The sequence below is a fragment of the Paenibacillus sp. UMB4589-SE434 genome (genome assembly GCF_030226685.1).
Taxonomy (GTDB): domain Bacteria; phylum Bacillota; class Bacilli; order Paenibacillales; family Paenibacillaceae; genus Paenibacillus_B.
In genome coordinates, this window is the sequence record NZ_JASOYK010000001.1 from 807,398 (window position 1) to 865,068 (window position 57,671).

Sequence of the window (57,671 nt, forward strand, 5' to 3'; positions counted from 1 at the left end):
CGTAAACGAGCCTGCTACCCCAATCGCTGCACTTGGCATGTTAACCGATGAAGAACAAGCACAGATCCGCTTTGTTTTTAACGATGAGTCACCAGAGATACCCCAAGGAAAAGTGGTACATCAACTATTCGAAGAGCAGGCGGCACGTACACCAGATCATATCGCTGTAGTACACGAAGATGGACAACTTACGTATCGTGAGCTTAACGAACGTGCGAACCGATTGGCTAGGACGCTGCGCGGGAATGGTGTAGAGCCTGAACAATTGGTAGGTATTCTGGCAGATCGCTCATTGGAAATGATCGTGGGTATTATCGCGATCTTGAAATCAGGCGGAGCTTATGTGCCGATTGACCCGAAATATCCAGAAGATCGTATCCGCTATATGTTGGAAGATTCCAATGCGCGTGTACTTATTACGCAGCGACATCTCCAGGAGCGTATCACGTTTGACGGAGTATTGGTGATATTGGACGACGATGCATTTTATGATCAAGACGCTTCTAATTTGGAATCCCATAATACGCCTGAGCACCTAGCCTACATTATCTATACATCAGGAACGACTGGCAAGCCCAAAGGCGTCATGATTGAGCATAAACAATTAACGGTGTTAGCGCGTGCGTGGGAACGTGAATATCATTTGCGTGATGAAAATATTCGTTGGATGCAGTGGGCCAGCTTCTCCTTTGACGTGTTCTCGGGCGACCTCATTCGTGCACTTTTGCATGGTGGGGAACTGATTCTTTGCCCAGAGCAGGCTCGTGCAAATCCAGCAGAAATTTATCATTTAATCCATAAACATGGCATTCATATGTTCGATTCAACACCATCTCTTGTCATTCCTTTGATGGAATATGTGTACGAAAATAAGTTGGATATTAGCAGTCTGAAGCTTGTTGCTGTTGGTTCAGATTACTGCCCAACAGAAGAGTTCCAGAAGCTGATTGATCGATTTGGTTCACAAATGAGAATTATCAACAGCTATGGAATAACAGAAACATGCATAGATGCTTCCTACTATGAGCCTAAGACTCAGGAAATACCACGGACACTGCCTATTGGTAAACCATTGCCAGGGGTGACGATGTATATCTTGAACGACCATCATTCGCTTCAGCCGCTCGGCATTATTGGTGAATTATATATTGGAGGTCCTTGTGTAGGACGTGGATATTGGAACCAACCTCAACTGACAGCTGAGAAATTTGTTGTGAGTCCTTTCCATGATGGAGAGCGACTCTATAAGACTGGTGATCTCGCAAGATGGATGCCGGATGGGAATGTGGAATACTTAGGACGCATCGACCATCAAGTTAAAATCCGGGGGTACCGGATCGAAATCGGCGAAGTGGAATCTAAGCTGCTCAAGCTAGACATCGTGCGAGAAGCCGTAGTTGTAGCACGTGAAGATAGAAATGGTCAAAAAGCATTGTGCGCATATTTTGTGGCTGACAAAGAATTAACGGTCAGCGAGCTCCGAAATGCCTTGGCAGAAGAGCTGCCAACTTATATGATTCCGTCCTATTTTGTGCAGCTAGAGCGTTTACCGCTTACGCCAAATGGAAAGATTGACCGCAAGTCTTTGCCTGCTCCAGAAGGCAACGCACATACAGGTACGGAATATGTTGCTCCTCGTACAGACGTGGAAGCGGCGCTCGCAATCGTATGGCAAACTGTATTAGGTACAGATCGTATCGGGGTGCTGGATCATTTCTTCGAATTGGGTGGAGACTCCATCAAGTCGATTCAAGTGTCATCCCGTCTGCATCAGGTCGGTTATAAGCTAGAAATACGGGATTTATTTAAATACCCGACAATTACGCAGCTAGCTCCTCATATTCAAGCAGTCGGTAAGGTTGCAGATCAGGGAGAGGTGTCTGGTGAGGTTCCATTAACGCCTATTCTCGGCTGGTTCTTTGAACAGCAAATGGAAGACCCGCACCACTACAATCAATCGATCATGCTGCATCGCAGGGAGGGGTTCAACGAAGCGGCACTCCGCAGCACATTACAAGCGATCGTTACGCATCACGATGCATTGCGGATCGTGTTCCATCACTCTGATCAAGGCGAGCACACCGCCTGGAATCGGAAAGTAGGCGACGGCGAACTTTATAGACTGGATGTTCGTGATTTCACAGGCGATCCGTCCTGCAATCAAGCAATCGAAGCATTAGCAAATGAAATTCAAAGCGGCATCGATTTGTATGCTGGTCCATTGGTAAGGGCCGGGTTAATGCATGCTGACGACGGAGATCATTTGTTAATCGTGATGCATCATGGCGTCGTTGACGGTGTCTCCTGGCGCATTTTGCTGGAGGATATTGCATCAGGCTATGAGCAAGCGTTAAAAGGTGAAGTACTTCGTTTTCCTTCTAAGACCGACAGCTATCGTGTGTGGGCTGAACAGCTTGCCGCACATGCAATCAGTCCAGCAATGGAACGGGAATACACATACTGGGAGCAAGTAGAGCAGTCGAAGTCTGCCTCGCTTCCTAAAGATTATGATGCCGAACTATCCTATCAACAGGACAGTGCATCAGTAATCGTAGAATGGAACGAAGAGGATACCGAGCAGTTATTAAAGCATGTCCATCGTGCTTATAACACGGACATGAATGACATTTTACTGACGGCGCTTGGTATTGCAATGCAGAAATGGTGCCTCAATAGTCAGGTGCTTGTTACATTGGAAGGCCATGGGCGGGAGTCGATATTACAAGACGTTGATATTTCCCGTACAGTTGGCTGGTTTACAAGTGAATATCCCGTGCTGATTGAAGCGGAGCCAGATAAGGGTTTGTCCTACCAGATCAAAAAGACAAAGGAGAATTTGCGAAGCATTCCTAACAAAGGCATCGGTTATGGAATTTATCGATACTTGTCAGGCAAGCGTTCGGTTGTCAATACTTCTGTGGCCAAGCCGGAAATCAGCTTTAACTATCTCGGACAGTTTGATCAAGACTTGGCAAACAATGATATGGAAGTATCTCCTCATTCAAATGGTTCGGAAATGAGTATCCGTCAAGTTCGCGGTTACACATTGGATATTAATGGTATGATTTCTGGCGGTGTACTAATGCTGGATCTTAGCTACAGCAGCAAACAATATCGCCATGACACGATCGAACAGTTGGCGAGTCTGCTGCGTCAGACCTTACGGGATATCATCACTCACTGTACAACAAAGGACCGAGTAGAATTGACACCAAGCGACGTGTTGTTGGACGGTCTCAGCGTTGAGGATTTGGATCAGATTGTAGGTCAGACGAGCTCTATTGGAGAAGTTGAGGACATCTACATGTTAACGCCGATGCAAAAAGGCATGTGGTTCCATACGGCTATGGATCGACAGGCAGGCGCTTATTTTGAGCAAACTCGGTTTAACATCCAAGGTGAGCTTGACGTGCAGTTGTTTGCTAACAGTCTTGATTCGCTGGCGAAGCAGCATGCGGTGCTGCGCACTAATTTTTATAGTGGCTGGAACGGAGAACTATTACAGATTGTTTATCGAGACAAGCATCTTGGGTTTATTCATGAAGACCTGAGCGATATGCCGGAGCAAGAACGGCAGGTGCATGTTGAGACTTTGGCACAAGCAGATAAAGAACGCGGTTTCGATCTGGAACGGGATGCGCTCATGCGTGTGCTGGTTATCCGCACAAGCGACAACAGCAGCCATGTGATCTGGAGCTCGCATCATATTCTTATGGATGGCTGGTGCTTGCCGCAGTTGACGCAAGAGTGGCTGGAAACATATGCTGCTGCCGTACAGCAGCGCGAGCTCAAGCGAACTACGGTGCCGTCATACAGTCAATATATTGAGTGGCTAGGCCGTCAAGACAATGTAGCAGCTTCCCAATACTGGTCCGAGTATTTATCGGGGTATGACCAGCAAACGATACTGCCGCAAGGAAAATCACAAGTTCGCAGCGACGGATACACCACCGAGCATATTGTGTTTGAACTGGGCAAATCATTAAGCTCAAATATGAGTCGTGTAGCGAAAAAACACCAGGTAACGTTAAATACACTGCTGCAAGCCGCTTGGGGTATCATTTTACAAAAATATAATGGTACTGATGATGTGGTCTTCGGAGGTGTCGTATCGGGTAGACCGGCTGAAGTTGCTGGTATCGAATCGATGATTGGATTGTTTATTAATACAATACCGGTCCGTGTTTCCTGTGAAGCGGAAACGGACTTCGCCGGGTTAATGGAGCGGATTCAGGAGCAGGCGTTAGAGTCAGGTCGTTACGATTATTACCCATTATATGAAATTCAAGGAAGAAGTACGCAAAAACAAGATCTGATTAATCATATTCTCGTATTTGAAAATTACCCTATGGAAGAACAAATGGAGCAGGCAGGCGACGAGCGAGGCCAACTGATGATTACAGATGTACAAGTCGCTGAACAGACCAACTATGATTTTAATCTGGTTGCGATGCCTGGTGATGATATTATGTTCCGAATCGAATTTAATGCGAATGTGTATGACCGGGACAGCATGGAAAGGCTGCGAGGCCACCTCGTACATGTGCTTGAGCAAGTGACGGCTAATCCGCGTATTGCCGTAGGCGAACTAGAGTTGGCGACCGCTGATGAGAAGGCGGAGCTGATGAAGTCGTTTAACGATACGGCGGCCGATTATCCGCAAGATCAGACGATTCACCGGATGTTCGAAGAGCAAACAGCTCTGACTCCGGATGCGATCGCGGTTATGTTCGGGGAAGAGGAACTAACCTATCGAGAGTTGAACGAGCAAGCTAATCGCCTGGCACGAACGCTGCGTAACATCGGCGTGGTGCCAGACCAGATCGTTGGGGTGATGGCTGATCGTTCCCTGGAAATGATGGTGGGCATAATGGCCGTGCTGAAAGCAGGCGGCGCCTACGTGCCAATCGCACCGGATTATCCAGAAGAACGCATTCGTTATATGCTGGAAGATTCAAAAGCACAGGTGCTGCTCATTCAGGGCAGCTCGGGAGAAGGCCTTGACTTTGCCGGACGTGTCGTGCAATTGGATGACATTCACATGTACGATGCAGACGGCACGAACCTTGAATTGATCAATCAACCGCAGGATGCGGCATACGTGATCTACACATCAGGTACGACAGGTCGTCCGAAAGGCGTTATGGTGGAGCATACTTCCGTCCTCAATCGCCTGCTCTGGATGCAGAAGCGTTATGAGATCGGTGCGGAAGACACGATTATGCAAAAGACGGCGATTACGTTTGACGTCTCCGTCTGGGAGTTGTTCTGGTGGGCCTTTGTGGGCTCCAAAGTGTGCCTGCTGCCGGTAGGCGGCGAGAAAAATCCGGCGGTCATTCTGGAGACGATTGAACGTGAACGCATAACGACGATGCACTTCGTGCCATCTATGCTGCATGCCTTCCTTGAGCATGTGGAACAGCTGTCGCAGGCCGAGCGTGAGCGCAGCTTGCAGCCGCTGCGGCAAGTGTTTACGAGCGGCGAAGCGCTGCTCGCATCACAAGTCGAGCGCTTCCAGCGCTTCATTGCACCCGTGAATGGGGCAAGGCTGATCAACCTGTACGGACCGACGGAAGCCACCGTCGACGTCACGTACTTTGATTGCGAAGCTGGCCAGCCATATGTGAGCGTGCCGATCGGCAAGCCGATCGACAATACACGGATCTATATTGTAAGCGAACAAAATCAGCTGCAGCCTATTGGTGTGGCGGGTGAGCTGTGCATCGCGGGCGTGGGACTGGCGCGCGGCTACTGGATGCGGCCGGAGTTGACGGCTGACAAATTTGTGACGCTGCCGTCTATGCCAGGTGAGCGCATGTATCGCACAGGCGACCTTGCACGATGGCTGCCTGACGGCAACATTGAATACTTGGGTCGCATTGACCACCAAGTGAAAATACGCGGATACCGCATCGAGTTGGGCGAGATCGAGACACAGCTGCTGCAAGTCGAGGCGGTACGCGAGACGGTAGTCGTTGCTCGGGAGGACGAGAGCGGACAGAAGTCGCTCTGTGCTTATTACGTCGCAGAGGGTGAGCTGACGGTAGGCGAGTTAAGAGCGGCGCTGGCAGAGGAATTGCCAAGTTATATGATTCCGTCGTACTTTGTACAGCTGGAACAGATGCCGCTTGCACCTAATGGCAAGCTGGATCGCAAATTGCTGCCTGCTCCTGAAGGAAGCTTGCATACAGGCGCGGAGTATGTTGCGCCGCGAGTTGATATGGAGAAGACGCTTGCGACTGTATGGCAAGCTGTATTGGGCATCGAGCGAGTTGGTGTGTTGGATCATTTCTTTGAACTAGGTGGCGACTCCATCAAGTCCATTCAAGTGGCATCTCGACTGCAGCAAGCGGGCTATAAGCTGGAAATTCGGGACTTGTTCAAATACCCGACAATTGCGCAGCTGCAAGCACATTTGCAGCCAATCAGCAGATTGGCAGATCAAGGCGAAGTAACAGGTTTAGTTCCATTAACCCCAATTCAACATTGGTTTTTTGAGCAAAATTTTGCTGAATCACATCATTTCAACCAGTCAATCATGTTGTTCCGCAAAGAAGGTTTTAATGTTACAGCGCTTCGTGCAGCACTGAATAAGCTGGTGGAGCATCATGACGCTTTGAGAATCGTCATACGAAAGACAGCTCAAGATGGATATGCATCTTGGAACCGTGCAATTGCAGACGGCAACCTGTTCGGTCTGGAAGAGGCTGACGTTACACAGCTGGCCGATCCTGGTGCAGCCATTGAAGCAAAGGCTAATGAGATTCAAAGCGGAATGAATCTGGAAGCTGGTCCGCTTGTGAAAGCAGGTTTGTTCCACGGTACGGATGGAGATCATTTATTGCTAGTCGTCCACCATATGGTCATAGACGGCGTGTCGTGGCGGATCTTGTTGGAGGATATCGCATCTGGTTATGAACAAGCTCAAAAGGGTGAAAGCATACGTTTTCCAGTAAAAACAGATAGCTTCCAGATCTGGGCGGAGCAGCTCGCTGCATATGCGAATAGCCCATCCTCAGAAAAAGAACGCGCATACTGGGAGAGTATCGTAAAAACAGAAGTATCTTCGTTATCTAAAGACTTCGAGGTCGAACGGACATTCCAAAGGGACACCGAATCCGTTGTTGTGGAATGGAACAAAGAAGATACAGAGCAATTACTGAAGCAGGTACATCGTGCTTATAACACGGACATGAACGATATTCTGCTGACAGCACTTGGGATGGCCGTTCAGCAATGGCGTGGACTTGAGCGTGTGCTTGTAGCTCTTGAAGGTCATGGTCGTGAGTCCATTCTGGAAGATGTGGATATTACACGTACGGTAGGTTGGTTTACTAGCGAGTATCCGCTCCTTTTAGAGACTGAACCGGGGAAAATGCTGGCCTATCAGCTAAAAAAGGTAAAAGAGGATTTGCGCCGGATTCCAAACAAAGGAATTGGGTACGGCATTTGCCGTTACTTATCTGCCGGTGATGAACAACTATGGGCGGCAGCTCAGACGCCTGACATTCGATTTAACTACCTTGGACAATTCGATCAGGATCTGCAGAGCAACGAGTTGATTGTATCGCCGTATTCCAGCGGTTCGGATATTAGCGATGAACAAGCACGTAAGTATGCATTGGACATTAACGGCATCATTACAAACGGCGTCTTATCGCTTGATCTCAGCTACAGCGGCAAAGAATTCCGCAAGGACACGATGATTGAGCTGGCAGCTTGCTTAAAATCATGCTTGCAGGACATTATTAACCATTGCACAGCGCAAGCACGTCCAGAATTAACACCAAGCGATGTGCTCCTGCAAGGGCTGAGCGTTGATGCTTTAGAGCAGCTGACGGAGCGTATGCAGCATACTGGTCATATTGAAAATATATATACACTGACTCCAATGCAGAAGGGCATGTGGTTCCACAGTGCCATGAACAGTCAAACAGGAGCGTATCATGAACAGACTCGGTTCACGCTCGAAGGTGAGCTGGATGTAGATTTGTTCGCCAGAAGCTTGCAAACATTGGCGCAAAGTCATGCTGTGCTGCGTACGAATTTTACTAGTGGACCGCTTGGTGAACCTGTACAAATCGTGTTTAAGGAAAAAACGCTTGGCTTCACTTTTGAAGACATACAAGACCTTGGTGAAGAAGAACAAAAGGCATACATCCAAGCGATGGCAGACCAAGATCAGGCGCGAGGATTTGATCTGGAGCGTGATGCACTATTACGTGTATCCGTTATACAAATGAATGAAGTAAGTTATCAAGTGCTATGGAGCTCACACCACATATTGATGGATGGTTGGTGCTTGCCGCAGCTTACACAAGAGCTGTTTGACACGTATGCCGCATTCGTGCAGCAGCAACAGCCAGCTCAGTCAACAGTTCCTGCGTACAGTCACTATATCGAATGGCTGGAAAGGCAGGACAAAGAAGCGGCTTCTGCGTATTGGTCCACCTATCTGGGAGATTACGATCAGCAGACAGCCCTTCCGCAAGAAACTACATCGATTAGAAGCGAGGCCTACGTCGCAGAACAACTGAGCCGTGAATTGGACGCATCACTTAGCAAAGCGATCAGTCGGGCAGCCAAGCAGCATCAGGTGACGCTGAACACCTTGCTGCAAGCCGCATGGGGTGTCATTTTACAAAAATACAATGGCACTAACGATGTGGTCTTCGGCAGTGTCGTATCCGGTAGACCTGCGGAAATAACAGGTATCGAGTCGATGATCGGATTGTTTATCAATACGATACCAGTTCGTGTGAGATCCAATGCAGACGACAGTTTTGCCGAACTAATGGGACAATTGCAGGAACAAGCTCTCGAATCCGGTAAATTTGATTATTATCCATTGTATGAGATTCAAGCACGTACGGTACAAAAGCAAGATCTAGTTAGACAAATTATGGTGTTCGAAAATTATCCGATGGATGAGCAATTGGAGCAGGCAGGCGGCGACGAGCGTGGCGTGCTGGCCATTACAAACGTTGAGGTGGAAGAGCAGACCAATTATGACTTCAACGTGATCGTCATTCCAGGCGAGGAGCTTTCTTTCCGGTTTGATTACAATGCCAATGTGTTCAGACATGCGGACATGGAACGGCTGATGGGTCACTTGCTGCACATTCTGGAGCAGATTGCGGCTAATCCACACATTTTAATTAGTGATCTGGAATTAACGACCGCACCAGAAAAGGTAGAGATTATTGACACCTTTAACGCTACAGTAACAAATTATCCACGTCATACTGCGCTGCATCGATTGTTCGAGGAACAAGTTCAACGAGTACCAAATGCGATTGCTGTTTCGTTTGATAACCGTGTTTGGACTTATCATGAATTAAACGAACGGGCCAATCGCCTTGCGCGGACGCTGAAGTCGCAAGGGGTAACAACCGACCATTTGGTAGGCCTAATGGCAGAGCGTTCCCTTAATATGATTGTCGGTATATTGGCTATCTTAAAGGCCGGCGGTGCTTACGTGCCTATCGACCCAGAATATCCGGAGGAACGCATTCGCTATATGATCGAAGACTCCGGTGCTCAGCTTATGCTGACGCAGCAGCATCTTGTAGATAGAGTCCCTGGCATAAGCAGGATCATTGTGCTTGATGACGAACTAGCGTATGACGCTAATGGAACGAATCTGGAAGGAAGCAGTGATGCGACAGATCTGGCATACGTCATCTACACGTCAGGCACGACGGGCAAGCCTAAAGGAAATTTAACGACTCACCGCAACATCGTACGGGTAGTAAAAGGTGCAGCATATATGAGCATTTCTGAGCAAGATCATGTCTTGCAGTTATCCAGCTATGCTTTTGACGGTTCAACGTTTGACATATTTGGTGCGCTGCTGAACGGAGCGAAGCTCGTTTTGATCCCGCAAGAGATACTGCTGGAAGTTCGAATGCTGGCCGATTTGATAGAGCGTGAACGGATCTCGGTTATGTTTATCACAACTGCGTTCTTTAACGTATTGGTTGATGTCAATACTGCGTGCTTGCACCACCTGCGTGCTATTTTGTTCGGTGGGGAGCGTGTATCTGTTAGTCACGTTCGCAAAGCGCTCCGTCATCTTGGACCGGGAACGATTAAGCACGTGTATGGCCCAACGGAGAGTACGGTCTTTGCGACCTGTTATGACGTCTATGAAATGGAAGATCAAGCGGTTACGGTTCCGATTGGAGGCCCTATCAGCAATACCGCCATTTACATCGTAGATAGCAAGAACAAGCTGCTGCCAGTCGGAGTAGCTGGGGAATTGTGTGTGGCGGGCGATGGCTTGGCCCGTGGGTATTTGAACCGAGCTGATTTGACGGCAGAGAAGTTCGTCGAGAATCCGTTTGCAGCGGGTGAAAGAATGTATCGAACAGGGGACCTGGCGAAATGGCTTCCAGACGGTTCAATCGAATACGTAGGACGTATCGATCAACAAGTGAAAATCCGCGGTTATCGGATTGAATTGGGTGAGATAGAAGCCCAATTGCTTGATGTGCCGGCTGTACATGAAGGAATTGTTGTCGCAAGAGAGACCGACACTGGTGAAAAGCAGCTTTGTGCTTATTTCGTGGCAGAGCAGCCAATTTCTGCAAGTGAACTGAAGGCTATTCTTGGACAAGAACTGCCTGCCTATATGCTGCCATCACATTTCATCCAATTGGATCGCCTACCGCTGACACCTAACGGCAAGGTAGATCGCAAATCGCTGCCAGCACCGGAAGAGCATATGCACGCTGGGACAGAACATGTTGAACCGCGTACGCCGCAAGAGGCACAGCTTGCTCGTATCTGGAAAGAGGTGCTCGGGTTAACGACCGTTAGTATGACAGACCATTTCTTTGAGCTTGGCGGACACTCTTTACGCGCAACTATTTTAGTCAACAGGCTGCATCAAGAGCTTCAGCTTGAGATGCCACTACGCGAAGTGTTCCAGTACCCAACGCTCGAAGCGATGGCTGAGCGTTTGACTATAGCAGGACAGCACACATATGTGAGCATACCGGTTGCACAGACCAGTGCATACTATCCTGTTTCATCCGCACAGAAACGGCTCTATATTTTACATCAGTTGGACGGAGCTGAACTGAGCTATAACATGCCTAACATTATGCTGCTAGAGGGAGCACTGGATCGTAGCCGCTTTGAAGCTGCTTTCCATGGACTAATCTTACGGCACGAAACGCTGCGGACTGGCTTTGAATTGGTAAATGGCGAGCCAGTACAGCGAATAGCTGAAGAAGTGGAATTCGCAGTCGAGTATATGGAGGCTAGCGAAGAGGAAGCCGCTGAGCTTACACGCTCATTTATAAGCTCGTTTCAGCTGGAGCAACCACCGCTGCTGCGGATCGGACTCATTAAGTTGTCAGAGCATCGTTATCTGTTGATGTTTGACATGCACCATATTATATCCGATGGAACTTCGATGGGAATTCTAGTGAATGAATTTGTTCGCTTGTATGGCGATGAGGATCTGCCGTCACTGCAAATCCAATATAAAGATTACGCTGTGTGGCAGCAATCGACCGTGCAGCAAGCGCAAATGAAACAGCAGGAAGCTTACTGGCTGCATACACTTGCAGGGGAAATTCCAGTACTCGAACTGCCAACCGATCACATTCGTCCAGCGACACAAAGCTTCCGCGGAGATCTGCAGCAGTTCGTACTTTCCCCAGAGAAGAGCGAAGGCTTGCGGCAGTTGGCCACGAACTGTGGGGCGACCATGTATATGGTATTGTTGGCGGCATATACCGCTTTGCTGCATAAATACTCAGCACAAGAGGATATCATCGTCGGCACACCGATTGCAGGGCGAAATCATGCAGATCTTCAGCCGCTGATGGGTATGTTTGTGAATACACTAGCCATTCGCAGTTACCCAGCCGGCCATAAATCATTTATATCCTATTTGGATGAAGTGAAAGAATCGACATTAGGCGCCTTTGAAAACCAGAACTATCCCTTCGAGGAACTGGTAGATAAAGTCCAGGTTGTACGAGACATGAGTCGTAATCCTGTGTTCGACACGATGTTTATTTTGCAAAACGCAGAGCTAGGCGATATGAACATCCATGGACTGAAGCTGCAGGCGGTTCAAAATGAACATACGATCTCGAAATTTGACCTAACATTCCAGGCTGAAGAAGCAGATGCGGAAATCATATGCAGCATTGAGTATTCAACGGAACTATTTGAGCGTGAGACGATTGAACGGATGATAGGGCACTTTAAGACCTTCATTGACGCTGTGCTGGATAACCCGCAAGCACACATCTCGTCGCTGGCGATAGTAACCGATGCAGAGAAGCAGCAATTGCAAGCAGCATTTAATAACACCGCAATGGCGTATCCGCGCGACAAGACGGTGCACGAGTTGTTCGCAGGACAAGTGGAGCGCACACCTGACGCGCCGGCCGTTGCTTTTGGCAGCGAGCAGTTAACTTATCAGCAGCTGGAGCGGAAGGCGAACCAGCTTGCGCAAACGCTGCAAAAGCGTGGAGTAGCGGCCGAGCAGCCCGTTGGCATTATGGTGGAACGTTCGCTGGAGATGGTGGTTGCCGTATTGGCAGTGCTAAAAGCAGGAGGTACCTTCGTCCCGATTGATCCAGAGTATCCAGAAACGCGTATCCGCTACATGCTGGCAGACAGTGGGGCGAAGCTGGTGCTGACGCAAGCGTCACTGTTCGAACTCGTTCCAGATGAAGTCGATAAGCTGGATGTACACGCTGCGGGGAGCTACACGGGAACAGGTGCAGCAGTGCGTAATGTCAACGAAGCTGCTCATTTGCTCTATATTATTTACACATCAGGAACGACCGGCAACCCAAAAGGGGTTATGCTGGAGCATCGCAATATGGTCAATCTGCTCTACTATCAGCAGCACGGAACGACCATTCCAATGCCTTCCCGCATTTTGCAATATGCTTCTAACAGCTTTGACGTGAGCTACCAAGAAATATTCTCTGCCCTACTGTTCGGCGGCTGCCTGTACATGGTAGATAACGAAGTACGCAAAGAGCCGCTGCGGTTGTTCCGAGAAATCGAGCAGAACCACATCAACGTGCTGTATCTGCCGGTGGCGTTCTTGAAGTTTATTTTTGCAGAAGCAGAATGGGCAGAGGCTTTCCCTGACTGCGTCGAGCACATCATTACTGCCGGTGAACAATTAGTCGTCACGCCGCAGGTACAAGCGTGCTTGCAGAAGCAGGGCATCAGCCTGCACAACCATTATGGCCCGTCGGAGACACACGTCGTGACCACCCATACAATGCAGCCTGAAGACATCGCGGTGGGTCTGCCGCCAATAGGCAAACCTGTGGCGAACACACATATTTACATCGTAAATGACAGCTTCGAGCAGCAGCCAATCGGGGTCGCAGGAGAGCTGTATGTATCAGGTGATTGCGTAGGTCGCGGCTATTGGGGACGCCCAGATTTGACGGACGAGAAGTTCCTTGCTAATCCGTTTGCGCCAAGCGAACGGCTGTACAAAACGGGGGATGTGGCCCGCTGGCTGGCTGACGGCAGCATTGAATATATCGGCCGCAGCGACCATCAGGTGAAGATTCGCGGCTTCCGTATCGAGCTTGGCGAAGTGGAATCCCAGCTGTTAAGCGTGGCGTCGGTGCAAGAGGCAACAGTCCTTGCACTGGAAGACGAAGCGGGACAGAAGCAGCTATGCGCGTATTTCACGGCTGAGGGTACGTTAACGGCAGGAGAGCTGCGGGCAGCGCTGTCGCAGGAACTGCCAGGATATATGATCCCGTCGTATTTTGTACAGTTGGATCGACTGCCTTTGACACCTAACGGTAAGATTGATCGCCGTGCACTGCCAGCACCGGAAGGCGGCGTGCAGACCGGAGCGGAATTCGTGGCGCCGCGTACAACGACGGAGTTACAGCTTGCACGCATTTGGCAGGATGTGTTGGGCTTGAACCGCGTAGGTGTGAAAGACAACTTCTTTGAGCTAGGCGGTCATTCACTGCGAGCGACCACTTTGGTGAGCCGACTCTACAAAGAGATGAACGTTAACTTCCCACTGCGCGGGGTGTTCCAGCATCCGACAATTGAGGAGATGGCACAAGCTATAACAGGCATGGAGCAGCAGCAATATGCGGCTATTCCGTTGGCGCAAGAGCAAGCCTATTATCCGTTATCGTCAGCACAGAAACGATTGTATATTTTGAGCCAGCTCGAAGGAGCGGAGTTAAGCTACAACATGCCAGGCGTGCTGCTGCTTGAAGGTCCGCTGAACCGCGATCGCTTCCAAACAGCATTCCTGAAATTAATTGCGCGGCATGAGACGCTTCGGACGGGCTTCGAAATGGTCAACGGTGAGCCCATGCAGCGAGTACATCGAAATACGGAGTTTGCAATTGAGTACAAGCAGGCTGCAGAACAAAACGCTACCGAGACAGTACTTGGCTTCATTCGGGAATTTGAGCTGAATAAGCCTCCACTTTTACGTGTTGGCTTGATCGAGCTGACAACGGAACGCCATATTCTCATGTTTGACATGCACCATATTATTTCCGATGGGGCATCCATGAGTAACTTGGTGGATGAGTTTACGGGCTTGTATGCGAATGAAGAACGGACGCCGCTGCGTGTGCAGTACAAAGATTATGCTGTTTGGCAGCAGTCAGACATGCATCGCAATGAACAACAGCAGCAGGAAAGCTACTGGCTGCAAATGTTAGAAGGCGACTTGCCAGTTGTAGAGCTCCCAACGGATTATGACAGACCTTCGGCCCGCAGCTTCGAGGGTGATCAAGTCGAGTTCGAGATTGATCCGGTTATCACACAGCGGTTGAATCAACTGGCAGCTAATCATGGAAGCACATTGTACATGGTGTTGTTGTCTGCTTACTCGATCTTGCTGTCCAAATACAGCGGCCATGAAGATATTATTGTGGGTACACCGGTTGCTGGTCGTAACCATGCTGATTTGGAGCCTTTAATCGGGATGTTTATCAACACACTTGCCATTCGTAATTATCCAAACCGGGACAAAACATTCCAAACTTTCCTCGCGGAAGTCAAGGAAACGACATTGGGCGCGTTTGAGCACCAAGACTACCCGTTCGAAGAGCTTGTTGAACGACTGAACTTGCAGTGGGAGCCTAATCGCAATCCGATTTTCGATACTATGTTTGTCTTACAGAATACCGAGGAGCGCGGGGGTTACATTGATCAATTAACGATTTCACCATATCCGATTGATAATGGAGTAGAGGCGAAATTTGATTTGACGTTGTCCGTGTCCGAAGAAAATGATGTCATCAAAGGCAGCTTCTTGTATGCGAGCAAGTTATTTAAAGCGGCTGGCATTCACCGCATGATGCGTGATTATGTTGCTGTACTGAGCCAAATATGCGAAAATCCACAAGTTCAGATCAAAGATTTGAACTGTGGAGAGCAGAGTGCAGGCAAAACAAGCTCGGTTGAAACGATACAATTTGCGTTTTAACCTGCCTTAGATTTATTGAACTACTCATTTAACGGGGGTGTCTGTTCTCACCAGAGGCACACACTCCCGCTTTATTCCATACATCAGATAGGATAGGAGAGGTTCATAAATGAAGTCGGTGTTCGATAAGGAAGAAGCTTATTGGAAAGAGAAGTTTAATTCAGAGGACAGCATGAGCATTCTACCGTATAGCAGCACAACAAGCCAACCGGCAAACGCAGAACAGAAACCAGACTTGTCTGTCATTACTCATGCGCTTCCGTCCGAGCTGTCGGATCGAATCTTTTCACTTGCCAATGGTTCCGATATGGCTGTATACATGATCCTGCTTGCGGGCGTAACCTGTATTTTTCATAAATATACCAGTCGCGATCACGTTCTTCTTGGAATGCCTGTTGTAGGGTCATCCCTTGATGAGAAATCAACTCCCGACGATATTCTTATTATTAAGACGCATATCAGCAGCGACAGTAATTTTCGCTCCTTATTAGGACAAATCAAAAACGCGATCGGGGAAGCGCTGGAACATCAACATATACCATTTCGTAAAATGGTTCAGCATCTGAGCATGCAGTATGACACCAGAGGCTTGCCACTCATAAATACAGTAGTATCATATTCTGATGTACATACCGATTCAGTTGAACAAAGTGCAGCTGTACAAGTACTATTCCGCTTCCATCGTGATCACAACCGTCTCCATCTGAACATCAGCTATGACAACTCCCATTATGATGCCGACTATTTAAATACATTAACCGATCATTTATGCCGCCTCCTCAGCACTGTACTCTTCCAAACCGAACTTGAAATTGGCAAAGTTGAACTTCTATCCGAGTCAGAGCAGCATCAGCTTCTTCATCTATTTAATGATGTCTGGACAGATTATCCGCGTCAAGCCACTCTGCATGGTTTGTTCGAAGAGCATGCGGAACAGCAGCCAGACGCAATTGCGGTCTCCTTCGAGAAGGAAAGATTGACCTACCGAGAGCTGAATGAACGTTCCAATCAACTGGCCAGAACGCTGCGTGCTAATGGAGTGCGGTCAGACAAGCTGGTTGGTTTGATAGCCGAGCGTTCCCTTGATATGATCGTGGGCATGTTGGCCGTTCTCAAAGCTGGAGGGGCTTATGTCGCCATTGACCCGGAGTATCCAGAAGAGCGGATTCGACACATGCTCGAAGATTCAGGCTCACATGTAAAGCTGGTACAGCGTCATTTGCAAAATCGCGTACCGGATATGACGTCCAAAGGTTGCCTTCTTCTGCTGGATGATGAGCAATCGTATAATGCCGACGGCTCAAATCTAGAATCACTCAACGAAGCTGAAAGCTTGGCTTGCGTCATTTACACGTCGGGTACGACAGGGAAGCCCAAAGGGAATCTTACGTCTCATCGTAACCTCGTACGGATCGTACGAAATACGAACTATATTGAAATTACGGGACAGGATAAGGTGCTTCAATTGTCCAGCTACTCGTTTGATGGGTCGGCTTTTGACATATTTGGCGCTTTGACGAATGGTGCTCATTTGGTGCTGGTACCGCAGGAGACACTGCTTGACGCAACAAAGCTAGCAGCGCTCATTGCTGGCGAACGTATCTCAGTTATGCTTATAACAACGGCATATTTTAACGTGCTTGTGGACGTTAATACGGCTTGTTTGAATGAGGTGCGTGTCATTTTATTTGGTGGTGAACGTGTATCTGTCGCACATGTGCGCAAAGCTCTTCAGCAAATCGGACCAGGCAAGTTGAAGCATGCCTACGGCCCTTCGGAAAGTACCGTGTATGCCACTTGGTACGATGTGAATGAAGTTGCTGAAGATGCGGTCACCGTTCCGATAGGGCGTCCCCTTAGCAATACAAAGCTTTATATCCTTAATGACCAGAACGGCTTGCAGCCTATTGGTGTTGCTGGCGAATTATGCGTTGGTGGAGAAGGGCTTGTCCGTGGATACTTGAATCGCCCGGATCTGACGAAAGAGAAATTTGTTCATAATCCGTTTATTCCCGGAGAACGGATGTACCGGACGGGAGACTTGGCAAGATGGCTGCCTGATGGCAATGTAGAATACGTAGGCAGAATAGACGACCAAGTGAAAATTCGCGGTTATCGAATTGAGGTCGGTGAGGTAGAAGCCCAACTGCTGAAAGTGGAATCTATACTTAAGGCAACAGTTGTTGTCCGCGGCAGCGACAGCAGTGAGAAGCAGCTGTGCGCATACTACGTGGCTGATCGTCCACTCCCAGCCAGCGAATTAAAAAGTTTACTCGCGCAAGATCTGCCGAGCTATATGATTCCTGCGTATTTGATCCCGCTTGAACGGATGCCGCTTACAACTAATGGGAAAGTGGATCGTAAAGCACTGCCATCACCTGAAGATTATGTGCAGGCGGAGACAGAATACGTTGCTCCACGTACTCCCCATGAAGTACAGCTTGCCCGCATTTGGCAAGACGTGCTCGGCTTGACGAAAGTAGGCGTTAAGGACAACTTCTTCGAACTGGGCGGGCATTCGCTGCGGGCGACTACGTTGGTAAGCAAGCTGCACAAAGAAGAGAATATTAGCTTGTCACTGCGTGACGTGTTCCGTTACCCTACCTTGGAGGCACTAGCAGCGTTCATCGTTGACGCAGAACAGGAGGCACATGTCTCAATCCCTGTAATAGAAGAAAGAGATTATTATCCACTTTCGTCTGTGCAGAAGCGGCTCTATATTTTACATCAATTGGAAGGTGCTGAGCAGAGCTACAATATGCCTGGCGCGATGCTGATTGAAGGGGCGCTCGACAGGGAGCGGTTAGATGATGCATTCCGTACGCTGATTGATCGTCACGAGACGCTGCGTACTGGTTTTGAGATGGTAAATGGGGAGCCTATTCAGCGGGTATACACAGCGGTACCGTTTGCGATAGAGGTGATGCAGGTCCATGGTGCAGATCCTGCAGGCAGTATGCAGAGCTTTATACGAAGCTTTGATCTGGCGAAACCACCGCTATTGCGAGTAGGACTAGTTGAGCTGGCACCAGAGCGTCATATTCTCTTGTTTGATATGCACCATATCGTTTCAGACGGAACCTCGATAGGAATTATGATCGCGGAGTTTGTTGGTCTTTACACTGGGGATGTGCTTAATCCCCTTCAAATCCAGTACAAGGATTATGCAGCATGGCAGCAGTCCCCTGCACAACAGGAGCGGTTGCAGCATCAGGAGACCTATTGGATGCAGGCATTACACGGCACATTGCCGGTGCTTGAAATGCCGACAGATTATGCAAGACCAGCAGTAAAGCGTCACGAAGGTTCTATTTTTGAATTTAATATTGATCCAGAGCGGAGTGCGGGCTTACGCAAGCTTGCGGCTGACAGCAGGACAACGCTGTACATGGTGCTGTTGGCGGCATATACTATCGTGCTGCATAAATATTCGGGACAAGAGGACATTATCGTCGGGACACCGATTGCAGGCCGGACGCACAGCGATCTGCAGCCCCTGATCGGGATGTTTGTGAACACACTTGCCATTCGAAATTATCCTACAGGCACGAAGACGGTCTTGTCATATTTGGAGGATGTCAAGGAAACGGCATTAGGTGCATTTGAGCATCAAGACTATCCATTTGAGGATTTAGTTGAAAATGTACGCATCACAAGAGATCTAAGCCGCCATCCGGTATTTGATACGATGTTTGCTTTGGAGAATACGGAGAAGCGTGAATTCGATCTTGATGGACTTCAGGTAAAGCCTTTTGCCAATGAATACAGTATGGCCAAATTCGACCTAAATCTGACCGTGACCGAAGACGAGGACGGTCTCGTATGCAGCATGGAGTATGCTACTGCCTTGTATAAGCAAGAGACGATTGAGCGGATGTCCAAGCACTTCCTACAATTAATAGCAGGCATGACAAATAACCCGCAAGCACACATCTCCTCGCTGACGATGGTAACTGATGCGGAGAAGCAGCAATTGCAAGCAGCATTTAATAACACCGCAATGGCGTATCCGCGTGACATGACGGTGCACGAGTTGTTCGCAGGACAAGTGGGGCGCACACCTTACGCGCCAGCCGTTGTTTTTGGCAGCGAGCAGTTAACTTATCAGCAGCTAGAGCGGAAGGCGAACCAGCTTGCGCAAACGCTGCAAGAGCGTGGAGTAGCGGCCGAGCAGCCCGTTGGCATTATGGTGGAACGTTCGCTGGAGATGGTGGTTGCCGTATTAGCAGTGCTAAAAGCAGGAGGTACCTTCGTACCGATTGATCCAGAGTATCCAGAAACGCGTATCCGCTATATGTTGGCAGACAGTGGGGCCAAGCTGGTGCTGACGCAAGCGTCACTGTTCGAACTCGTTCCAGATGAAGTCGATAAGCTGGATGTACACGCTGCGGGGAGCTACACGGGAACAGGTGCAGCAGTGCGTAATGTCAACGAAGCTGCTCACTTGCTCTATATTATTTACACATCAGGAACGACTGGCAACCCAAAAGGGGTTATGCTGGAGCATCGCAATATGGTCAATCTGCTCTACTATCAGCAGCACGGAACGACCATTCCAATGCCGTCCCGCATTTTGCAATATGCTTCTAACAGCTTTGACGTGAGCTACCAAGAAATATTCTCTGCCCTACTGTTCGGCGGCTGCCTGTACATGGTAGATAACGAAGTACGCAAAGAGCCGCTGCGGTTGTTCCGAGAAATCGAGCAGAACCACATCAACGTGCTGTATCTGCCGGTGGCGTTCTTGAAGTTTATTTTTGCAGAAGCAGAATGGGCAGAGGCTTTCCCTGACTGCGTCGAGCATATCATTACTGCCGGCGAACAATTAGTCGTCACGCCGCAGGTGCAAGCGTGCTTGCAGAAGCAGGGCATCAGCCTGCACAACCATTATGGCCCGTCGGAGACACACGTAGTGACCACCCATACAATGCAGCCTGAAGACATCGCGGTGGGTCTGCCGCCAATAGGCAAACCTGTGGCGAACACACATATTTACATCGTAAATGACAGCTTCGAGCAGCAGCCAATCGGGGTTGCAGGAGAGCTGTATGTATCAGGTGATTGCGTAGGTCGCGGCTATTGGGGACGCCCAGATTTGACGGACGAGAAGTTCCTTGCTAATCCGTTTGCGCCAAGCGAACGGCTGTACAAAACGGGGGATGTGGCCCGCTGGCTGGCTGACGGCAGCATTGAATATATCGGCCGCAGCGACCATCAGGTGAAGATTCGCGGCTTCCGTATCGAGCTTGGCGAAGTGGAATCCCAGCTGTTAAGCGTGGCGTCGGTGCAAGAGGCAACAGTCCTTGCACTTGAAGACGAAGCGGGACAGAAGCAGCTATGCGCGTATTTCACAGCTGAGGGTACGTTAACGGCAGGAGAGCTGCGGACAGCGCTGTCGCAGGAACTGCCAGGATATATGATCCCGTCGTATTTTGTACAGTTGGATCGACTGCCTTTGACACCTAACGGTAAGATTGATCGCCGTGCACTGCCAGCACCGGAAGGCGACGTGCAGACCGGAGCGGAATTCGTGGCGCCGCGTACAACGGCGGAGATGCAGCTTGCACGCATTTGGCAGGATGTGTTGGGCTTGAACCGCGTAGGTGTGAAAGACAACTTCTTTGAGCTAGGCGGCCATTCGCTGCGAGCGACCACTTTGGTGAGCCGACTCTACAAAGAGATGAACGTTAACTTCCCGCTGCGTGGGGTGTTCCAGCATCCAACAATTGAGGAGATGGCACAAGCTATAGCAGGCATGGAGCAGCAGCAATATGCGGCTATTCCGTTGGCGCAAGAGCAAGCCTATTATCCGTTATCGTCAGCACAGAAACGATTGTATATTTTGAGCCAACTCGAAGGGGCGGAGTTAAGCTACAACATGCCAGGCGTGCTGCTGCTTGAAGGTCCGCTGAACCGCGATCGCTTCCAAACAGCATTCCTGAAATTAATTGCACGGCATGAGACGCTGCGAACTGGCTTTGTGATGGAAGCTGGAGAACCTGTGCAATGCATTCATGGCGATGTTGAATTCAACATCGAATACATGCAAGCATCAGACGAGCAGCTCGAGTCATTGATACAGCAATTTGTTCGAGTTTTCGATTTGAAGCAGGCACCTTTGCTGCGAGTGGGCTTGGTCAAACTTGAAGATGAGCGTCATGTGCTCATGTTTGACATGCATCACATTATTTCGGATGGAGTTACGATGGGGAACTTGGTCCATGAATTTGCTCAGTTGTACGCAGGAGAACAACTGCCAAAGCTGCGTATTCAATACAAAGATTATGCCGCTTGGCAGCAATCTACAGCATATAGCGATAGACTGGCACGCCAAGAGACATATTGGCTGGATCGGTTGGCCGGCGAATTGCCTGTTTTGGGACTTCCTACTGATTATGTTCGCCCACCAGTCCAGCAATTTAGCGGCGATGTCGCCTTGTTAACACTTGACAAGCAGCAGCATGAACAGCTAGGCAAGTTGGCAGCTGAAAATGGATCAACTTTATATATGGTACTACTCACTGCCTATACAGCTCTGCTTCACAAGTACACGGGCCAAGAAGACATCATTGTCGGATCACCGATTGCCGGTCGCAATCACCCTGACGTAGAGCCGCTGCTTGGTATGTTTGTAAATACACTAGCCATCCGTAATTACCCAACAAGTGAGAAAACATTCCTTGAGTTATTGTCTGAAGTGAAGGATTCCACTTTAGGAGCTTTTGAACATCAGGACTACCCATTCGAAAGTATAGTAGAGAAAGTTCATACCTCGCGAGATTTGAGCCGCAATCCGTTATTCGATACGATGTTTAGTTTGGAAAATACCGAACGAGAAAATATCGAGTTCGATGGGCTTCAAATTCAGCCTTATCCGCATCAGCATACAATTGCCAAGTTTGACTTAACTTTTCATGCCGAAGAGAGCACAGAAGGAATATTGTGCGGGCTAGGTTATGCTACGTCTCTGTATACTCGAGAAACTGCGGAACGCATGTGTCTTCATTTTCAACAACTGATTATAGCCATTCTACAGAAGCCGGAGCTGAAGCTGTCTGAGCTTCAACTGTCGACTACTGAAGAGAAGGAACTGGTCCTGCATACATTCAACGACACCACTACGAATTATCCACGTGAAATGACAATTCAGCATTTATTCGAAGAACAGGCGCATCTAACGCCTGAGGCGGTAGCCGTTTCGTTTGGGGAAAGATCGCTAACGTACAGCGAGCTTAACGAGCGAGTTAATCGCTTGGCCAGAACACTAAGAGCCAAAGGTGTCAGCGTTGGCATTATGGCAGGGCTGATGGCAGAACGTTCCCCAGAAATGATTGTGGCGATTTTAGCGATTCTGAAGGCTGGAGGAGCATATGTCCCCATTGATCCTGATTACCCCGAAGACCGCATTCGTTACATGATGGAGGATTCGGGTACACGGATCATGGTCGTCCAGCATCATTTAAAAGCGAATATCCCGCTGCACTGTGACACCGTTATTTTAGACGATGAGGATTCTTACCATGTTGATGGTTCGAATCTGGAGCAGCACAATGGCGCTTCTGACATGGCCTATGTAATTTATACATCGGGAACAACGGGCATGCCTAAAGGGAATCTGACATCACATCGAAATATTGTAAGAGTTGTGCGGGATACAAATTACATTGATATTCACACAGAGGATGTGGTACTCCAGCTTTCAAGCTATGCGTTTGATGGATCTACTTTTGATATTTTTGGTGCACTGCTAAACGGGGCAAAGCTTGTGCTAGTACCAAGAACCACCGTAATGGACGTGGGACAACTGGCTGATTTGATTGATAGTGAGCAAATTACAGTCATGTTTATTACAACGGCTTATTTTAATGTACTAGTCGATATGAGACCGCAATGTTTACGTCACATACGCGCCATCCTATTCGGAGGCGAGCGTGTCTCGGTCAGCCACGCACGCAAAGCATTGCAGCATCTCGGACCTGGCAAGATCAAGCATGTATACGGTCCAACGGAGACTACCGTATTCGCAACCAGTTACGATGTCAACGAGATAGCGGACGATGCTGTAACCATTCCGATTGGCCGACCGATCAGCAATACAAGTATTTATATTCTGGATCAAAATGATCACCTTCAACCAATCGGCGTAACTGGAGAGCTGTGTATTGCAGGCGACGGTGTAGCTAAAGGCTACTTGAACCGTCCGGATCTGACGAATGCAAAGTTCGTAGGCAGCCCGTTTGTTGCAGGGGAACGAATGTACCGGACCGGCGACTTAGCGAGATGGCTGCCAGACGGCGCGATCGAATATGTAGGGCGTATCGACGACCAGGTGAAGATTCGCGGCTATCGAATCGAACTGGGTGAGATAGAGGCTCATTTACTGCAGCATGAGGCCGTTCAGGAGGCAATCGTGACCGTTCAGGAAACTAGCCATGGGGAGAAGCGGTTGTCTGCCTATTACGTGGCAGAGCGGCCAACTACTGGAGGAGAACTGAGAACTACATTGGCTCAAGAACTGCCTGCATACATGATCCCGTCGTACTTCGTGCAGTTGGAGCGGATGCCATTGTCGCCAAATGGCAAGGTCAATCGAAAAGCGCTTCCTGCTCCTGAAGAGCACGTCCTAACAGGAACGGAATTTGTAGCGCCGCGTACGCCGCAAGAAGTACAATTGGCACATATATGGCAAGAAACACTAGGACTTGATCAGGTTAGCGTAAAAGATAACTTTTTCGAACTTGGCGGTCACTCTCTAAGCCTGATGCAATTAGTAGAGCGTGTATATAACGCAACAGGTGTACAAATTCCGCTGCACAGCGTATTCCAGCGGCCTACCATTGAAGAAATGGCCATGGAGATGCTCAAATCCGAATTTGCGGAGCAGATTAGCAGCCCGTTTGTAAAATTAAATACAAATGGATCAGTGAACGTATTCTGCTTCCCTCCTGGCTTAGGTTACGGACTCACTTATTTGGAACTGGCCAAGGAGTTGGAACATGAATGTGTGCTGTATGGCATCGATTTTATTGATGACGCCTCAAATTGGGACGATATGCTGGACCGATATGTAGATACGGTGGTCTCCATCCAACCTAAGCCGCCATACGTCTTGTTAGGTTATTCCCTTGGCGGGAACTTGACCTTTGAAGTGGCCAAAGCTATGGAACGAAGAGGTTATCCGGTATCGGACATATTAATGCTCGATTCCTTGAGGAAGCTGTCTGTACATGTAGTGGACGAGTTCGAAGACGATATGGATGACATGCTTGATGGCGTGGAGGATCTCAAGCAGATGCTGCTGCTTAATCCATTACTACGCGAGCGGGTTAAGCATAAAATGCGGACGTACTGGTCATATGGAGTTGAGGTTGTAAATTCTGGAATTGTAGAAGCCAACATTCATGCACTCTTGGCTGCACCGTCTGAAGTGAACCGACCGGATAATGTGACAACGGCGCTGTGGAGAGAAGCTACCCGTGGCAGTTATCTCGAATATTCACTTAGCGGCGAGCACGAAGATGTACTGCAGCCCGCATATTTGGAAAGCAACGCTCGTGTCATTCGGTCCATTATCCATCACATTATTAAACAAGAGCTGGACGCCCACGAGGTAATGTCGTGATGCTGCTGGTCGGCATTTGTAAACACACAAATTGATACTGCATACTTACAGACCGATCTAATACTAGATGACATAAGTGACATAAAAAACGGTCGGTTTGTGAGTATTCATCCACGACTATGGTTTGTAAAAGGGGAGACAATGGAGTGGTCATGCAAAAACAAAAAGGCATGTTGACCCTATGGAAATCAGCCATGTGGTTGATGTCATTCGTGAAGTCACACAAAGGCTGGATGATTGCCGGTATTATTGCAGCTATAGCTGCAGCGGTGATCGAGATATGGACAGGGAATTTAATACAGCAGCTCACGACAAACGCAGAACATGGTAAAGGGCAGCTAGTTGTAAACACGGTATATATGGTGCTCATTGTGATTGCAGTAGGTGTGCCAGCAAAATATGTTATGGTCTATGGTGTCGAAAAGGGCGGAGCACGTGCAATGCGGGATCTTCGCAACCATACGATGCATCATATTGGGAAGCTGCCGATTCATTATCTAGAAAAGCAGCATTCTGGCGACATGGTGTCACGAATCACAAATGACGTCCAACTGATTAATCAGTTTATGATTCGTGATTTGCCGCAGTGGTTTTACCATCCGCTTTTGTTTATTGGCTGCTTTAGTTATTTATTATGGATTAGATGGGAACTGGTGCTGCTTAGTTTGCTGCTCGTACCTATCTCTTTGTTTGTTGCACAGTGGATAGGCAAGCAGCTGCAACAACTTACAGAAGAAGCTCAAGCCAGCACTGGACAAATGAATGTCATTCTCCAGGACACACTCGGGGGGATGGCGCTCGTCAAAAGCTACCTGCTGCAAGGATTGCTTTTTCGTTCTTATCAAACCCTCCTTCAGCTCACCTTGCAAAAACGCTTGGCTGTAAGCAAACGAGAAGCGATTGTTACCCCAATTTTGTTTACTTTAATGATTAGTCCTGTCGTATTTGCGGTGTTATATGGAAGCTATTTAATCTCTAAAGGGTTGTTCAGTACGGGAGAACTCATCGCTTTTCTGTATCTGCTTAATTTGTGTCTGGAGCCGCTTCAAAATATTCCCACACTGATTACCCATACATTTGAGATGAGTGGAGCATTAAAACGAGTATATGAGATCGTAAAGCAGCCAGTCGAGCGGCAGGAGGGCAATGTAATCAAAATCTCAGATGCACCCCCAGTTTCGTTTGAACAAGTCAGCTTTGCTTATGAAAAGGGTACACCTCTGCTGCAGGACCTAAGCTTTACGATTGATCATGGGAAAACCGTGGCATTAGTCGGTGCGAGTGGTGGTGGGAAAAGCACGATCATTAAATTAATTTGCGGCTTCTATCCATTAGCATCGGATAGAGGGACGATTCGAGTATTTGGCGAGTCGCTTCATGACTGCAATCCAGAGGACCTTCGTTCTCATTTGTCAGTCGTCACCCAAGATTCCTATTTGTTCAGCGGAACGATTTCGGACAACATTGGGTATGGTCATCCGCATGCAACGCTAAATGATATCATAGCGGCTGCCAAGTTAGCCAATGCACATTCCTTTATTATGGAATTGGCGGAGGGGTACCAGACTGACGTGGGAGAAAGAGGAGGATTGTTGTCAGGCGGACAACGTCAGCGGGTTGCTATTGCTCGTGCCATTCTAAAGGATGCGCCTATCTTGCTGTTGGATGAGCCTACATCGGCACTAGACACGGAGACGGAAATGTTGGTTCAAGAAGCACTTAATGTCCTTATGAAGAACCGGACAACCATTGTAATTGCTCACCGCTTGTCTACAATTCAGCATGCGGATGAAATATGGGTTATGGAAAATGGGAGTATCGCGGAAGCGGGCAGTCATGCTCAATTGCTAGAGAAGGGCGGAGCGTACGCACGGCTGTATCACCAGCAGTTTATAGTGACACCGACTGAAGGAAAGGAGGCGGTCAGCATATGAAAGCTCCCGAGTTGATAGCATACGCAAAAGAAGTCAATAGCATGATGAACTTCATGAGCAGAAAGCGCAAGCTTCAATACTATGTCGGTATGCTGACGAGCGGCGCTGCCAATACCTTGTTTATTTTATCTTTTAGCCTTGTGGTGCAAAGCTTGGTTAACTACGCAGAGTCGAAGGATATTTCCCTTATGTATCAAGCTTTATACATTTTGGGAGGCTCGATTTTGCTGCTTAATATCCTCTCTCCGCCATTTACGTATTTGTTCCATCGAAGTGTTGAGCTTACACTCGTGAACATCCGTGAACGTATGTATCAGAAGTTATGCAGGCTGAAAGCTTCTTTTTTAGAACGAACGCATAACGGTGAGTTCCTTTCCCGCATGAATAATGATGTGTCTACCTTGGAGACCACTTATTGTGGAATCTTGTTTGCTATGCTGCTGGAAATTATGATTAGCCTCGGCTCAATTGTGATGATGTTTGTGGTTCATTGGCAATTTGCATGTGTATCGCTGCTTATATTGCTTGTGTCCTTTTACATTAGCACTCGTTTTGTTAATGCGGTGCGTGCGATGTATGATCGTTCCTTGCAAATAACAGCCAAGTTAACGGAAAAATTTACGGACTTTCTAGCGGGTATCCAACTGGTAAAGCTGTTCCGAATACGGCCCATTTATACGCAATACGAAACATTAAATGAGGAAGCCACACAAATTGCCCAACAAATTGCCCACAAAAAGGGGATGCTGGCGGCTGTCAATCATTTTGTGAGCTACATTACATTTTGTGGGATTATTGTGATTGGAAGTTTATTATATGCGTATGGAATGATTAGTATGGGGGCTGTAGCTGCCTTAGCCGTGCTGCAAATTCATTTGACGCATTCTTTTATGAATTTTGGAACTACATTATCTCTTGTTCAAAATTCTTTAGCAGGGGCACAGCGGATCGAAGAAATGCTAGCGGAAGAGGAAGAGCCGCGGAGAATTGGGAACGATGCTAGTACGTCTGTGACGGGAGCAACGGTGGAACTAAATGAGGTCGAGTTTGCCTATCAGGCGGAAACACCCGTAATTTGCAACGTTTCCATGCAGGTACAGCCTGGACAAGTAGCGGCCATCGTTGGCAGCAGCGGCAGTGGAAAGAGTACATTAATTAAGCTGCTGCTTGGTTTTTATCCGATTGACCGGGGAGATATTCGTATCCAGGGCAAACCATTTGGTCAATATACGTTAGCGGAAATTCGTCAGTTGATTGCTTATGTCCCTCAAGAAGCGTTCTTATTTACGGGTACGATCGAGGACAATATTCGTTACGGTAACCCACAAGCTTCGCATGAAGAGGTAGTGTCAGCAGCCCAAGCCGCTTATGCTCATCACTTTATCGAGGAACTGCCTGATAAGTATCAGACACATGTGGGGGAACGAGGTGCATCCTTGTCTGGGGGACAACGGCAGCGAATCGCAATTGCCAGGGCGCTGCTCAAAAATGCACCAATTCTGCTGCTTGATGAAGCCACTTCGGCGCTTGACGCAGAATCCGAGCATTGGGTGCAGAAAGCACTGCAGCAGTTGATGGAGGGGCGTACAACGATTCTGATTGCCCATCGGCTGTCTACCGTTGAGAATGCAGATATCATATTTGTAATGAAAGAAGGAGTGATCGTTGAGCAGGGGGATCACCGAAGTCTGCTCCAAGAAGGGAATTATTATGCCAGTTTACAGGGACAGGCCGGCTGATGGCGGTTGCTGCCAGTAAGTGCGAACTTCAATCGACATGCAACAGAATTGTTAATATGGTGATCACATTTTGATATGTAACTGTCCAAAAAGGAAGCCCCTGAAGTCTAGACAGAGGGGCTTCTTCCTTTCTTTAGACAACATATCTGTCGTATTAACAAACGCCTCAACGCTTAACAGCGCCGAAAAAAGACAAGATAAAACCTCATGATTCAGATGAAATCTGATAAGGCAGGTCCTGTAGTTCGAGGTTCTGCTCGGATCCACCTTCTAATATGACCTTTGTGAGACACACACGCGGCATTCTGCCATCTGGGAACCATGGTCGTGTAATATCGATAACGATTAACAATCCTTCGGCGTCTCCAACTCCCGCAAATTGTTTCCCATCGCCACGCCACATTTTCTGGGACAACACATCACATATCTGCGGCAACTCATCCTCTACTGAAAGTAATGGGAGCCCAATCTCACTTATACAGAGGATGCTATCGTGTCCAAAAGCAGTTTTTGAAAAATGAGTAAGTGAATGATGTGCAATCAATTCAACTAGGTTGCTCTGTGGATCGTAAAAATAAGTTGCCGTTGCATTCCAGTCCTCGAAAAAGAACTGATTTTGATTATCTTTTGAGAACAACTTAATTCCTTTCGCTTGCAGCCAATGTCCTGCTTCATCTAATTGATTGCTAGGAACCATAAAGGCAAAATGATAGTAATTTTGACTGTCGGTAGACCGCTGGAACGTCAGCTTCGATGCCCCAGCTCGAAGAGAGAATGAATCTATTGTCTCATCCTCAATCGGAAATTGCAGCAGTTCACTATAAAATTGTTTCATTTCGCGATAAAGATGCGTTTGCAGCACGATTTCTTTAATACGCATGTCATTTTCCTTCCTCTCATGGACTTCTATCATTGTCGAGCCCTTTGGCCGCATGTAAGTCATAAGTCTATAGAATTAGGTACAGCAACAGTGTAATAAACAATCGCTACTTAATCAACATAAATGTTTATAAAGTAACTAACGTATAAGCATGTCAATCGGCTATTCTTCTTCATACCAAAAGATGTATAGTTCATAAGCATCACAAAAGGTTGTAAACAATACTTGCATATCTTATCAATCCTAATTATTATTTGAAGATGTGATTAATCCAATCTCCGGATGAATGGAATATACCCATCATATATCATAAACATCTCCAAAAAGGGGTTCAACCAATGGATTTTTACCAGCAACGAATACTGCCTGCCTCACGTCAAATGAAAGATCTAGAGAAAGCGGTTGCCTCCTCCTTCGAGTATCTGGTCTTGCTTGATATGCACGTCGCTCAACTAAAACATGCATGTCAGATGGTACACCGCGCTAATAAAAAGTTATTTCTGCATATTGACTTGATCCAAGGCCTCCAGAATGACGCATACGCTACTGAATACCTCTGTCAGGAATATCGTCCGTACGGGATCTTATCAACGAAAGCAAGCGTGATTCAGAAAGCAAAGCAAAAAGGTGTGGTTGCTGTGCAGCGTATATTTTTGATTGACAACAGTGCACTGGAAAAGAGCTTTAAGCTGCTGCAGAACACACAGCCGGATGTCATTGAAGTATTGCCGGGTGGAATGCCAAATGTCATTCGAAAAGTGAAGCAGAGTACGAATCTGCCGATCCTTGCGGGAGGCTTTATCTCGACGAGTGAAGATGTAGAGCAGGCTTTACAGGCTGGAGCAGAAGCGGTCACCACTTCAAACAAGCAATTGTGGACATTGTATGAAAAAAAGTGATTGACAACGCTTACAATTTAAAATAAAATTTGAGCTAAGTTAATAAACGTTACGGAGACTTGGAGATCTACTTTCAAACGCGCTGTTAGCTCAACATTGAGCTACTGCGTGTAATTGATAGTAGGTCTTTTTGTGTTCTTAACGCCTAACCGCATCTATAATTGACAACAGGAGGGTTTAATATGTCAGCATTTTGGGGAGAAGTGATCGGAACGATGATTCTGATCGCACTCGGTGGCGGCGTATGTGCAGGTGTTTCACTTAAGAAATCTTATGCAGCTAATTCAGGATGGATCGTCATCACGATGGGATGGGGCTTGGCGGTTGCAGTTGCCGCCTATGCGGTAGGAACGATCAGCGGGGCGCACTTGAATCCAGCGCTGACGTTGGGGCTAGCCTTAATAGGCAATTTCCCTTGGGCAGACGTACCGTCCTATATGGCGGCTCAATTGATTGGTGCCATCGCAGGCGCAGTCATCGTATACTTACATTACTTACCGCACTGGAAACTAACCGAAGATCCTGCGACGAAGTTGGGCGTATTTGCGACAGGTCCAGCTGTCTATCATCCGTTCTCCAATTTGATCAGTGAGATGATTGGTACATTTATATTGGTTCTCGGCATTTTGGCGATCGGGGCTAATAAATTCACGGACGGATTAAACCCGCTTATTGTTGGGTTCCTCATTGTCAGCATCGGACTTTCACTGGGTGGTACGACTGGTTATGCGATCAATCCGGCACGTGACTTGGGGCCAAGAATTGCGCATATGATCCTTCCGATTGCAGGCAAGGGCAGTTCGAATTGGAAGTATGCTTGGATACCTGTTGTAGGACCATTGCTTGGGGGAGCATTGGGAGGTTTATTTTACAAAACGGTATTCCTAGGTACGTCAGATTCTATGGTATGGGTTGTATTAGGGGCAACAGCAGTTATTCTTGTCCTTGCACTGCTTATTTCCTCAAAAGGGACAAGTCGTCAAGCCTCAATATAGATGAATAAAGGTCCGCGCATGAAAAATAGTGTAACGGCGTAATGATGGTGTATATGCTGAAATCAGGATAACGGGGGAATCTCACATGGAAAAATATATTTTATCGCTTGATCAGGGCACTACAAGTTCAAGAGCCATTCTTTTTAACAAAGAAGGACAAATCGTTCACGTAGCACAGAAAGAATTTACGCAAATCTTTCCTGAGCCAGGCTGGGTAGAGCACAATGCACAAGAAATATGGGGGACGATTCTGGCTGTTATCGCGACGTGTCTGATCGAATCCAGCATCAAGCCAAGTCAGATCGCAAGTATTGGCATTACAAATCAACGCGAAACGACGGTTGTCTGGGATAAGGAGTCCGGACGCCCTGTGTACAACGCGATTGTTTGGCAGTCGAGACAAACCAAATCGATCTGTGATGAGCTGCAAGCAGCTGGGCATAGTGAGCTGTTCCGCTCCAAGACAGGATTGTTGATAGATTCATATTTCTCGGGCACAAAAGTGAAATGGATTCTGGATCATGTGCCTGGTGCAAGGGAGAAAGCAGAACGTGGTGATTTACTATTCGGCACGATCGATACTTGGCTGATCTGGAAGCTGACAGGCGGCAATGTACACGTCACAGATTATAGCAACGCTTCACGTACATTAATGTACAATATTCATGAGTTGAAATGGGACGAGGAACTATTGGAACTGCTAACAATTCCAAAACAAATGCTGCCTGAAGTGCGCTCATCTTCTGAAGTATATGGTAAAACAGCTGACTTCCATTTCTTCGGAGAAGAAATTCCGATTGCAGGCGCGGCTGGTGACCAGCAAGCCGCTTTGTTCGGTCAAGCCTGCTTCAAACAAGGAATGGCTAAGAACACATACGGTACGGGCTGCTTTATGCTTATGAATACCGGTGATACGGCCGTTCAATCTTCCCATGGCTTGTTAACGACAATAGCTTGGGGAATTGATGGCAAAGTGGAATATGCCCTGGAGGGCAGTGTATTCGTGGCCGGTTCCGCTGTACAATGGCTGCGTGATGGACTTCGTATGATTAAGGAATCTAAAGACAGCGAACTGTACGCAAGCAAGGTTGATTCGACAGATGGTGTGTATGTTGTGCCTGCTTTTGTTGGGCTTGGTACACCGTATTGGGATAGCGAAGTGAAGGGTGCTATTTTTGGCTTGACACGTGGAACATCAAAAGAGCATTTTATTCGGGCTACATTGGAATCCCTTGCTTATCAGACCAAAGATGTACTTACAGCGATGGAGGCTGACTCCTCGATTCAATTAACCAAGCTGCGTGTGGATGGCGGTGCGGTGCAGAACAATTTCCTGATGCAGTTCCAGAGCGATATGCTTGGCGTGCCGGTGGAATGCCCACAAGTATACGAGACGACAGCCCTTGGTGCGGCTTATCTTGCGGGTCTGGCAGTAGGATTCTGGAGCAGCCGTGACGAGATTGCCGCCCAGTGGAGCATTGACCGTACGTTTAAGCCTGCTATGCTAGAGGAGCAGCAAGCGGAGCTTTATGCTGGTTGGAACAAAGCAATCGAGGCGACAAAAGTATTTAAATAATGGCAATAATATGTTACAATTTTAAATAAGTTAATATTTAGATTCGGTTGGAGAGCAGAGAAACCGCAATTGCACTATAGTCTAGTACTATAGTGTTATTGCGGTTTTTCTTATTATATGCCGTATCCATGACCAGGAGGGTCCATCAGATGTTAAATACATTTTCCGCAACAGAGCGTAGATCGATTATAGAAGGAATGGGTCAGCAGCCACTTGACGTTATCGTCATTGGGGGCGGGATTACAGGTGCAGGAATTGCTTTGGACGCTACAACAAGAGGGTTGCGCACAGCATTGTTCGAGATGCAGGACTTTGCAGCTGGAACTTCAAGTCGTTCAACCAAGCTGGTGCATGGTGGGCTCCGGTATTTAAAGCAATTTGACGTGAAAACCGTAGCAGAAGTAGGAAAAGAGCGTGCAATTGTATACGAGAACGGACCACATGTGACGACTCCGGAATGGATGCTCTTGCCACTTCATCGCGGGGGAACATTTGGTAAATTCAGCACTGGTATCGGGTTGCGTGTCTATGACTTCCTAGCTGGCGTCAAACGTAGTGAGCGGAGACGGATGCTAGCGGAACAAGAAACGCTAAAACGTGAACCGCTCTTAAAACGGGATGGGCTGCTGGGCGGTGGATACTACGTAGAATATCGCACAGACGATGCCCGGCTGACGATTGAAGTCATGAAGGAAGCTGTGCATCACGGTGCGATGGCAGTGAACTATATGAAAGTAGACTCGTTTGTCTATGAAAATAGTAAAATAGTTGGTGTACGAGTCGTTGATCAATTGAATGGCCATGCGCATGAGTTTCGCGCCAAGAAAATAATAAATGCTGCAGGACCGTGGGTTGACGAACTTCGGAACAAAGATCACTCGAAGACAGGCAAGCATCTGCAATTGTCAAAAGGAGTTCATCTTGTTATTGACCAAGCCAAGTTCCCGCTCAAGCAAGCGGTATACTTTGATACACCAGACGGGCGCATGGTGTTTGCGATCCCGCGTGACGGCAAGGCTTATGTAGGGACAACTGACACGTTCTACAAAGCAGATCCCGTACAGCCGATTATGACAAAGGAAGACCGCGATTACATCATGGGTGCAATTGCGTATATGTTCCCAACAGTGAAATTAACCGTTGATGATATTGAATCGAGCTGGGCAGGGGTAAGGCCGCTAATTTATGAAGAAGGCAAGAATGCATCCGAGATTTCTCGCCGCGACGAAATTTGGCAGTCGCCTTCAGGTCTGATTACCATTGCTGGCGGAAAACTGACAGGCTATCGCAAAATGGCCGAAATGATCGTGGACTTGGTCATGCGTCTGTTAGTTCAAGATGATGGCCGTGCTTTTGTAGCAGCCAAGACTAAACAAATGCCAATCTCTGGCGGACACGTGGGCGGTTCAAGTGCGTTCCCTCGTTACATTCAAAGCAAGGTGGATGAAGGGGTTCGCCATGGACTAGATCCTGCATTAGCTAAACGATGGGTACAATCTTATGGTTCTAACGTGGATGACATTTTCAAGTTTGTGGACCGCTATCGTGATCAAACGACAGCCAGCGGACTGCCACTGGAGGTGCTCATACCACTTGTATACGCAATGAACGAGGAATTGACTATGAAGCCTGTTGATTTCTTCATCCGTCGTACCGGCGCACTGTTCTTTAACATCCAGTGGGTACATCAATGGAAGCAGCCTGTCATTGCTTTTATGGCTGCTCATCTGGATTGGACGCCTGAACAGCAAACAAAATACATGAAGGAACTTGATACTTGTCTGCATCAAGCTGTTGTTCCGCAGGTTGAAATGGCGAAGTAGTTCGAAGTTCAGCAATTTAATCATAAGTGACTGCCCAAGGAGCAGGTCCCAGTAGGATCACTACGCATAGGACTGCTCCTTGATTGTTTCAAAAGCTTGTTTGGGCTTCATCCTTATCTGCTGCTATTTCTAAGATGCTCAGGCTGCACGTTGATCGGTGCTTCAGCACCAATCTGTGCGTCACCAGGTATATTACTGTCGCTCTGTTTTGAGCCGAGCCTATTCATCTGACTGTAAACTGTACCAATAATAACGAAGAGTGCGCCGATATAATGAAAGTTGGTTATGGTTTCACCAAGAAAAATGGCAGATAACATATATCCAAAGATAGGTGTAAGAAATAAAAAATTATTTGCTCTGACAGGGTCTTCTTTCAATAAGGAGAACCAAAGCAACATCGCAATAATTGAAACAACAATTACTTGCCAGAAAAGCCCAAATCCAAAGTAGACATCGAGATGAAAGTAGTAATCAGGCTCTAATAAAAACGAAAGCGGTATAGCCATTGCACTGCCTAAAATAATCTGCCAGGTATTTACTACAATTCCGGGCAATCTCATTTGTATTTTACTAAAGTAAATGCTTCCGATCCCCATTGAAAAAACACCAATTCCCAATGTAATGAACCCGAATAACGTTCCATTAATAATGTTTATATAAGGATATAGGGCAATTCCTAGGCCTAACGCTGAGAGACACATGCCCACTAACTCATTTCTTTTGATGGTTCTGTTTAAAAAGATGGAGCAAAGGAAAGCAACAATAAACGGATTGAAGGTAAGTAATAAATTAAAAATGCTTGAATCTACATGGTCAAGGGATAAGAAACAGCATCCCACATAAATAGTCGAATTAAGTAATCCTAGAATAATTAAATTTCCCCATTCTTTCCCTTTTGGAAAAGGATACTTTCTGTTAGCGATATACACGATAGCAAATAGTATAATCCCTGCGAAAAACAATCTTGTTGAGGCGAAAAGTAGTGGACTTGAAGAGACTAAACCTATTTTTGTAGCAATTGCTGCAGTAGCCCAAATAAACGCATAAAGGATTCCGGTCGTTGTTCTCAATGTAATCACAACCTTTAGAATAAGTCTTACATCGAGTATATAAGCTTGAAATCAATTAATAAAATTGATATTTTGAATGAAAACCATCATCTTTTTAGATGGATGTGAGGGGGCGAATCTTTGTGGAAATTCGGCATTTGGTTACCCTGATTACGATCGTTGAGTTAGGCGGTTTCACCAAAGCCGCAAATCATCTTGGATATGCTCAATCAACCATTACTTCACATATAAAGGCTTTGGAAACGGAACTAGGTCGCCCTTTATTTGATCGGATAGGAAAACAGGTGATATTAACGGAAGTTGGAAAAAAACTGATGCCTCATGCCAAAAAGATGTTAGAAATTTATGACGACATTCAAGAAGTAACTTCTACAGAAGGTGAAATTTCAGGTCATATCACCATTACGGTTGCAGAATACCTATTACTCTATCGTTTTCCACCCATTTTTGAAGAGTTCAAACGAACATATCCTCATGTAAGTATAGAATGGCACCACGTGGACCCATTTACATTTCGGGAAGAACTTTCAAATGGAAGTACGGATATCGTTTTTATGTTAGGAAAAAAAGTGAAGGATTCGAATATCTATTGTGAAACAATAGTAGAAGAGCAAATGATGTTTTTATACCCCAATGATTTCAACTTGAACAATCAATTGGATTTGAAAAAGTGCAGTTTACTTGTTACCAAAAAAGGGTGCAGCTATCGTACCCTTTTGGAGCAGTTTGTAGAAAAATCCAATATAGGAATTCAAAGCAGGATTGAGTTTTGGAGTATCGAGTCAGTAAAACAATCAATTATGAGTGGCCTAGGAGTCTCGATATTGCCTCGAATAACTGTGGAGAAAGAGTTGTGTGAACATAAGTTAGTAGGAGAAAAGTATGAAGAAACGCTTTCTACATTTATGTTGTATCCCAAAAACAAGTGGTTATCGCCGGCAGTAACAGAGTTTATTCGTATCGTCAGAAAAAACGCACAATTTTGGTGATAGGGGCAAAGCGTAATACCGGGCAGCCTGTCGTTTGAACGTTTTGTGGAATTGTTACCAGCATTGAAAGTAAGATACTACTCCTTTCCAGTTCACCATCGTTGTCCATACTCGCAGTCATCTGTTTGGGAGTCGCTTATGGTATGACGTTAATACTGAATCGTCATAAGTTAATCCTGTTGGCTTCTTTTATTTTGCTTTTGGTTATGATTGGGACTTATTTTTTGTTACCTCAGTTCAGTATAGCCTTTTGAATGATGGTTCTATTGATTAAAAAAGAACAAACCAAATCGAAATAAGTAATAAAGTACTCCTTTAGACATGCTGTTATGTCTGGGGAGTTTTTTTGTTGGACTCCTTTAACAGGGAAAGAAAATACCTTAGCAGGTAGCATGGAAGCACAATATAAATGATAATGATTATCAGTTAATTCGATGCACACAAATTGATGATTGGTGAGGGGTTTATGATGAGAACACGTAAGAGGAGTCAGATATTCGGTGGTGTTGTCATAGCAGTTCTATTCAGCACTGCTTGTGGAAATACAACACACAATGATGCGATTTTGGAAGTAACAAATGAAGCAGCTCAATCTAATAAGAGCATGAAACAAGAGACGATGAACAAACATTATCCTGTTACACTATCCATCTACTCGGATGAAGGCAAAGAAATGAAGCAAACAATAGAGACGGAGCCGAAACGAGTAGTCGTCGTAGGGTCCGCGATGGCTGAATTAATGATTGCATTCGGACTTGAAGATAAAGTAGTTGGTCTTGGTTACTTGGATCAGTCTTTTTCTAAATATGAAAATCAAATTAACAAGCTGCCGATTCTTTCAGACCTATGGCCATCCAAGGAGTCGGTAATTGATTTGCAACCTGACATCATCTATGCGATGTCCTCAGCTTTTAAAGAGGATCGCTTAGGTGAAATCTCATTTTGGAACGAGCGAGGAATTTCTGTCATAACGGCTTCAAATTTTAATATCGGACGGAGTATCGAGCACTATATGGACGACATCCGAAATTTTGGAGTAGCTTTTGACGTAGAAGGAAAGACAGAGGCCTTTATAAAGGAGCAAACTGCGAGAATAACCAAAGTGAAACAAACTTCCAAATCAGTTCAAAATAGGCCTAATGTATTGTTGATCGCAAGTGCAGGACGTGAAAATTTTGATTATTACCCACCTTCCTGGAGTGTAATTGATGAAATGATCGAAGGCTCTGGAGGTAAATACGTGGAGTTGTCAGACGGATATATGGAAATGTCAATTGAGGCAATTATTGCTGCTAATCCGGAGAAAATAGTGTTAACTCAATTTCAAGATCCTAATAATGAGACAATTAAGACGAAGCTGCTCTCCAATGACAGGCTGCAAAACGTTGAAGCCATCAAAAAGGGAAATGTCATGGTCGTAGACTATACCAATGCCATTCGTGGAAGTCTTCAGCTTGCAGATCTGTATGAGGACGTGGCTGCCTTTATCCATCCTGAACAATATGGAGGGCAGTCATGATGTTATCGGTAAAGAAGATAACGATGGATAAGACTGCTTTAACAAATTTTGATGCTGCAATGCAGAAACGCACGTTTTTTATATGGATAATGCTCCTATTAATTGCTGCCGTTATTTGTTCTGTTGGACTTGCCTTGTCGATTGGGCAGGTATCGGTATCTTTCGGAGATGCGCTGCGTATTGTGACGCTGCGATCGACAGGGATATCGCTCGGTGATATGGAGGAGCTTGCTTCTGGTACAACCATGGATATTATTTGGAACATACGATTACCACGCGTATTATTAGCGATGATTGTTGGGACGGGTTTGGCTTTGTGCGGAGCGGTTATGCAGGCTGCTGTACAAAATCCGCTTGCCGATCCCTATATATTGGGAATCTCGTCTGGGGCCTCTTTAGGTGCAACATTTTCTATTATCCTTGGCTTTGGTGCGGCAGGAATTTTCGGGAATTTAGGTGTAGCATTCTGGGCCTTTTTGGGTGCTTTCGGCGCGTCTGTGCTCGTGCTTGTTTTGGCTAATGTGGGTAGTAAGATGTCTTCCGTCAAGCTAGTGCTTGCAGGAATGGTCATTCATGCATTATGCAGCGCCTTTTCCAATTTTATCGTTTATTTTGCTAAAGATGCGGAGGGCATCCGGTCGATAACGTTTTGGACAATGGGCAGTCTGGCTTCGGCAAAATGGGATCAACTGCCATTGATTGCCGTCATAGTAGGAGCTGCAGCGCTCTTTTTTATATTTCAGGCGAGAATATTAAATACAATGCTAATGGGAGATGAAGCTGCCATAACGTTAGGTATACATCTTAATACTTATCGCAGGTTATATATGATGCTAGCCTCGCTCTTGACAGGAATTCTGGTTGCCACCTGCGGCATTATTGGTTTTGTTGGGTTAATTGTTCCTCATATCGTCCGCAGTATGGTAGGTTCAGATCATAAACGACTGTTGCCTGTTACGATTCTTGTCAGTGCCATTTTTTTAATATGGACAGATGTATTGGCCCGATCGATCATTCCAAATGGGGAACTTCCGATTGGTATTGTCACTGCGCTTCTTGGTGCTCCAATGTTTATGTACATGTTAATTAAAAGGAGTTACGGATTTGGAGGGAAATAGATTGGAATTAAAAGTAGAGCATCTCGTTGTGGCGCTGTCTGGAACAGACATCGTTAAAAATATTTCACTCCATGTAGACAACGGACAGTTTGTGGGTATTATCGGACCGAACGGCTGCGGAAAGTCGACCTTACTAAAAAGTATATACAAAGTGCTTAAACCGAGAAAAGGTACTGTCTTTTTGGATCAGAGAAACGTCATCACATCTAATCCCAAATATATCGCTCAACAAATGGCTGTTGTCGGGCAATTTAATGACATGAACTTTGAGTTCACAGTTTTTGAGATGGTCATGATGGGCAGAACACCTCACAAGCATCTAATGGAAGCTGATCGTCAAGAAGACTATGCCCTCGTATATGCGGCGCTGGAGAAGGTAGATTTACTTGCTTACGCGGATAGAAGCTACTTAACACTTTCAGGAGGGGAGCGACAACGTGTTCTATTGGCGCGTGCCATTGCACAGCAGCCTCAGTTTCTAGTCTTGGATGAACCAACCAATCATCTGGATATTAAGTATCAACTGCACATGTTCTCAATTGTAAAATCGTTGCAAATAGCCACGTTAGCAGCTTTGCATGATCTGTCACTTGCTGCTATGTACTGCGATATTATTATTGTGGTTAAAGAAGGTGAAATCGTAGCAAGCGGCAGGCCAGATGAGGTGTTAACTAAGGAGCTAATCTATAGCGTCTATGATGTTGAATGTGAGATCTATCCAAATCCTGTAGACGGCAGATTGGCCATTGCCTACATCTCGACCTAGACATTAATTTTCACAAGATAGAGCCCGTGCTTTTGCTATTAATGTGTGAATATCATCACTATTCATGAATTCTACTATCGTTAGTATTGATAATGATTATCATATATAATGAAATAGGATTTATGGAGTATAGCATATACGGAGGATCTATGAATACGACTACCTATGAACTGCAAGATGTACGAATGTTGGCGGAGCCTGGTACACAAAGTCCTGCCGCATTGATTCTGTCCTATCCAGCTGTTATTGTGCCGACTGAAGCCATCGTATTACGTACAGCAAGCAGCATGTATAAGGTGAATGAGGGGCAGTGTATTGTATTGCGGCATGCGGAAGAATGTATGAGCATGATAACAGCAAACAGGACTGAATTCGCACCTGTTTACGCCGTTATTTTCCAAAGTTATGTACTGAGTGAGCGTACGGACACCTGTCTGCTTTATCGTATTAGCCATGAGAATATACCCGCACACGGGGCTGTTATGGAGTTTTCAAGGCATTCGTTTGCTTTGCTGATGAGCCTGATGGCACAGCTTCGGCGGGCATCTTGGTCACGGAATGCCTCTAGACTAGATTTAATGCTGGATGAGCTGCTGAGCAGTGTCTTTAGGAGCAAAGCAGGCGAGTTCACCTTTATGTCCCATAATGATGCGATCAAAGACGCGGTTATATATGTGAATCAACATTTTGACACTTCGATCAGCCGTTCTTTTATGGCACAGATGACAGGGTTTAACCAAAGTTATTTTTCGTCCCTTTTCCATAAGGAGACAGGGTGGAGCTTCGCCGAATATTTGACTCGGATCCGTATTGAAGAGGCGAAGCGAAGATTATTAAGTACAAGCGACAATTTGAACGATATCGCTTATAAGACCGGGTTTGCCGATGGTTCTTATTTAGGAAAAGCATTTCGAAAAGTAGTCGGCTTGACACCTAGCGCTTTTCGTCAAAGGAGGGGAACTACACGTATTATCGGTATGCAGTTTCTCGGGGCACTGCTTGCAGTAGGCATTAAGCCACTTGCAACCACAGCTGAGGTGCTCCGTTCATCTTTACTCCTGCTTGAAGATCTGGAAGGGATTGTTGAGATAGATGAGCTTCACATTGCTGAGCAGTTAAAGCCTTTAGCACCAGACTTCATATTAATTCCTTCCTATTATTATCAGTATCCGGATTTGCTTAAGGCCTTGGAGAGGGTCGCACCAGTCGTTACGCTTGAGTGGGGGAAGATGGACAAGCTGGATGAGGTGAGAGTGATAGGCAGCCTCTTCGGGCGTACAATGGAAGCTGAACGATGGATTACTAGACTCCAACAAAAAGCCCTAGCAGCCAGGCAGGCCATACGACAGTGTATCGGTGCTCATGAAACGGTAGCGCTATATGAACAGTGGCATGATCAGCGCTGGCTTATTCCTTATGATTCGGTGCGGTCTGCGTTTAATCTTTATCAATTGCTTGAGCTTACGCCGCCGCTACGTGTTCAGGAAGAAGTGCTCGACCAGGCCAAGCATCTTTTTATACAGGAGCAGGATTTGATGAACTATGCAGCAGACCATATGTTTTTTATCGTCCCTTGCGCAAATACCGAAGCTTTTGAAGGGAAAATGATTTCACACGGCGTATGGCTGCAACTTCGAAACGAACATCAGTGCCATTTCTATGTACTACAGTTGGAGGAGTTCTGGATGGATGAAGGCGTATCATTGGAAAAACAGATGGATGTATTGGTAAATTTGTTAACATCAGGCCAGTGGATCCAACAATAATCCCTATTGGAAAACTAACCTCTGTACATCGACGGCACATGAATAGCATGTGTATAATAAGGGTTATCGTCGCGAATGATAATCATTATTAATGGAGGTTGTTATGGTTAAATCCGATACATATATTCTCAAATCTTTTGTTGTGATACTTTTTGTGTTGATGTTGACGGCTTGTGGCGGGGGAAGTACTGACACTGCTGCGCCTAATAAAGCCACATCAGCCGCAGAGAGCGGTGGCAAACAAGTCTCTCAACAGGAGCAAGAGTCTTCCGATTCAAAGACTAGCAACACGGATTCTGTTCAAACCAAAACGATACAAACTGCCACAGGGCAGCTTGAGATACCTGTTAATCCAAAGCGGATCGTAATGGATGGATATTTGCCCAATATGCTCATCCTGGGCATTAAGCCGGTTGGGGCTATGCAGTGGGATCTAGATAACAAAGTCATTAAGGATCAAATTGCCGGCATTGAAAGCGTAGGCGAGCGCTCACTTGAGAAGATGCTGGATTTGGACCCTGATTTGATTGTGACTTGGCTCGATCCGAAGTATGATGGAAAGATTATTGAACAATACAACAAGATCGCGCCAACCATTGTACTGCCTTACAACTATTTCAGCAGTATCTACGAAAGTACTCGTTATTTTGGGGACATATTCGACAAGCAAAAAGAAGCGGAGCAATGGTTGACGGAATTCGATCAGGATTCAGCAGAAGCACGTACGAAGATTAACAAAGTTGTGAAGCCAAAGGATACGTTTGCTTTGATGGGCGTTTTTGTGGTGGATAGTGCGTTCTACATTTATGGAGATGGCGGCTATCGTGGTGGAGAGGCAATTTATCAACATTTGAAGCTCAATCCACCGCCAAAGCAGAAACAAGAGATGATTGGCAAACAATCCTCGAAAAAAGTATCCTTCGAAGTTGTTCATGAGTATGCAGGTGATTACATTTTCCTTGACCAAGGCAAAATGATAGCAGAGGTGTGGGGAAGCAACGAGGGAGTATGGAAATCACTTGATGCCGTAAAAAACAATCGAGTATTTGACCTCGATCCCGACTTGTTCTGGGGTAATGATCCCATTTCTTTGAAACTACAAATTAAAGAATTGGCCAAAATGATTACAGAGCGGGCAAAGTAACACACGCTAACACAAGAAAACAGCATTATGTAAACTATGATTAAAGTCGCGTACTCCGCGGCTTTTTTTGTTTTTTCACTGCTAGGTCTGTTATACAAATGAAATCAAAACTCGATCACGTTATACATAGAACTAGATTAACCATTGAACAATTGAATTTACGTATAGAATTTATCTATTATCGAATGCATTGACCTAGAGTATTCTCGGGTGCTAAAGTAATTCCAATCTTATTCTTAGTTTTCCTGTAGGAATTATTAGTTTATGAAATGAAATAATGGGAGGCATACGTTTATGAGAAAATTATCCGTGTTTGTAATTGCAGTTGGCTTTGTCTTTATCGTATCTGGCTGCGGGAATGATACACAGAGCACGAGCGCCAACACGAGCGGCACTGCATCCTCAATTGCATCCAATTCAGCAACCACCATCAATAAAATAATTGTGGGTACAGGGAGTGATTTTGAGCAAGTAGCTTTTATAAATGAAAAAGGTGAGCTGACAGGTTATGACGTAGAGGTGATCCGAGAGATTGATAAGCGCCTTCCACAATATGAGTTTGAGTTTCAAACGATGGATTTCTCAAACATATTGCTCAGCCTTGAAACCAAAAAAATTGATATAGCAGCGCATCTATTTGAAAAAAACCCGGAGCGAGAACAAAAATTTCTATTTAACCAAGAGCCTTACGCCTACTGGCGAAACAAAATCATCATTACGTCAGATAACAAGGATTCTATACAGTCGCTTGATGATCTGAAAGGCAAAAAAGTGCTCATCGGTCCGACTAGTGCCCAGGCTCAAATTCTTGAGAATTATAACAAGGAGCATAACAACGCGATTCATATCGTGTACCAGCAAAACGATGCCAATGATGATGTGCTTCAGGTGACTTCAGGGCGTGTGGATGCAACTATCGGGGCAGATTTCCTTCTTCCTATTAAAGACCCGCAGGGGAAACTCAAAACAGTGGGAAATGCATTAAATGAAGGCAACATTCTCTATGTATTTCGTAAAAATGATTCTGCATCACAGGAGCTTGCCAATACCGTTGACGCCACAATTAAAGATCTTAAAGCTGACGGGACACTTAGCAAATTAAGCACGCAATGGCTTGGCCAAGACTTTTCTAAATAAACAGTAAAGCTAACTACGAACTAGATGTCCCTGCAAGGAAGGTGAGAACGAGAGATGGGCCAACATCCATTTGAAATTTCCTATGTATTTGAATACTTTGTAAAGCTGCTTCCGTCTTTGAAAGTTACGTTGGTTATTGTGTCCAGCTCGATCCTGCTCGGTCTGCTGCTAGGACTGCTCGTCGCGTTGCCTCGACTATATCGTATTCCAATCCTGCAACAGCTGTCTCAAATTTATGTATCTTTTTTTAGAGGTACACCCATTCTTATTCAGCTCTTCCTGTTCTACTATGGCATTCCAGAATTACTAAAGCTCTTTCAACTTGATGTATCCAGAATATCTGCGCTGTACTTCGTTATTTTAACTTACTCCCTGCACAGTGGAGCTTTTATCTCTGAAGTTATCCGAGGGGCCGTGAAGGCAGTGGACCGAGGACAGATTGAAGCTGCTTACGCTGTTGGAATGAATGGCTTTCAAGCTTTCAGTCGAATTGTGCAGCCACAGGCACTGGCCATTTCTGTACCCGTCTTCGCAAACGTAGTTATCGGTAATTTAAAAGACACTTCACTTGCTTTTACACTAGGAATTATGGAAATAACGGGGAAGGCGCAAACACTTGGAACGATATCACATCGATTTGTTGAGATATACATTTCGCTCGCGGTTGTCTACTTTATGATCAGTTTGGCGCTTGAGAAGTTGTTTCATCATATTGAAAAGCGGCTGCTCCGCCATGAAGCAAAAGCTGACTCTGTCAGCACAGCAGAACGCAGTAGAAATGTGTTCGTCCGTCTATTTACGGCCGTTACCGTTAAAATTCGCAAAGAGGAGGCGGGTTTATGAAGCTTGATCTCTCCTTTATTGGAACTGCTCTCATGCAATTATTATCGGCTATCCCAACTACATTGGCGATTACGGCAGTGTCGATGTTATGTGGATTGGCCATCGGCACGATTGTAGCCTTGATAAGATTGTACAAAGTTCCAGTATTGCATTATATGGCTGCATCGTATGTCACTTTTATTCGCGGCACACCTATGCTGACCCATCTTCTGCTCATCTACTTCGGGCTTCCCTTGATTGTCGATTTCTTGTCTGCCCAGTTCGGATGGTCATTCCGATCCATCTCTATCCCGATGATTGCATTTGCTTACCTTTCGTTTTCCATTACGGCAGGGGCTTATTTATCTGAAGTGGTTCGCTCTGGTCTGCTCGCCGTGAATAAGGGACAGATTGAAGCTGCCTATTCCATCGGGATGACAACTAAACAAGCGTTAAGTCGAATTGTATTCCCCCAAGCCTTTGCAATTCTATTGCCCAGCTTGTCCAACAGCACAATCAGCATGCTGCACGGGTCAACGCTTGTGTTTACCGTTTCTGTTGTAGATATTAACGCCAAGTCCCAGATAATCGCTTCATCAAACTGGAAGTTTCTTGAGTCTTATATTGCAGCTGCGATTATTTACTGGGCTTTAACCATTTTGATTGAAAGGCTGACCCTGTTCGTGGAGAAGCGTTTTCAATTATATAACGAAGGCGGCGTGACGTAGCGCAATGCGCGCAGATTCGTAAATACATCGAAAATCGATAGGAGCAGCTAACCATGACCATAAAGATCGGGATTTTAGATCAAAGTATCGTGTTCCCTGGGCAGACACCTGGAGAGGCTTTAGGCAATACGGTCAAGCTCGCACGTTTGGCTGAAACGCTTGGTTATGAACGGTTTTGGGTGTCTGAGCATCATGACTCGAGCCAATTTGCGGGTTCATCACCTGAAGTTCTCATCGCTCATCTGCTTGCTCACACGAACAGCATCAAAATTGGATCAGGAGGGGTTATGCTGCAGCATTATAGCCCTTACAAAGTGGCTGAGAACTTTAACTTGCTCGCCTCATTGGCTCCAGGACGGATCGACCTTGGAATCGGCCGTGCTCCAGGCGGTCTGCCGCGTTCTACCAAAGCACTGCAGCCTGCAGAGGATACTCGCAAACTCGAGGAGAAGCTGAACGAGCTTGAGCAATTTCTGCTTGGACCGGCAAAGGATGAGCATCCGCTCGCTGGTTTGAAGGCCACTCCACTGCCAGAACGTCCTGCTGAAATTTATATCCTTGGCACAAGTGTATCAAGTGCTGAAATAGCTGCAGAGCGCGGCCTGCCATATGTATTTGCCTTGTTTATCAATAATGATCCGGAGGCGGCGCGCGAAGCTTTTCATACATATCGGACGAAATATAATACGGCCCGAAAATCCGAGCCCAGGACGATTCTAGCTTTATCTGTCATCGCTGCTGATACAGAGGTAGAGGCTGCTAACATAGCGGGCGATTTGAAAAGTGTACGTGTTACATTAGCCAGTGGCAAGACTGTAAATGTTGGATCCGTGGAGCAAGCAGAAGAATTTGCACGGCAGGCGGGTGAATCGTACACTGCTGAAGTGCGCGACGCTGACATCACTAAGGGCACAAAGGAAACGGTAAGGAAGCGGATATTGGAATTGAAGGCGCAATATGGCGTATCAGAATTTATTTTCACTACGGTAGTCAGTGATTATGAGAAGCGTGTACGTTCCTTTACTTTATTAAAGGAAGCGTTAGAGGAACTAGCTGTATAACAAAAAGGGAGGTGTAGGATGAGTCAATTAGCATTCGATATGGAGTCCTATTTAAGTACCTACGGGAAGTTAAAACAAGCCATTGAGGGCTTGACGGACGAAGAACTAACATGGAAGGCTGCGCCGCATCAATGGAGTGTGACGGAAGTACTGGCTCACTTAGTGGATCACAGTGTAATCGTTTCGTTTCGTATACGAGAAATATTATCTGGTTCAGACGTTCGATTACCCTTCTTTAGCCAAGATCCATGGGTAGCAGGACAGAAGGCAAACGATGGAGCTGCTGCAGACGCCCTCCAAGTATTTAAAGCATTACTTGAGTACCATTGCCTGCTGCTTCAACGATTGACACCAGATGACTGGTCAAAGACAGGTATCAACTGGAAAGACGAGTCGATCAGTCTTGCGACAGTCATACAAGCATTTATCACACATGTAGAGACTCATCTCGCGCAGATCGCGCGGATTAAGCTCGGAAATAGTGAGGCGCGTAATTCGAGCTGCACGTTCTGATTTGACCACTAAGAAAGAAAGCAGGTGCGCACCATGCCAGATGGAGCCATTATTATTCGGGATGCGGAAGCGTCGGATTTTGAAGCGGTTAAGGCTGTTCTGATGGATGCTTACGCTCAGTACGAATGGCTGCTTTCAAAAGATCGTTGGGAGAAGTACCGAGAAGAAATTATCGACTCCGTGAGCAATAGCCAAGTAAAAGCTCGAATTATTGCTGAACTGGATGGGTTAGTCATTGGAAGCGTATTTCTGTATGACTCCTCAGAGGCGGCTTACGGATTACCTCAATTAAATATTAACACCCCAATTATGCGCTTGTTGGCAGTAGCAAGCAACGTTAGAAGGCGAGGAGTAGCCACACAGTTAATCTGGGCAGGGATCAGGCGATCTCATCAATGGGGAGCAGACATGCTTCATCTTCATACATCAGAAGTTATGGGTGCAGCCGCACAGCTTTATGAGCGTCTGGGCTTCGAGCGAGCGCATGACAAAGATATTATTAAGGGTGATGCTATTGTTAAAAGCTATCGATTTCATGTGAAAGAAGCAACACAACTGTGGAAGGGAGCGCTGATTACCTAGAATTTTTCGATGTCAAAATAGATTTATTCTATTATACAAGCCTCATATATTCAGTTATGCTGAATGAAATTAATAACGACTATTCATATAAGAAAAATAAGTATTAAACTGATATAAAAATAGTTCTTATAAAAGCGAGGTGAAGCGAATGGGAAAGCTGCTGGAGATTGATCGATTACAGATCGCCTTTCGAACCGACCAAGGGGATATCATTTCCGTCGACGAAGCCAGTTTTGACCTTGCATCGGGGGAGACCGTTGCCATCGTAGGCGAATCAGGCTGCGGAAAGAGTGTGACCTCATTATCCATTATCGGGTTGCTCGGCAAGAGCGGTTATGTTCGTCAAGGTGAGATTCGGTTTAAGGGTTGCGCGCTTACGAAGGCCTCATCAGCGGAATTGCGTAGACTACGAGGCAATGAAATCTCGATGATCTTTCAAGACTCGATGACTTCGTTGAATCCAGTTATCCCGATTGGGGAGCAAATTGAAGAGCCCATTCGCTTACATCTGGACCTGTCCCGTCAACAAGCAAGAGCGGTTGCTGTAGATATGTTAAGAAAGGTGGGCATTGCAAGACCAGAAGCAATCAGCAAGCAATATCCCCATGCGTTGTCAGGCGGGATGAGGCAGCGAGTCATGATTGCTATTGCATTAGTATGCAAGCCTAAGCTGCTTATTGCAGATGAACCAACAACAGCACTTGATGTGACGATCCAAGCACAAATACTTCAGCTTATGAAGCAATTACAAACAAACAATGGCACGTCAATCTTGCTTGTTACCCATGATTTAGGTGTCGTGGCAGAGATGGCAGACAAAGTAGTTGTAATGTACGCAGGACAGGTGGTGGAAACAGCGGATGTGTTCACGTTGTTTCGAGCACCAAAACATCCCTACACACAAGGATTGATGCGATCGATCCCGCACCTCAATCGTGACAGCAGTAAGCGGATGCATGCAATTCCGGGTACCGTCCCTTCGCTGCAGCATATGCCAACAGGTTGTCGGTATCATCCTCGCTGTTCCTATGCTGTTGGTCGATGTCGACAAGAACAACCGACCGTGCAAAGCGTCGGCGGGGAGCATCTGGTGAGATGCTGGCTGCCTAGTGAGACGGAAAACACATGGGTTCCATTGGCAGGGCATTTAAGCGGGGGAACCTTATGACTTTACAAGCGGAAATAATTAGCCGACAAACCAAAAAAGCACTGCTGCACGTGGAGTATTTAAAAACATACTATCCTTTGCGAAACGGCCTATTTTCACGTCGCACTGGTCATATCAAAGCTGTAGATGATGTTAGCCTGACGCTGTACAAAGGAGAGACTCTAGGCTTAGTTGGGGAATCGGGCTGTGGCAAATCAACGATTGGACGCTCCATTATGCGTTTGGAACAGCCGTATTCGGGTCGTATTTTGTTTGATGGCGAGGACATTACGCACTTCCCCGTCCACAGAATGAAGCATGTGCGGACGCGAATGCAAATGATCTTTCAAGATCCTTTTGCTTCGCTAAATCCACGAATTCGGATTTGTGATGCCCTCGCGGAGCCATTAATGGTTCACAAGCGGGTAAGACGCAGTGAGACACAGCGTGAAGTAGCGGCTTTACTTCAGATGGTTGGCTTGCCTCGCTCGACTAGCAACCGCTATCCGCATGAATTGTCGGGAGGACAACGACAACGCATCGTCATTGCTAGAGCGATCGCGCTTCGGCCGAAGCTAATCGTATGCGATGAACCCGTGTCGGCACTTGACGTTTCTATCCAGGCGCAGATTTTGAACCTGCTGCAGGATTTACAGGAGGAACTGAAATTCACATACTTATTTATCAGCCATGGTATGGGTGCAGTAAAGCAGATGAGTACCAGAATTGCTGTGATGTACCTAGGGAAAATTGTAGAGTTGGCCCCAACACAGCATTTGTTTCGTCAGCCGAAGCACCCCTACACACAACTGCTCTTGCATGCTGTCCCATCGCCAGATCCGACTCTTAGAAAACCAAACAATCAAATCCTTCTTGGTGATGTGCCAAGTTCGATCGATCCACCCTCAGGCTGTCGATTTCATACGCGCTGTCCTTATGCACAAACACAATGCCGGACTGTCGAACCTGCTCTTACAGATGGCGATCATGCTGTCGCCTGCCATTACCCATTAGAATAAGGCGAAGCTTGAAGGGGGAAGTGATGATGGGGCGGTATATCATACGCAGACTATTAATTTCGATACCTGTCTTTTTTGGGATCACCATCTTAAGTTTCCTGATTATGAACATGGCGCCTGGTAATCCTGTTGACATGTTGATTAATCCTAATATTCCAAAAGAGATGCTGGATTTAAAAAAAGAACTTCTTGGCTTAAATGATCCATTATATGTTCAGTATGTCAAATGGTTGAGCGGATTGTTAAAAGGGGAACTTGGTTATTCCTTTAGCAGCTTTGCCTCTGTCTCACAGTTGATCGGCGAGCGAATCGGGCCTACCTTGCTGCTTGCTTCATGCTCCCTAATGATAGGTGTTGTAATTGCCATCCCTATAGGAGTAATTAGCGCAGTTAAACAAAATTCTAACCTTGATTATGTATTGACGGGTTTATCATTTCTCGGCATATCTATTCCACCCTTTTTTTTCGGACTAGGCTTGATTTATATCGTAGGAATTCAATTAAACTGGCTGCCAACAGGGGGGATGACAACGCTTGGAGGAACAGGAGGGATCGGTGACATCCTCGCTCATTTGATACTTCCTGTTGTGGTTCTAGGGGTTGCGATCGCTGGAAAAAAAGTACGTTATGTACGTGCGAGCATGCTGGAGGTACTTCAGCAGGACTATTTACGGACTGCCCGTGCAAAGGGAATAAGTGAGTTTATGGTAACGAATAAGCATGCGCTCCGTAATGCGCTCATCCCGATTATTACAATAGTAGGTACTGAGATACCCCTGCTGCTCGGTGGAAGTATTATCATTGAACAAATCTTTCAATGGCCAGGTATCGGACAGTTGACGATGGAAGCACTCTTATCTCGGGATTACCCAACATTAATGGGATTAAATATCGTGGCAGCATGTATCGTACTCACCACCAATTTGTTCACGGATATCCTGTATGCGCTAGTTGATCCGCGTATGAAGTACAGCTGAGGGGAGGGAGAAAATGTCCGTAACGAAGTTGTCGAAACTGTCATGGCAAAAAGAGGTCCCTGCCTCTGATATGAACGAGTCAAGTGAACAAGCTGATCATGTGGTTGAGAAGTATGTCAGCCAAATTAAACGCAAGTTCTTTAAGCACAAAATGGCGGTATGGGGCTGTATCATAACTTTGCTGCTGCTTAGTGTCGGGTTGCTTGCCCCGTGGTTGGCCCCATACCAACCGAATGAAGTTACAGCATCTTTCTCTGCTCCTCCTTCACTCACAAACTGGTTAGGTACCGATCAAGTTGGGCGAGACGTATTAAGCCGGCTCATTTACGGCATGAGGATATCCCTGCTAATTGGCTTCATCACGGTAATCATATACGTCATATTTGGTTCTTTAATCGGGATGCTGGCAGGATACTTTGGCGGCTGGCTCGATACGCTAATTATGCGTATTACGGATATCTTCTTAAGCTTCCCTTATATGCTGGTCGTGTTGGTCATCGTGAGCGTATTAGGTGCAGATGTGTTTACGATTATACTCGTACTTGCTCTTTTCAAGTGGCCTACCCTTGCCATGCTCGTCCGCAGTAGTGTCATGTCCATCAAGCAGACGGATTATGTTCGAGCAAGTATTACGTTAGGTTATAGTACGCCGCGCATCTTGTTTAGGCATATATTGCCGAATGCGGCAGCTCCTATTATCGTAAATGCTACCTTCGGGATTGCTGGTACCATTCTCAGCGAGGCGGGTCTTAGCTTTCTTGGCATGGGTATCAAGTCCCCACAGGCAAGTTTGGGCAACATGCTGCATGATGCCCAATCCTTGACGGTTCTAACGGAACAACCTTGGTTATGGGTGCCCGCGGGCGTTGTCATCTTAATGATAGTGCTCTCTTTTAACTTTGTAGGGGATGGCCTGCGTGATGCGCTTGATGCAAAAGCTTAACAAAATTCCTAAGTTTTCATTTAGCAACATTCATTAAGCCATTTCTAAAACTGGGGGCGAAACGATGAGAAAAAGCGTTTGGTTACAGCCATTTATCTTGTTCATGATCTTTCCGTTATTCCTATCTGCATGCAGTAACTCAAAGTTAGCAGATGTTGGAGCACAAAATAAAACCTCAAATGATCGAGCTAGCGAAACAATCGTCAAAAAAACAATCACAATTGGCATTGTCAACGCTCCGGTTACTTTAAATCAGATCAATACACAAGACAATTCGGCCTCGCTCGCCCCGATCAGCTTATTAAACGATTCGTTGTTGGATGTCACGGATACGGCACAATTTATACCGAAGTTGGCGGAATCTATAAAGACAAAGGATAAACAGACATACAGGATTACGCTCAAACCAAATGCCAAATGGAATGATGGTACTCCATTTACGACTGCTGACGTTGCATTCACTTTAAAGCTTGCGCTTAACCCGAAAGTGGATACCTCATTTAAGCTGTCATTTATAGAAGGATTGAATGCGATTGGTAAATTAGAAGAAAAGACAGCAGACATTTCCGGACTTAAAATAATCGATTCTTCTACCTTCGAGATTAGAGCCAAAACACCGATCGACCCGCTTGTGTTTAATGAACGTTTTGGTGTAAAGGTCAACTATCTGCCTGCTCATATTCTAAAGAACGTAGACCCTGAGCAGCTATCCACACATGAATATTTCCAGAAACCGACGGTAACGATTGGCCCTTATCGATTCATTGGATATCAGAAAGGACAATATGTGGAGCTCTCCAAAAATGAAAATTACTACCTTGACGTCCCGAAGATTGACAGAATCTTTATAAAAGTGCTTCCGGCGCCGAATCTTGTAGCTCAGCTTCAAACCGGAGAAATTCAGATGAACTCTTTACCTGTGGGACTTGTTCCGATCACAGAATATGACAAAGTAAAAAGCTTTGAGAACGTTAATGTAACTTCGGCACCAGCCTCTGAACCTGCTGAGTTGTTCTTTAACACAGAAAAGCTGCCTGATAAGAAGGTGCGTCAAGCCATCGCGTATGCGTTGAATCGACCGCTTATCGTAAATCAGCTCTTAAAAGGTCAAGCTGAAATTATTGACGGTGGAATTCCAAGCTCTCACCCTTACTTTAACAAAAGCATTAAGCCCTATGATTATAACCCTGAAAAGGCAAAACAATTGCTGCAAGAGGCGGGGTGGGATTTCAAGCGCACCCTGACGTTCTTAATACCCGTAGGCAATAAGGTTCGTGAACAAGCGGCAGACGTTGTGGTGCAAAATCTAGAAGAAATAGGGCTGAACATAGACGTCCAAAAGTATGATTTCCCAACGCTAATCGATAAGGTTGAGAAGGGCGAACATGACATCACCATCTTCACAAGAGATTATTATATCGAGCCCAGCCTTTATTTTACAACTTACAGAAGCAAAGACCCTGACAGTGTCATTCGTTATCATCATCCACTAGTCGATGAGCTGATTCAAAAAGGCGAGCAAGAAATCGACGAAACGAAGCGTCATGAGATTTACAATCGATTACAAGAAGTATTACATGATGAAGTCCCAACGTTAGCTGTTTATTCAGAGAAACGATTACAGGTAGTTTCCAAAGCTGTGCTTACAGGTAAACCTTTAAATTTAGGTACGTTTAACCAGGTCAATCAGTGGGATGTAGTAACAAAGTAGGTTATAAGGGATTATTCCGTTATAATAAACCGTTTTAAACAAATCAATGGAGGTGTTAGGAAATGGCAGATTTAAGCTGTCTCGTATGCAAGTCGGAAATTGAAGTAGAAGAACGCGCAACTACAGGTGAGATCGTGGAATGTGAATCTTGCGGTCAAGAGCACGAGGTTCAAGTGGAAGCCAATCTTGTCACGATTGCTCTTGCTCCGGAGATTGAAGAAACTTGGGGAGAGTAGGAAATTAACATGGATCAAAGCAGTGCTGTTTTATTATGTGTGACAAAGCTGAGAGAGGAAGAACAACGTATTATGGATCATCTTGGCAATCTTGGTATTCGCGTACAAGTTAATCTGGATTCCATGGAGTTACCATTAGCAGGTTCTGATGCACACTCATTTGGACTTGCGCTCATTCGTTGTCTTTCTCAGAAAAGTGCGATGAATCGATCCCGCCTGCTTGAGTTAGCTGGTATGGAAACCATAAATTCAACCCACGCAATCACCATTTGCACCAATAAGATCCATCAAGCCATCGTGTTTGAGAAATTTGGGGTTCCCCAGCCTCATTTTAAAATAATCTTTACTCCTGTAAAGCTGTTTGATGCTTTGCAAGAGTACGGAGACCTCTGTGTCATTAAACCTGCAACCTCATCATGGGGGAGAGGAATTGCAAGAATTACAGGCAAAGATTGCTTAGAGGGATGGATAGCGGCGCGTGAATCCGTAGATCCTGGTCATCAATCCTTTCCCGTCTTAGTACAGGAATATGTGGAGAAGGGGGATTATGACATCCGTGTTGTCATAGTCGGCCGAACACCGATTGTCGCATTCCGTCGGGTCTCCACTGAAAACTGGAAGACAAATACGCATCTCGGTGCAGATATTGAACTGCTTACGATTAACGACGAGATCCTTGCTATTTGTGAACGATTAGTCGAAGTGTTAGGCGAGGGCATATACGGTGCAGATTTGTTTTTTGATTATAAACATTTGCGTTATGTTGTCTGTGAAGTGAATCAGAACCCTGAATTTTCAAAATCGTGGAAAGTCCATGGGGTGGATGTGGCTTATCATATTGCACATTATGTAAGTGAGGTACTAGGTCGGGAAAACAGGGTGAACTGCACTATTAATTCATAGTATTCAGGGAGGTATAATTGTTAAATGGGTGAAACATTAATGAAGTTAAAGACCGTCATTCAAAAAGAACATTACTTTCCCTTATCTTTTGTATTATCGAGAGTGCTGAATTCAGGCGTTATTATGAGTATAGAGAAGAATGATCATGAATTAAAAGGATTGGAGAAAATCATTGCCAAGCTGACAGGAACTGCCTATGTATCTTTGTTTAACAGCTATACAGGGGCGATTCACGGTGCATTGTGGGGGCAGGACATTGTTTACCAATCCACTGTAAGGCTGGAGCAGCCAAGTAAACAGGAACAAAAGTTCTTGCGTTGGCTAGGTATCAGTCTCGTATCAGATCCGCAGACAGAGCAGGCATATACTTCAATTGCGCTGACGTGGGAAAATTTAAATCAATTAAATCCATCCATCTCCGCTGTGAGCGGTCTTGCCCCTGTTCTTGTGCTCGATTTTACTCCATTAGGATTCGGTCCTGCTGCTGCAATTGCTATAAATGACGAGAACATATGGAAAAAGGCAGAGCGGTTAAAAATATTCGGTGCCTTTGATCTGCAAACGATGTGGACGCAGGAAGAAAGTGAACCAGAGCTGCAGCCAGCAGCTCAATTCAACTATAGGCTCAGCCCGCTCGTAGCAGCATGCGTGAAAATAGCGTTATTAAGGAGGCATCCATCCTAATGAAGACCGATTTTATTCGTAAACCGCTCAAGCTGCCATCAGACGACTCGGTTCGAGAACCATTGGCTTATGGGGGCGGACCAGCGGTAATCCCTGAAGACGTGCGTCGGACCAATTTTCCGATTATTACGAAAGAAGACGTGATTCAAATGCTAGTCTCGATCCAGCAAGACGGTGATCAGGTCGTGGATGAATTTAAGGAGGCGTATCGCCATTACGTTGGAGCTAATTATGCGATAGCCACAGCAAGCGGCACATCAAGCTTGCACCTCGCACTTGTTGGCGTCGGGGTTCAGCCTGGTGATGAGGTTATTGTCCCGGCGTTCACCTTTATTGCAACGGCGCAGGCGGTTGTAGCTGCCAAGGCGATCCCTATCTTCGTGGATATAGACCCGATCACATACTGCTTAGATCCTGTGCAAGCAGAGCAGGCCATTACGAAGAAGACCAAAGCGATTATGCCTGTACATGTGCACGGCCTGCCAGCTGATATGTCCGCATTAAGACGGCTGACAGACAAGTACTCGCTGCGTCTTGTTGAAGACGCCTCCCATGCGCATTCGGCTTCCATCCATGAACAAGTGGCAGGCTCGATTGGTGATGGCGCAGGTCAAAGCTTAATGGCGGACAAAAATTTCCCTGTAGGTGGGGAAGGCGGCATCGCTTTCTTTAAAGAGAAAGAAGACTATGAACGTGCCCTTCATTTTCTAGATTCATCGGGCATCGACTACCGCATGTCTTGGATCGCTGCGGCCTTTGGCTTGAGTCAATTGGATCGCCTTCCGTATTATGATGCCATTCGAGCACGGAATGCTTCGTATTTGACAAATGCGCTAGCAGAGACAAAGCTGTTTAGCGGACCGCTCGTGCCTGATGGATATAAGCACAGTTATAACATGTATCGTGTTAAATTATCACCGGAACGTCTCGGATTAGCAGACCTTGAAGATTACCGTGTAAAAGATGCGGTTCAGCAGCTTATAAATGCAGAAGGAGTTTATGCCAGAGAGTGGCAAAATGTGCCGATTCCGGGGCATCTCCCCTTTAAAAATCGTAAAGGCTTTGGAGCGGGATATCCTTTCACCTTATCGGATCGTAAAGACTTTGGGTATGATCTAGTTCGTTTTCCCGTCACATTAAACATGCTGCGCAACAGCTTGACGATATGTCGAGAATTAAGAACACCGATCGAGTATGAGCGAATTCAAGCCTACGCGTTGGCATTTAAGAAGATTGATGCGAATCCGCATATCATTCGCGAACTGGTGGAGCGGGGCGATAACCTTAAAGTGTTGTATGAAAGGGACGCCAGATTAGGATGAACATAACCGACAACCGAAAAAAACGAGCAGCCATTTTAGGTGGCAGCGGGTTCACAGGCGCTGAACTGTATCGATTGCTGCGCAGGCATCCCCAATTTGACATTGATTTTGTATCCTCTGAATCCAAAGCGGGCCAATCGGTCGACAAGTACTACATCAGTTCGATTCATAAAAAGAAGATAAGCCCGCTTAAATTCAGTAAAATGGTCGAACTGCACGGCCATTACGATGCAATCTTTTCGTGTTTGCCTACAGGGGCTTTGCCTAAAGTGATCCAACATGTTGCTGAGCATACCGATTACATTTTTAATGTCAGCGGTGATTATCGCTTAGCCGATCCTGATCAATTGCAGCAACATTATCCCGAAACGCTAAAGAACAATTTTAAGGGCGGCTGGCATTATTTTATCCCAGAATTCAGTAAGATTGATCTTACGAAGAAGATCGTCAATCTACCTGGTTGTATGGCGGTGGCCGCGCTGTACACGCTCTATCCACTCGTTGCGCACGATCTCATTGATCCACGTGTCATAACGGATGCGAAGACAGGTTCAAGCGGCGGCGGCAAATCAACTACTGA

Annotated in this window: 32 protein-coding genes (2 of these 32 running past the window's edge); 30 read left to right on the forward strand and 2 right to left on the reverse strand. The window is 46.2% G+C overall.

Annotated elements, in window-relative coordinates; translation table 11 throughout:
* The 4 genes from QP775_RS03440 to QP775_RS03455 all read left to right on the forward strand — a co-directional run.
* Window positions 1-15,466 carry the 3' portion of a non-ribosomal peptide synthase/polyketide synthase gene (locus QP775_RS03440; protein WP_285103614.1) on the forward strand. Its footprint begins 3,773 nt before the window's first position, so 15,466 of the gene's 19,239 nt are visible here — the last part of the coding sequence; its start codon lies off the left edge, out of view; the stop codon is at window positions 15,464-15,466.
* A gap of 109 nt (window positions 15,467-15,575) precedes the next feature.
* Window positions 15,576-25,088 carry a non-ribosomal peptide synthetase gene (locus tag QP775_RS03445; RefSeq protein ID WP_285103617.1) on the forward strand — a complete coding sequence of 3,171 codons (9,513 nt, stop codon included), beginning with the start codon at window positions 15,576-15,578 and terminating at the stop codon, window positions 25,086-25,088.
* A 152-nt stretch (window positions 25,089-25,240) separates the two neighbouring features.
* On the forward strand, window positions 25,241-27,022 hold the full coding sequence (locus QP775_RS03450) for an ABC transporter ATP-binding protein (RefSeq protein WP_285103619.1): 1,782 nt from the start codon (window positions 25,241-25,243) through the stop codon (window positions 27,020-27,022).
* A complete protein-coding gene (locus tag QP775_RS03455; RefSeq protein ID WP_239330744.1) occupies window positions 27,019-28,761 on the forward strand; it encodes an ABC transporter ATP-binding protein in 1,743 nt (580 codons plus the stop codon). Before QP775_RS03450 ends, QP775_RS03455 begins: the two co-directional genes overlap by 4 nt.
* Window positions 28,762-28,966: 205 nt before the next feature.
* Here QP775_RS03455 and QP775_RS03460 read toward each other — a convergent pair whose 3' ends face one another.
* The gene (locus QP775_RS03460; protein ID WP_239330747.1) at window positions 28,967-29,641 is read right to left on the reverse strand and encodes a VOC family protein; all 675 of its coding nucleotides are present in this window, start codon (window positions 29,639-29,641) and stop codon (window positions 28,967-28,969) included.
* A 338-nt stretch (window positions 29,642-29,979) separates the two neighbouring features.
* On the opposite strand from QP775_RS03460, the gene QP775_RS03465 reads away from it, so the two are divergent.
* From QP775_RS03465 to QP775_RS03480, 4 genes are all read left to right on the forward strand, one after another.
* Window positions 29,980-30,540: a glycerol-3-phosphate responsive antiterminator gene (locus QP775_RS03465; protein ID WP_239330750.1), complete on the forward strand. Its 561-nt coding sequence runs from the start codon at window positions 29,980-29,982 to the stop codon at window positions 30,538-30,540.
* A gap of 182 nt (window positions 30,541-30,722) precedes the next feature.
* Complete coding sequence (locus QP775_RS03470; protein ID WP_239330751.1) at window positions 30,723-31,535, forward strand: MIP/aquaporin family protein; 813 nt, start codon at window positions 30,723-30,725, stop codon at window positions 31,533-31,535.
* Window positions 31,536-31,620: 85 nt separating this feature from the next.
* Window positions 31,621-33,111: a glycerol kinase GlpK gene (gene glpK / locus QP775_RS03475; protein WP_239330752.1), complete on the forward strand. Its 1,491-nt coding sequence runs from the start codon at window positions 31,621-31,623 to the stop codon at window positions 33,109-33,111.
* Between the two features lie 149 nt (window positions 33,112-33,260).
* On the forward strand, window positions 33,261-34,934 hold the full coding sequence (locus QP775_RS03480) for a glycerol-3-phosphate dehydrogenase/oxidase (RefSeq protein WP_239330753.1): 1,674 nt from the start codon (window positions 33,261-33,263) through the stop codon (window positions 34,932-34,934).
* A 113-nt stretch (window positions 34,935-35,047) separates the two neighbouring features.
* Here the strand turns inward: QP775_RS03480 and QP775_RS03485 are convergent, their stop codons facing one another.
* A complete protein-coding gene (locus tag QP775_RS03485; protein ID WP_239330755.1) occupies window positions 35,048-36,004 on the reverse strand; it encodes a DMT family transporter in 957 nt (318 codons plus the stop codon).
* A 122-nt stretch (window positions 36,005-36,126) separates the two neighbouring features.
* On the opposite strand from QP775_RS03485, the gene QP775_RS03490 reads away from it, so the two are divergent.
* The 22 genes from QP775_RS03490 to argC form a co-directional block, all read left to right on the forward strand.
* Window positions 36,127-36,993: a LysR family transcriptional regulator gene (locus QP775_RS03490; RefSeq protein WP_285103629.1), complete on the forward strand. Its 867-nt coding sequence runs from the start codon at window positions 36,127-36,129 to the stop codon at window positions 36,991-36,993.
* A gap of 469 nt (window positions 36,994-37,462) precedes the next feature.
* Entirely contained in the window at window positions 37,463-38,512 is a 1,050-nt protein-coding gene (locus tag QP775_RS03495) for an ABC transporter substrate-binding protein (RefSeq protein WP_285103631.1), read from the forward strand.
* 59 nt (window positions 38,513-38,571) lie between these two features.
* Complete coding sequence (locus QP775_RS03500; protein ID WP_239331338.1) at window positions 38,572-39,630, forward strand: FecCD family ABC transporter permease; 1,059 nt, start codon at window positions 38,572-38,574, stop codon at window positions 39,628-39,630.
* A gap of 1 nt (window position 39,631) precedes the next feature.
* Window positions 39,632-40,396: an ABC transporter ATP-binding protein gene (locus QP775_RS03505; protein ID WP_239330761.1), complete on the forward strand. Its 765-nt coding sequence runs from the start codon at window positions 39,632-39,634 to the stop codon at window positions 40,394-40,396.
* 149 nt (window positions 40,397-40,545) lie between these two features.
* Entirely contained in the window at window positions 40,546-42,162 is a 1,617-nt protein-coding gene (locus QP775_RS03510) for a helix-turn-helix domain-containing protein (RefSeq protein WP_239330763.1), read from the forward strand.
* A 103-nt stretch (window positions 42,163-42,265) separates the two neighbouring features.
* Entirely contained in the window at window positions 42,266-43,306 is a 1,041-nt protein-coding gene (locus QP775_RS03515; RefSeq protein WP_239330765.1) for an ABC transporter substrate-binding protein, read from the forward strand.
* 294 nt (window positions 43,307-43,600) lie between these two features.
* Window positions 43,601-44,443: a transporter substrate-binding domain-containing protein gene (locus QP775_RS03520; RefSeq protein WP_285103635.1), complete on the forward strand. Its 843-nt coding sequence runs from the start codon at window positions 43,601-43,603 to the stop codon at window positions 44,441-44,443.
* A gap of 54 nt (window positions 44,444-44,497) precedes the next feature.
* Window positions 44,498-45,286, forward strand: a complete 789-nt coding sequence (locus QP775_RS03525) for an amino acid ABC transporter permease (protein WP_285103637.1) — start codon at window positions 44,498-44,500, stop codon at window positions 45,284-45,286.
* Window positions 45,283-45,993 (forward strand): amino acid ABC transporter permease, encoded by a 711-nt coding sequence (locus QP775_RS03530; RefSeq protein ID WP_239330774.1) that lies wholly within the window; start codon window positions 45,283-45,285, stop codon window positions 45,991-45,993. The genes QP775_RS03525 and QP775_RS03530 overlap by 4 nt, the downstream gene beginning before the upstream one ends.
* 53 nt (window positions 45,994-46,046) lie before the next feature.
* Window positions 46,047-47,054, forward strand: a complete 1,008-nt coding sequence (locus QP775_RS03535) for an LLM class flavin-dependent oxidoreductase (RefSeq protein ID WP_285103640.1) — start codon at window positions 46,047-46,049, stop codon at window positions 47,052-47,054.
* An 18-nt stretch (window positions 47,055-47,072) separates the two neighbouring features.
* Window positions 47,073-47,567 carry a DinB family protein gene (locus QP775_RS03540; protein WP_285103642.1) on the forward strand — a complete coding sequence of 165 codons (495 nt, stop codon included), beginning with the start codon at window positions 47,073-47,075 and terminating at the stop codon, window positions 47,565-47,567.
* Window positions 47,568-47,600: 33 nt separating this feature from the next.
* Window positions 47,601-48,149, forward strand: a complete 549-nt coding sequence (locus QP775_RS03545; RefSeq protein ID WP_285103645.1) for a GNAT family N-acetyltransferase — start codon at window positions 47,601-47,603, stop codon at window positions 48,147-48,149.
* 148 nt (window positions 48,150-48,297) lie between these two features.
* Window positions 48,298-49,317, forward strand: a complete 1,020-nt coding sequence (locus QP775_RS03550; protein WP_285103647.1) for an ABC transporter ATP-binding protein — start codon at window positions 48,298-48,300, stop codon at window positions 49,315-49,317.
* Window positions 49,314-50,315 carry an ABC transporter ATP-binding protein gene (locus QP775_RS03555; protein WP_285103649.1) on the forward strand — a complete coding sequence of 334 codons (1,002 nt, stop codon included), beginning with the start codon at window positions 49,314-49,316 and terminating at the stop codon, window positions 50,313-50,315. Before QP775_RS03550 ends, QP775_RS03555 begins: the two co-directional genes overlap by 4 nt.
* 26 nt (window positions 50,316-50,341) lie before the next feature.
* Window positions 50,342-51,292, forward strand: coding sequence for an ABC transporter permease (locus QP775_RS03560; RefSeq protein ID WP_285103651.1), 951 nt, complete (start codon window positions 50,342-50,344; stop codon window positions 51,290-51,292).
* Between the two features lie 13 nt (window positions 51,293-51,305).
* The gene (gene opp4C, locus QP775_RS03565; protein WP_285103653.1) at window positions 51,306-52,235 is read left to right on the forward strand and encodes an oligopeptide ABC transporter permease; all 930 of its coding nucleotides are present in this window, start codon (window positions 51,306-51,308) and stop codon (window positions 52,233-52,235) included.
* 64 nt (window positions 52,236-52,299) lie between these two features.
* Window positions 52,300-53,946, forward strand: a complete 1,647-nt coding sequence (locus QP775_RS03570) for an ABC transporter substrate-binding protein (RefSeq protein WP_285103655.1) — start codon at window positions 52,300-52,302, stop codon at window positions 53,944-53,946.
* A gap of 62 nt (window positions 53,947-54,008) precedes the next feature.
* Window positions 54,009-54,182 carry a lysine biosynthesis protein LysW gene (locus QP775_RS03575; RefSeq protein WP_239330798.1) on the forward strand — a complete coding sequence of 58 codons (174 nt, stop codon included), beginning with the start codon at window positions 54,009-54,011 and terminating at the stop codon, window positions 54,180-54,182.
* 9 nt (window positions 54,183-54,191) lie between these two features.
* On the forward strand, window positions 54,192-55,085 hold the full coding sequence (locus QP775_RS03580) for a RimK family alpha-L-glutamate ligase (protein ID WP_285103659.1): 894 nt from the start codon (window positions 54,192-54,194) through the stop codon (window positions 55,083-55,085).
* Between the two features lie 24 nt (window positions 55,086-55,109).
* Window positions 55,110-55,769 carry a degT/DnrJ/EryC1/StrS aminotransferase gene (locus QP775_RS03585; protein WP_285103661.1) on the forward strand — a complete coding sequence of 220 codons (660 nt, stop codon included), beginning with the start codon at window positions 55,110-55,112 and terminating at the stop codon, window positions 55,767-55,769.
* Entirely contained in the window at window positions 55,769-57,091 is a 1,323-nt protein-coding gene (locus QP775_RS03590; RefSeq protein WP_285103663.1) for a DegT/DnrJ/EryC1/StrS aminotransferase family protein, read from the forward strand. Before QP775_RS03585 ends, QP775_RS03590 begins: the two co-directional genes overlap by 1 nt.
* On the forward strand, window positions 57,088-57,671 hold the 5' portion of the coding sequence (gene argC / locus QP775_RS03595) for an N-acetyl-gamma-glutamyl-phosphate reductase (protein ID WP_285103665.1). Its footprint extends 469 nt past the window's final position; the window shows 584 of its 1,053 coding nt (coding positions 1-584); its start codon is at window positions 57,088-57,090; its stop codon lies beyond the right edge, outside the window. Before QP775_RS03590 ends, argC begins: the two co-directional genes overlap by 4 nt.

What these genes read in the sequence shown, in the direction of transcription:
- QP775_RS03470 (WP_239330751.1), top strand. Translation starts at nt 30,723, where the DNA reads ATGTCAGCATTTTGGGGAGAAGTGATCGGAACGATGATTCTGATCGCA.
- QP775_RS03500 (WP_239331338.1), top strand. Translation starts at nt 38,572, where the DNA reads ATGCAGAAACGCACGTTTTTTATATGGATAATGCTCCTATTAATTGCT.
- QP775_RS03570 (WP_285103655.1), top strand. Translation starts at nt 52,300, where the DNA reads ATGAGAAAAAGCGTTTGGTTACAGCCATTTATCTTGTTCATGATCTTT.
- QP775_RS03555 (WP_285103649.1), top strand. Translation starts at nt 49,314, where the DNA reads ATGACTTTACAAGCGGAAATAATTAGCCGACAAACCAAAAAAGCACTG.
- QP775_RS03510 (WP_239330763.1), top strand. Translation starts at nt 40,546, where the DNA reads ATGAATACGACTACCTATGAACTGCAAGATGTACGAATGTTGGCGGAG.
- QP775_RS03465 (WP_239330750.1), top strand. Translation starts at nt 29,980, where the DNA reads ATGGATTTTTACCAGCAACGAATACTGCCTGCCTCACGTCAAATGAAA.
- QP775_RS03590 (WP_285103663.1), top strand. Translation starts at nt 55,769, where the DNA reads ATGAAGACCGATTTTATTCGTAAACCGCTCAAGCTGCCATCAGACGAC.
- QP775_RS03550 (WP_285103647.1), top strand. Translation starts at nt 48,298, where the DNA reads ATGGGAAAGCTGCTGGAGATTGATCGATTACAGATCGCCTTTCGAACC.
- QP775_RS03515 (WP_239330765.1), top strand. Translation starts at nt 42,266, where the DNA reads ATGGTTAAATCCGATACATATATTCTCAAATCTTTTGTTGTGATACTT.
- QP775_RS03520 (WP_285103635.1), top strand. Translation starts at nt 43,601, where the DNA reads ATGAGAAAATTATCCGTGTTTGTAATTGCAGTTGGCTTTGTCTTTATC.
- QP775_RS03455 (WP_239330744.1), top strand. Translation starts at nt 27,019, where the DNA reads ATGAAAGCTCCCGAGTTGATAGCATACGCAAAAGAAGTCAATAGCATG.
- QP775_RS03585 (WP_285103661.1), top strand. Translation starts at nt 55,110, where the DNA reads ATGGGTGAAACATTAATGAAGTTAAAGACCGTCATTCAAAAAGAACAT.
- glpK (WP_239330752.1), top strand. Translation starts at nt 31,621, where the DNA reads ATGGAAAAATATATTTTATCGCTTGATCAGGGCACTACAAGTTCAAGA.
- opp4C (WP_285103653.1), top strand. Translation starts at nt 51,306, where the DNA reads ATGTCCGTAACGAAGTTGTCGAAACTGTCATGGCAAAAAGAGGTCCCT.
- QP775_RS03560 (WP_285103651.1), top strand. Translation starts at nt 50,342, where the DNA reads ATGGGGCGGTATATCATACGCAGACTATTAATTTCGATACCTGTCTTT.
- QP775_RS03535 (WP_285103640.1), top strand. Translation starts at nt 46,047, where the DNA reads ATGACCATAAAGATCGGGATTTTAGATCAAAGTATCGTGTTCCCTGGG.
- QP775_RS03445 (WP_285103617.1), top strand. Translation starts at nt 15,576, where the DNA reads ATGAAGTCGGTGTTCGATAAGGAAGAAGCTTATTGGAAAGAGAAGTTT.
- QP775_RS03545 (WP_285103645.1), top strand. Translation starts at nt 47,601, where the DNA reads ATGCCAGATGGAGCCATTATTATTCGGGATGCGGAAGCGTCGGATTTT.
- QP775_RS03580 (WP_285103659.1), top strand. Translation starts at nt 54,192, where the DNA reads ATGGATCAAAGCAGTGCTGTTTTATTATGTGTGACAAAGCTGAGAGAG.
- QP775_RS03540 (WP_285103642.1), top strand. Translation starts at nt 47,073, where the DNA reads ATGAGTCAATTAGCATTCGATATGGAGTCCTATTTAAGTACCTACGGG.
- QP775_RS03460 (WP_239330747.1), bottom strand. Translation starts at nt 29,641, where the DNA reads ATGCGTATTAAAGAAATCGTGCTGCAAACGCATCTTTATCGCGAAATG.
- QP775_RS03530 (WP_239330774.1), top strand. Translation starts at nt 45,283, where the DNA reads ATGAAGCTTGATCTCTCCTTTATTGGAACTGCTCTCATGCAATTATTA.
- QP775_RS03495 (WP_285103631.1), top strand. Translation starts at nt 37,463, where the DNA reads ATGAGAACACGTAAGAGGAGTCAGATATTCGGTGGTGTTGTCATAGCA.
- QP775_RS03575 (WP_239330798.1), top strand. Translation starts at nt 54,009, where the DNA reads ATGGCAGATTTAAGCTGTCTCGTATGCAAGTCGGAAATTGAAGTAGAA.
- QP775_RS03480 (WP_239330753.1), top strand. Translation starts at nt 33,261, where the DNA reads ATGTTAAATACATTTTCCGCAACAGAGCGTAGATCGATTATAGAAGGA.
- QP775_RS03525 (WP_285103637.1), top strand. Translation starts at nt 44,498, where the DNA reads ATGGGCCAACATCCATTTGAAATTTCCTATGTATTTGAATACTTTGTA.
- QP775_RS03450 (WP_285103619.1), top strand. Translation starts at nt 25,241, where the DNA reads ATGCAAAAACAAAAAGGCATGTTGACCCTATGGAAATCAGCCATGTGG.